54 protein-coding genes (1 of these 54 only partly in view) are annotated in these 50,913 nt (G+C 70.8%); 27 read left to right on the top strand and 27 right to left on the bottom strand.

The window, feature by feature from the left end; genetic code table 11:
• Positions 1-297 precede the first annotated feature (297 nt).
• Positions 298-756 (top strand): Rv3654c family TadE-like protein, encoded by a 459-nt coding sequence (locus tag ACZ6YG_RS39830; protein ID WP_466020812.1) that lies wholly within the window; start codon positions 298-300, stop codon positions 754-756.
• 188 nt (positions 757-944) lie between these two features.
• On the opposite strand, the gene ACZ6YG_RS39825 is transcribed toward ACZ6YG_RS39830, so the two are convergent.
• Both ACZ6YG_RS39825 and ACZ6YG_RS39820 read right to left on the bottom strand, forming a co-directional pair.
• Positions 945-2,204 carry an arginine deiminase gene (locus ACZ6YG_RS39825; RefSeq protein WP_148036302.1) on the bottom strand — a complete coding sequence of 420 codons (1,260 nt, stop codon included), beginning with the start codon at positions 2,202-2,204 and terminating at the stop codon, positions 945-947.
• Positions 2,205-2,402: 198 nt separating this feature from the next.
• Positions 2,403-4,904 carry a Zn-binding domain-containing protein gene (locus tag ACZ6YG_RS39820; protein WP_466020811.1) on the bottom strand — a complete coding sequence of 834 codons (2,502 nt, stop codon included), beginning with the start codon at positions 4,902-4,904 and terminating at the stop codon, positions 2,403-2,405.
• Between the two features lie 408 nt (positions 4,905-5,312).
• On the opposite strand from ACZ6YG_RS39820, the gene ACZ6YG_RS39815 reads away from it, so the two are divergent.
• Both ACZ6YG_RS39815 and ACZ6YG_RS39810 read left to right on the top strand, forming a co-directional pair.
• Entirely contained in the window at positions 5,313-5,663 is a 351-nt protein-coding gene (locus ACZ6YG_RS39815) for an STAS domain-containing protein (protein WP_043629845.1), read from the top strand.
• On the top strand, positions 5,664-6,092 hold the full coding sequence (locus ACZ6YG_RS39810; protein WP_148036304.1) for an ATP-binding protein: 429 nt from the start codon (positions 5,664-5,666) through the stop codon (positions 6,090-6,092).
• A 99-nt stretch (positions 6,093-6,191) separates the two neighbouring features.
• Here ACZ6YG_RS39810 and ACZ6YG_RS39805 read toward each other — a convergent pair whose 3' ends face one another.
• The gene (locus ACZ6YG_RS39805) at positions 6,192-6,980 is read right to left on the bottom strand and encodes an SDR family NAD(P)-dependent oxidoreductase (RefSeq protein ID WP_271276117.1); all 789 of its coding nucleotides are present in this window, start codon (positions 6,978-6,980) and stop codon (positions 6,192-6,194) included.
• A 390-nt stretch (positions 6,981-7,370) separates the two neighbouring features.
• Between ACZ6YG_RS39805 and ACZ6YG_RS39800 the strand changes: the two genes are divergently transcribed.
• On the top strand, positions 7,371-9,653 hold the full coding sequence (locus ACZ6YG_RS39800) for a sodium-translocating pyrophosphatase (protein ID WP_148036306.1): 2,283 nt from the start codon (positions 7,371-7,373) through the stop codon (positions 9,651-9,653).
• 226 nt (positions 9,654-9,879) lie between these two features.
• The gene (locus ACZ6YG_RS39795; protein ID WP_466020810.1) at positions 9,880-10,347 is read left to right on the top strand and encodes a SixA phosphatase family protein; all 468 of its coding nucleotides are present in this window, start codon (positions 9,880-9,882) and stop codon (positions 10,345-10,347) included.
• On the opposite strand, the gene serB is transcribed toward ACZ6YG_RS39795, so the two are convergent.
• Genes serB through ACZ6YG_RS39780 form a run of 3 tightly spaced genes read right to left on the bottom strand, consistent with a single transcriptional unit; the run spans position 10,319 to position 13,353 of the window.
• Positions 10,319-11,557 (bottom strand): phosphoserine phosphatase SerB, encoded by a 1,239-nt coding sequence (gene serB, locus ACZ6YG_RS39790; RefSeq protein WP_219544816.1) that lies wholly within the window; start codon positions 11,555-11,557, stop codon positions 10,319-10,321. The two genes, ACZ6YG_RS39795 and serB, sit on opposite strands and share 29 nt — an antisense overlap.
• Before the next feature lie 51 nt (positions 11,558-11,608).
• Positions 11,609-12,643: an S-adenosylmethionine:tRNA ribosyltransferase-isomerase gene (locus ACZ6YG_RS39785; protein ID WP_466020809.1), complete on the bottom strand. Its 1,035-nt coding sequence runs from the start codon at positions 12,641-12,643 to the stop codon at positions 11,609-11,611.
• 53 nt (positions 12,644-12,696) lie between these two features.
• Positions 12,697-13,353, bottom strand: a complete 657-nt coding sequence (locus ACZ6YG_RS39780; RefSeq protein WP_466020808.1) for an SDR family oxidoreductase — start codon at positions 13,351-13,353, stop codon at positions 12,697-12,699.
• 148 nt (positions 13,354-13,501) lie between these two features.
• Between ACZ6YG_RS39780 and ACZ6YG_RS39775 the strand changes: the two genes are divergently transcribed.
• Positions 13,502-14,614, top strand: a complete 1,113-nt coding sequence (locus ACZ6YG_RS39775) for a GAF domain-containing sensor histidine kinase (RefSeq protein ID WP_466020807.1) — start codon at positions 13,502-13,504, stop codon at positions 14,612-14,614.
• Positions 14,611-15,237, top strand: coding sequence for a response regulator (locus tag ACZ6YG_RS39770; protein WP_466020806.1), 627 nt, complete (start codon positions 14,611-14,613; stop codon positions 15,235-15,237). Before ACZ6YG_RS39775 ends, ACZ6YG_RS39770 begins: the two co-directional genes overlap by 4 nt.
• A 44-nt stretch (positions 15,238-15,281) precedes the next feature.
• Here the strand turns inward: ACZ6YG_RS39770 and ACZ6YG_RS39765 are convergent, their stop codons facing one another.
• Positions 15,282-15,998, bottom strand: a complete 717-nt coding sequence (locus ACZ6YG_RS39765; RefSeq protein ID WP_261809032.1) for a hypothetical protein — start codon at positions 15,996-15,998, stop codon at positions 15,282-15,284.
• 69 nt (positions 15,999-16,067) lie between these two features.
• Between ACZ6YG_RS39765 and ACZ6YG_RS39760 the strand changes: the two genes are divergently transcribed.
• From ACZ6YG_RS39760 to ACZ6YG_RS39745, 4 genes are all read left to right on the top strand, one after another.
• Complete coding sequence (locus ACZ6YG_RS39760) at positions 16,068-16,856, top strand: ABC transporter ATP-binding protein (RefSeq protein WP_148036311.1); 789 nt, start codon at positions 16,068-16,070, stop codon at positions 16,854-16,856.
• 68 nt (positions 16,857-16,924) lie between these two features.
• Positions 16,925-17,869 (top strand): SPFH domain-containing protein, encoded by a 945-nt coding sequence (locus ACZ6YG_RS39755; RefSeq protein WP_148036312.1) that lies wholly within the window; start codon positions 16,925-16,927, stop codon positions 17,867-17,869.
• A 58-nt stretch (positions 17,870-17,927) separates the two neighbouring features.
• Positions 17,928-18,683, top strand: a complete 756-nt coding sequence (locus ACZ6YG_RS39750; protein ID WP_148036313.1) for a sulfite exporter TauE/SafE family protein — start codon at positions 17,928-17,930, stop codon at positions 18,681-18,683.
• 30 nt (positions 18,684-18,713) lie between these two features.
• Positions 18,714-18,935: a hypothetical protein gene (locus tag ACZ6YG_RS39745; protein WP_148036314.1), complete on the top strand. Its 222-nt coding sequence runs from the start codon at positions 18,714-18,716 to the stop codon at positions 18,933-18,935.
• Here the strand turns inward: ACZ6YG_RS39745 and ACZ6YG_RS39740 are convergent.
• The 6 genes from ACZ6YG_RS39740 to ACZ6YG_RS39715 form a co-directional block, all read right to left on the bottom strand.
• Positions 18,932-19,765, bottom strand: a complete 834-nt coding sequence (locus ACZ6YG_RS39740) for an SDR family oxidoreductase (protein WP_466020805.1) — start codon at positions 19,763-19,765, stop codon at positions 18,932-18,934. The genes ACZ6YG_RS39745 and ACZ6YG_RS39740 overlap by 4 nt on opposite strands.
• Before the next feature lie 28 nt (positions 19,766-19,793).
• On the bottom strand, positions 19,794-20,615 hold the full coding sequence (locus ACZ6YG_RS39735; RefSeq protein ID WP_187281588.1) for a Rieske (2Fe-2S) protein: 822 nt from the start codon (positions 20,613-20,615) through the stop codon (positions 19,794-19,796).
• A gap of 120 nt (positions 20,616-20,735) precedes the next feature.
• Entirely contained in the window at positions 20,736-21,347 is a 612-nt protein-coding gene (locus tag ACZ6YG_RS39730; RefSeq protein ID WP_271274766.1) for an HD domain-containing protein, read from the bottom strand.
• Position 21,348: 1 nt separating this feature from the next.
• Positions 21,349-23,538, bottom strand: coding sequence for a molybdopterin-dependent oxidoreductase (locus ACZ6YG_RS39725; protein ID WP_466020804.1), 2,190 nt, complete (start codon positions 23,536-23,538; stop codon positions 21,349-21,351).
• Between the two features lie 117 nt (positions 23,539-23,655).
• Positions 23,656-24,303, bottom strand: a complete 648-nt coding sequence (locus ACZ6YG_RS39720) for a hypothetical protein (protein ID WP_219544821.1) — start codon at positions 24,301-24,303, stop codon at positions 23,656-23,658.
• 1 nt (position 24,304) lies between these two features.
• Complete coding sequence (locus ACZ6YG_RS39715; RefSeq protein WP_148036320.1) at positions 24,305-24,532, bottom strand: hypothetical protein; 228 nt, start codon at positions 24,530-24,532, stop codon at positions 24,305-24,307.
• A 693-nt stretch (positions 24,533-25,225) separates the two neighbouring features.
• Between ACZ6YG_RS39715 and ACZ6YG_RS39710 the strand changes: the two genes are divergently transcribed.
• From ACZ6YG_RS39710 to ACZ6YG_RS39690, 5 genes are all read left to right on the top strand, one after another.
• Positions 25,226-26,089 (top strand): helix-turn-helix domain-containing protein, encoded by an 864-nt coding sequence (locus tag ACZ6YG_RS39710; protein WP_148036321.1) that lies wholly within the window; start codon positions 25,226-25,228, stop codon positions 26,087-26,089.
• 30 nt (positions 26,090-26,119) lie between these two features.
• Positions 26,120-26,374 (top strand): DUF397 domain-containing protein, encoded by a 255-nt coding sequence (locus tag ACZ6YG_RS39705; RefSeq protein ID WP_364231617.1) that lies wholly within the window; start codon positions 26,120-26,122, stop codon positions 26,372-26,374.
• Positions 26,375-26,729: 355 nt separating this feature from the next.
• The gene (locus ACZ6YG_RS39700; protein WP_148036323.1) at positions 26,730-27,131 is read left to right on the top strand and encodes a hypothetical protein; all 402 of its coding nucleotides are present in this window, start codon (positions 26,730-26,732) and stop codon (positions 27,129-27,131) included.
• A gap of 237 nt (positions 27,132-27,368) precedes the next feature.
• Positions 27,369-28,445 carry a CapA family protein gene (locus tag ACZ6YG_RS39695; RefSeq protein ID WP_466020803.1) on the top strand — a complete coding sequence of 359 codons (1,077 nt, stop codon included), beginning with the start codon at positions 27,369-27,371 and terminating at the stop codon, positions 28,443-28,445.
• 118 nt (positions 28,446-28,563) lie between these two features.
• Positions 28,564-29,220 (top strand): TetR/AcrR family transcriptional regulator, encoded by a 657-nt coding sequence (locus ACZ6YG_RS39690; protein ID WP_148036325.1) that lies wholly within the window; start codon positions 28,564-28,566, stop codon positions 29,218-29,220.
• A 4-nt stretch (positions 29,221-29,224) separates the two neighbouring features.
• Here the strand turns inward: ACZ6YG_RS39690 and ACZ6YG_RS39685 are convergent, their stop codons facing one another.
• On the bottom strand, positions 29,225-29,476 hold the full coding sequence (locus ACZ6YG_RS39685; protein ID WP_148036326.1) for a hypothetical protein: 252 nt from the start codon (positions 29,474-29,476) through the stop codon (positions 29,225-29,227).
• 165 nt (positions 29,477-29,641) lie between these two features.
• On the opposite strand from ACZ6YG_RS39685, the gene ACZ6YG_RS39680 reads away from it, so the two are divergent.
• Positions 29,642-30,172 (top strand): tetratricopeptide repeat protein, encoded by a 531-nt coding sequence (locus tag ACZ6YG_RS39680; protein ID WP_261809033.1) that lies wholly within the window; start codon positions 29,642-29,644, stop codon positions 30,170-30,172.
• A 4-nt stretch (positions 30,173-30,176) separates the two neighbouring features.
• Here the strand turns inward: ACZ6YG_RS39680 and ACZ6YG_RS39675 are convergent, their stop codons facing one another.
• The 7 genes from ACZ6YG_RS39675 to ACZ6YG_RS39645 all read right to left on the bottom strand — a co-directional run bounded on the left by ACZ6YG_RS39675 (position 30,177) and on the right by ACZ6YG_RS39645 (position 38,177).
• A complete protein-coding gene (locus ACZ6YG_RS39675; protein WP_466020802.1) occupies positions 30,177-30,788 on the bottom strand; it encodes a hypothetical protein in 612 nt (203 codons plus the stop codon).
• Positions 30,789-30,966: 178 nt separating this feature from the next.
• Complete coding sequence (clpB, locus tag ACZ6YG_RS39670) at positions 30,967-33,537, bottom strand: ATP-dependent chaperone ClpB (RefSeq protein WP_271274770.1); 2,571 nt, start codon at positions 33,535-33,537, stop codon at positions 30,967-30,969.
• Positions 33,538-33,888 (bottom strand): heat shock protein transcriptional repressor HspR, encoded by a 351-nt coding sequence (locus ACZ6YG_RS39665; protein WP_148036329.1) that lies wholly within the window; start codon positions 33,886-33,888, stop codon positions 33,538-33,540. It lies immediately after the preceding gene.
• A gap of 4 nt (positions 33,889-33,892) precedes the next feature.
• Positions 33,893-35,074 carry a molecular chaperone DnaJ gene (gene dnaJ, locus ACZ6YG_RS39660; RefSeq protein ID WP_148036330.1) on the bottom strand — a complete coding sequence of 394 codons (1,182 nt, stop codon included), beginning with the start codon at positions 35,072-35,074 and terminating at the stop codon, positions 33,893-33,895.
• A gap of 19 nt (positions 35,075-35,093) precedes the next feature.
• Positions 35,094-35,699 carry a nucleotide exchange factor GrpE gene (gene grpE, locus ACZ6YG_RS39655; RefSeq protein ID WP_219544827.1) on the bottom strand — a complete coding sequence of 202 codons (606 nt, stop codon included), beginning with the start codon at positions 35,697-35,699 and terminating at the stop codon, positions 35,094-35,096.
• Positions 35,696-37,567: a molecular chaperone DnaK gene (gene dnaK, locus ACZ6YG_RS39650; RefSeq protein WP_148036331.1), complete on the bottom strand. Its 1,872-nt coding sequence runs from the start codon at positions 37,565-37,567 to the stop codon at positions 35,696-35,698. Before dnaK ends, grpE begins: the two co-directional genes overlap by 4 nt.
• 151 nt (positions 37,568-37,718) lie before the next feature.
• On the bottom strand, positions 37,719-38,177 hold the full coding sequence (locus tag ACZ6YG_RS39645) for a hypothetical protein (RefSeq protein ID WP_148036332.1): 459 nt from the start codon (positions 38,175-38,177) through the stop codon (positions 37,719-37,721).
• Positions 38,178-38,309: 132 nt separating this feature from the next.
• Here ACZ6YG_RS39645 and ACZ6YG_RS39640 point away from each other — a divergent pair, with 132 nt between their 5' ends.
• Positions 38,310-39,191 (top strand): proline dehydrogenase family protein, encoded by an 882-nt coding sequence (locus tag ACZ6YG_RS39640; protein WP_148036333.1) that lies wholly within the window; start codon positions 38,310-38,312, stop codon positions 39,189-39,191.
• Positions 39,192-39,242: 51 nt separating this feature from the next.
• The gene (gene proC / locus ACZ6YG_RS39635; protein WP_148036334.1) at positions 39,243-40,037 is read left to right on the top strand and encodes a pyrroline-5-carboxylate reductase; all 795 of its coding nucleotides are present in this window, start codon (positions 39,243-39,245) and stop codon (positions 40,035-40,037) included.
• Between the two features lie 7 nt (positions 40,038-40,044).
• Here proC and ACZ6YG_RS39630 read toward each other — a convergent pair whose 3' ends face one another.
• The 4 genes from ACZ6YG_RS39630 to ACZ6YG_RS39615 all read right to left on the bottom strand — a co-directional run bounded on the left by ACZ6YG_RS39630 (position 40,045) and on the right by ACZ6YG_RS39615 (position 43,556).
• On the bottom strand, positions 40,045-40,785 hold the full coding sequence (locus tag ACZ6YG_RS39630) for a hypothetical protein (protein WP_466020801.1): 741 nt from the start codon (positions 40,783-40,785) through the stop codon (positions 40,045-40,047).
• Positions 40,782-41,672, bottom strand: coding sequence for an ABC transporter ATP-binding protein (locus ACZ6YG_RS39625; RefSeq protein WP_148036336.1), 891 nt, complete (start codon positions 41,670-41,672; stop codon positions 40,782-40,784). The genes ACZ6YG_RS39630 and ACZ6YG_RS39625 overlap by 4 nt, the downstream gene beginning before the upstream one ends.
• Positions 41,673-41,751: 79 nt before the next feature.
• On the bottom strand, positions 41,752-42,417 hold the full coding sequence (locus ACZ6YG_RS39620) for a response regulator (protein WP_271274773.1): 666 nt from the start codon (positions 42,415-42,417) through the stop codon (positions 41,752-41,754).
• Entirely contained in the window at positions 42,414-43,556 is a 1,143-nt protein-coding gene (locus ACZ6YG_RS39615; RefSeq protein WP_466020800.1) for a sensor histidine kinase, read from the bottom strand. Before ACZ6YG_RS39615 ends, ACZ6YG_RS39620 begins: the two co-directional genes overlap by 4 nt.
• A gap of 107 nt (positions 43,557-43,663) precedes the next feature.
• On the opposite strand from ACZ6YG_RS39615, the gene ACZ6YG_RS39610 reads away from it, so the two are divergent.
• The 8 genes from ACZ6YG_RS39610 (at position 43,664) to ACZ6YG_RS39575 (ending at position 50,012) form a co-directional block, all read left to right on the top strand.
• Positions 43,664-44,827 (top strand): acetoin utilization protein AcuC, encoded by a 1,164-nt coding sequence (locus ACZ6YG_RS39610; RefSeq protein ID WP_466020799.1) that lies wholly within the window; start codon positions 43,664-43,666, stop codon positions 44,825-44,827.
• Between the two features lie 9 nt (positions 44,828-44,836).
• Entirely contained in the window at positions 44,837-45,619 is a 783-nt protein-coding gene (locus ACZ6YG_RS39605) for a phosphatase (RefSeq protein ID WP_466020798.1), read from the top strand.
• Between the two features lie 312 nt (positions 45,620-45,931).
• The gene (locus tag ACZ6YG_RS39600; RefSeq protein ID WP_026214222.1) at positions 45,932-46,135 is read left to right on the top strand and encodes a helix-turn-helix domain-containing protein; all 204 of its coding nucleotides are present in this window, start codon (positions 45,932-45,934) and stop codon (positions 46,133-46,135) included.
• Between the two features lie 177 nt (positions 46,136-46,312).
• On the top strand, positions 46,313-46,411 hold the full coding sequence (locus ACZ6YG_RS39595; RefSeq protein WP_018654693.1) for a 30S ribosomal protein bS22: 99 nt from the start codon (positions 46,313-46,315) through the stop codon (positions 46,409-46,411).
• A gap of 22 nt (positions 46,412-46,433) precedes the next feature.
• Positions 46,434-47,429 carry an NAD-dependent epimerase/dehydratase family protein gene (locus tag ACZ6YG_RS39590; protein WP_466020797.1) on the top strand — a complete coding sequence of 332 codons (996 nt, stop codon included), beginning with the start codon at positions 46,434-46,436 and terminating at the stop codon, positions 47,427-47,429.
• A complete protein-coding gene (locus ACZ6YG_RS39585) occupies positions 47,426-48,340 on the top strand; it encodes a lysophospholipid acyltransferase family protein (RefSeq protein ID WP_466020796.1) in 915 nt (304 codons plus the stop codon). The genes ACZ6YG_RS39590 and ACZ6YG_RS39585 overlap by 4 nt, the downstream gene beginning before the upstream one ends.
• Positions 48,341-48,417: 77 nt before the next feature.
• Positions 48,418-49,002 carry an RNA polymerase sigma factor gene (locus ACZ6YG_RS39580; protein ID WP_148036343.1) on the top strand — a complete coding sequence of 195 codons (585 nt, stop codon included), beginning with the start codon at positions 48,418-48,420 and terminating at the stop codon, positions 49,000-49,002.
• Between the two features lie 2 nt (positions 49,003-49,004).
• Positions 49,005-50,012, top strand: coding sequence for an LCP family protein (locus ACZ6YG_RS39575; RefSeq protein ID WP_466020795.1), 1,008 nt, complete (start codon positions 49,005-49,007; stop codon positions 50,010-50,012).
• On the opposite strand, the gene ACZ6YG_RS39570 is transcribed toward ACZ6YG_RS39575, so the two are convergent.
• Together ACZ6YG_RS39570 and ACZ6YG_RS39565 are read right to left on the bottom strand one after the other, a co-directional pair.
• On the bottom strand, positions 50,009-50,881 hold the full coding sequence (locus ACZ6YG_RS39570; protein WP_148036345.1) for an HAD family hydrolase: 873 nt from the start codon (positions 50,879-50,881) through the stop codon (positions 50,009-50,011). The genes ACZ6YG_RS39575 and ACZ6YG_RS39570 overlap by 4 nt on opposite strands.
• 10 nt (positions 50,882-50,891) lie before the next feature.
• Positions 50,892-50,913 carry the 3' portion of a DUF5667 domain-containing protein gene (locus tag ACZ6YG_RS39565; RefSeq protein WP_271274778.1) on the bottom strand. The gene runs 668 nt beyond the window's last position, so the window shows 22 of its 690 coding nt (coding positions 669-690); the start codon falls outside the window, past its right edge; the stop codon is at positions 50,892-50,894.

The following is a 50,913-nucleotide window of genomic DNA, read 5'->3' as shown; positions in this document are numbered from 1 at the left end:
GAATCCTGACCTCACGGTGCGGACCCCCGTGCGGCAGCCAGACCCCCTGGCCTGACGTGCGGACCGCTCATGCGGCAGCGAGAACCGAATCCTGACCTCACGGTGCGGACCCCCGTGCGGCAGCCAGACCCCCTGGCCTGACGTGCGGACCGCTCATGCGGCAGCGAGAACCGAATCCTGACGTCGCGTGCGGACCGCTCATGCGGCAGCGAGAACCGAATCCTGACGTCGCGTGCGGACCGCTCGTGCGGCAGCCAGAACGGCGCCGGGCACGGCCGTGCGCTGAGGAGATCTGTGATGCCACGTAACGACCGAGGCTCGGCCACGCTCTGGGGCGTCGCGCTCATGGGTTTGCTGATGGCCGTGGCCATGGCCTTCGCCCTGGCCAGCGAGGCGCGCGTCGCACGCCACCGCGTGTACGACGCCGCCGACCTCAGCGCGCTGGCCGCCGCCGAACTGGCCCTCGTAGACCCGGAAAGCGCCTGCGCGAGAGCGACGACCCTGGCGAAGGCGAACGGGGTCGAACTGACGAACTGCGAGATCAGCGGCGCGGTGGCGGACGTCAGGACATCGCTGACGATCTCGATCCCCGGCCTCGGCGTCCGCACCCTGACCGGCCGCTCCCGCGCCGGCCCAGCCAGTCCGTCCCCTCTGAAGCTACGGCGGGCTGAGCGGGCCGAAGGCACGCATCACGGCGCTCAGCCCGAGGGGGTTCCCAGAATTCCCTTACTCGCTGAAATGAGACGAATGGGATGAATGAGACGAGCGTGGACTGCATCTCCCAAAAAAGAGAGGCCCCGTAGTGAGTACATGGCTGCAGAGCGGTTCCGTAGTGAGCGCCCGACTGCGCCCCTCTCTGGGATCTCGCCGCAAGTGGGACGGGTTGAGGCCCGCAAGATAATTACGACATATGGGATTAACGAGGATGATTACCACATGCGGTGCTAGATGGGAGCCCGCTGGATGGGGCAGGTCATGCAGCGGGCGCCGCCCCGGCCCTTGCCGAGTTCGAAGCCCTCGATCTCGATCACTTCCACGCCCCTGTTCCGTAGCTGCCGGTTGGTGAACTGGTTCTTGTGGTAGCCGATCACCACGCCGGGGGAGAGGGCGAAGAAGTTGTTGCCCGAGTCCCATTGCTCGCGCGCCTGCTGATAGTCGTCGCCGCCGGTGGGGATCAGCTCCAGCTCGCCGATCTCCAGGGCCTCCGCCACCGCGTGCGCGAAGCCGGCGGCCATGTGGACGTCGAGGGTGCCCGGCTTGTCGCCGGGGCGGAGCGCGTACGTGGTGGCCGTTTCCAGGAACGGCGGGTAGACGGCCGCCTTGTTCACGTCCAGGAGGGTGAAAACGGTGTCCAGATGCATGTACGTACGTCGCTTGGGGATCTCGACGGCGATCACCCGGTCGACCGAGCCTCCGCCGAACAGCGACAGGGCGAGGTGCTCCACGGTGCGCGGGTTGGTCCGTTCGCTCAGGCCGATCACCACCGTGCGGTTGCCGATGGGCATCATGTCGCCGCCCTCCATGGCGGCGGCGCCGAAGTCCTCCTCGTCGAACCGCGATTCCTCGCCGCGCTCCGGATACCAGAACGCGAACTCCTCTCCGGCGAACATGGGGTGGAAGTGGTAGATCGTGCTCTGGTTCAACGTCTCCAGCCGGCGGGCGTGATGATACATCGGGTTGAGCGACACCCCGCCGTAGAGCCAGGCGACCGGATCGCGCTGGTAGAGGGAGTTCGGCAGCGGCGGCAGCATGAAGTCGTCCATCCGGGCCGAGGCCGCGACCAGGGAGTTCGCCTCCAGGCCGGGGATCCCGTACTCCTGTTTGGTCAGCCCGCCGATGAGGTGGGTGGCCAGCTTCTCGCCACTCCAGCCGGACAGCGTCTCCCGGACGCCGTCCACGAGCGCCGGGCCGACGGTCAGGTGGGTGACGGCCTGCTCCACCGCGTGCCGCTTGGCCTCGAAACTCCCGTCCAGCGCCTCCGCGAGCAGTTCCTGGTGGTAGAAGACCTCGACGCCGTGCTCGCGCAGCACGGCGACGAACGCGTCGTGCTCCCGCTGCGCGTGCTCCACCCAGATGATGTCGTCGAAGAGCAGCCGGTCACGGTTGGCCGGGGTGAGCCGCCTGAGGCTCAGCTCCGGGCGGTGCACGATGACCTTGCGCAGCGTGCCCACCTCCGAGTGGACGCCGAACGACTGATCGGTCATGGCGATTGCCCCCTTGGCGAGTCAGCTGGTGCTCCGGCCGGTCATACCGAACCACTGGAGCCCTGCCCGGAATCGCCCGGCTCGCATCCTCGACCCGGAGACTGCCCTCGGCCCGGAGGCTGCCCTCGGCCCGGAGATTGCCCTCGGCCCGGAGGCTGCCCTCGGCCCCGACACTGCCCTCGGCGGGACGGAAGGAGGTCAGGGGCGCAGCAGGGTCGCGAGGAGGCGGAGTGCGCCCTGCTTGTCCAGGGGCTCGTTGCCGTTGCCGCACTTGGGCGACTGGATGCAGGAAGGGCAGCCGCGCTCGCACTCGCAGGAGTCGATGGCCTGGCGCGTGGCCGTCAGCCATTCCCTGGCGCGCGCGTACCCGCGTTCCGCGATGCCGGCGCCGCCCTCGTGGCCGTCGTAGACGAACACCGTGAGCAGGCCGGTGTCCGCATGCAGCTCCGTCGACACGCCGCCGATGTCCCAGCGGTCGCAGGTCGCGAAGAGGGGGAGCAGACCGATGGCGGCGTGCTCGGCGGCGTGGGCCGATCCGCCCAGGTCGAAGCCCTCCTCGGCCAGGGTGGCGACCTCGGCGGCCGGGAGCGTCCACCAGACGGCGCGGGTGCGGAGGGTGCGCGGCGGCAGGTCCAGCGGCTCGTCGCCGAGGCTCTCGCCCGACTGCGCCCGGCGCTTCAGGTACGAGACGACCTGCCTGGTCACCTCGACCTCGCCGAAGTGGAGGGTGCCGGGCCCGAGAGGATGGGAGCGCAGGGTGGAAAGGACAGAGATGTCGGTGATGTCCCGGGCGAACGTGGAGTAGTCCGGAGCGGCACTCGTGACCAGCGCCACCCCGGCCTCCAGGTCCAGTTCCTCCACGAGGAACGTCTCGCCCTGGTGGAGGTAGACCGCTCCGGTGTGCACGGTCGTGTGCGACGAGGGCTCGTCCACGCTCCCGAGCAGGCGGCCGGTCGAGGACTCGACGACGTGGATCGGCGCGCCGCCGCCGCCGCGGATGTCGGCCAGGTCGGTGGCGCGCTCCCGCCTGGTCCAGTACCAGCCGGCCGGCCGGCGGCGCAGCAGGCCCTCGGTGACGAGGTCGTCGAGCACGCCGCGCGCGGCGTCGCCGAAGACCGTCAGGTCCTGCTCGGTCAGCGGGATCTCCGCCGCGGCGGCGCACAGGTGCGGGCCCAGCACGTACGGGTTGTCCGGGTCGAGGACGATCGCCTCGACGGGCCGGCCGAACAGGGCCTCCGGGTGGTGCACGATGTAGGTGTCGAGCGGGTCGTCACGGGCGATGAGCACGGCCAGCGCGTCCTGGCCCTCGCGCCCCGCGCGGCCGGCCTGCTGCCAGAGCGAGGCGCGGGTGCCCGGCCAGCCGGCGATCAGCACGGCGTCCAGGCCGGACACGTCGACCCCGAGCTCCAGGGCGTTGGTGGTGGCCAGGCCCATCAGCGCGCCGGAGCGCAGAGCCTTCTCCAGCACCCTGCGGTCCTCCGCCAGGTAACCCGCCCGGTAGGCGGCAACCTTCTCGGGCAGATCCGCCAACCCTTCGTCCTCGGGCAACGCCCACGCCAGCGGCCCACGGGCACCCCATGCCGCGGACCCGGCCGCGGAATCCCGGGGCTCCTCACGGCCGGTCCGGTTGCCGGTGCCCTCACGAAAGGACGGCATCGGGCTGGCCCCCAGAAGCGGAGAGTCCGCCCTCGTCGGAGAGTGCTCCGCTGTAGAGGGTTCCGCTGAACAGAGTTCCGCTGGGGACGGCTCTGTCGATGAGAGGGCTGATGGTGAGGGTCCGGCTGGTGTGGGTTTCGCCGTGGAGGGTTCTGCCGGACGGGGTTCCGCTGGGGACGGCTCTGTCGATGAGGGTTCCGCCGGAGAGGGCCCGGCTGGAGAGGGTTCCGACGATGGGGATGTCGATGGAGGGGGTGTTGGGTGGGTGGGTTCGAGGGGGGAGGGGTGGGGGCCGTGGGCGGAGAGGGAGAAGGCGACGTCGGAGAGTTTGGCGCGGGCCTGGAGCGCCACCGTCTCGGCGCCGCGACGGCTGCGGACGAACGCGAGCGTGCGGACGTCGGCCAGCACCAGGTCCGCCAGCAGGTCGGCGGCCTCGGCCGTGGCCGTCCGGCGCACCGGGGCCCCCTTCTCGCCCCTGAGCTCCGTCAGCGGCGGCTCCCACAGCGCGATGGTGGTCGAGCCCTTGGGAGAGGCGTCCGCCGTCACCTCGTCCACGTCGAGCCCGGTCAGCCGCTTGGCGAACTCGCCCGGCTCGCTCGCCGTGGCCGAGGCCAGCAGGAAGGCCGGCGACGACCCGTACCTGGCGCAGACGCGGCGCAGGCGGCGCAGGATCTGCGCCACGTGCGACCCGAACACGCCCCGGTAGCCGTGACACTCGTCCACGACCACCAGCCGCAGCCGGCGGAAGAACAGCGACCACTGGGCGTGCCTGGGCAGGATGCTCCGGTGCAGCATGTCGGGGTTGGTGAGCACGTAGTTGGCGTGCTTGCGCACCCAGGTGCGCTCCTCGAACGGGGTGTCGCCGTCGAAGCAGGCGGCCCGCACCTGGGTGATGCGCAGGTCATGGATGCCGCGAAGCTGGTCGGCGGCGAGGGCCTTGGTGGGTGTGAGGTACAACACGGTGCCGCCGTCGAGACAGGCGGTGACCGCCGGGGTGAGGTAGGCCAGCGACTTGCCGGAGGCCGTCCCCGTAGAAATGATCACGTTTCGGCCACAATAGGCCAGGTCAGCGGCCTCGTACTGGTGTTGCCACAGCCCCGCCACGCCCTGGTTCGCCAAGCGCGTAACCAGGAGTTCGGGCGCCCATTTGGGCCATCCCACTTGACCCGCCTGACGTGCTGGAACATGCTCCACATGGGTGACACGCTCGTGACGTGCGGGTATGCCGAGCAGGTGCTGGAGGAGTGGACCTGGTCGGTGTGGGGAGGAAGCGGAGGAAGTCACTGTTTCCAGTCTGCATCCGTGGGCAAAGTCGCCGGGAATCGTGATTTCGTATAGACACAAGCCAGACGCGTGGTTGAATGCCGCGCGTCAGGGTCCGACAGTCGGGAGCATCGCTCCAGACTGCCAGGCCCGCAAGAGTACTTTCGCAGGCGAGGCGCTGGAGGATCTGTGGATCTGAAGTTGGATCACCGCACCGAAGACCGACTCACCATCGTGGAGGTCGAAGGTGAGATCGATGTTTACACGGCGCCGAGATTGCGTGAGCTCCTCATCGACCTGGTGAACAAGGGAAACTTCCACCTCCTGGTCAACATGGAGAAGGTCGACTTCCTCGACTCGACGGGGCTTGGCGTCCTGGTGGGCGGACTCAAGCGGGTCCGCGCCCATGACGGCTCGCTCGAACTGGTCTGCACCCAGGAGCGCATCCTCAAGATCTTCCGGATCACCGGTCTGACCAAGGTCTTCGGGATCTACGCTTCGGTCGACGAGGCCAAGGAAGCTCACGGCAAAGACAAGTAGATGGCCACCGTCGAGCTGACGTTCAGCGCTCTTCCCGCGCACGTGCGCACCGCGCGGCTGGTGGCCACTGCGATCGCCAGGCGCACCGGCGTGGAGGAGTCCTTGCTGGACGAGGTCCGGCTCGCCGTGGGTGAGGCGTGTTCCCGGGCGGTCGAGGCGCATCGCGCCCACTGTCCGGGTGAGCCCATCCGCATCGAGCTCAAGGACGACTCGGGGCGCTTCGAGGTCACGGTCAGCGACCAGGCGCCCAGTGATGAGATCAAGCAGGAGCAGCCCCTCGACCTGGGAATGCTTTCCGACTCGTTCATGTCCGGCTTCGGTATCGCGGTGATCGCGGGGCTGGCGGACGACGTGGAGGTGTTCCCGAGTCCCAAGGGCATGCGGATCCGCATGAGCTGGCCGGCCGCCACCAACGGCCATCTCCGCTGACGTGCCTTTCCGGCCGTCGGGCTTGAGCTTGGCGAAGGACGTCTCCTGACCGCTGTGGTCAAGGAGACGTCCTTCGCGTTACGGCGCCGGGCTGACCGGTCACCGTTGCGACAGGGGATCCCCGTCGAACGCCTCGGCGAGCGTGATGACCCTGCCGCCGCGTTCGGCGATCTCGGCGGCCCGCAGGACGAGGATCTCGAGGTCGTCGCGCGCGTGGATGAACCGGCCCGCGAGTGCGTCGAGACGTCCCCGCGCGATGGCGAGCACGCCGTCCACCGCCTGTTCCATCGACGTCCACGAGTCGTCCCTGGCCCCGGGGAGGTCGCCGAGGTCGCTGGTCAGATCCGTGCGGACCCGGCCGGGGCTGTAGTCGAACGCCAGCACCCCCGTGCCCGCGAGTCCCGCCGACAGCGCCGCGGTGAGCTTGGCCAGCGCGGCCTTGGACACGCTGTAGGCCGTCTGCGTGGGCAGCGTCCACACCCCGAGCAGGCTGTTGACGTTGACGATCCGGCCGCTGCCGCGGGCCAGCATGCCGGGCACCACCGCGTGGACGTACAGCATCGGGCCGAGCACGTTCGTCGTGACGGTGCCCCACCACTCCTCGGGGTCCGACTCCCAGACCGGCGCCTCGTGCGGCTCGGCCGCGCCCGCGTTGTTGACCAGCAGGTCGATCGGGCCGAGGACGCGCTCGGCGGTCTCGACGACGGCGGTCACGGCCCGCGGGTCGGTGACGTCGCCGGGCAGGGCCAGCACGTCACCCTCGCCGCCCAGCTCGGCCGCGAGCGCGTCCAGGGCCTCCGCCGACCGGGCCGTGACCGCGACCCGCATCCCCGCCTGGTGGAGTCGCACGGCCAGCGCCCTGCCGATGCCGCGGCTCGCCCCCGTCACCAGGGCAACCGATCCTCTTGGTCCGCTCATCATCGCCACCCCCCACGGTCCCGCTACCCGCTGACCTGGCCCGGATGCTCGGCCTCAGGAGAGGCGTATTTCGGTCGTACCTTTTCAGGCCGTAGTCATGACCGTAAACCAACGGATATTTCGCCAGTCAAGTCGCAATACACCCCGCTGTCAGCGGCTTACTGACCAGGCGCGCAAATGCCCGGCTCCAGAGCCTTCATATCTGCGTATCCCCTGCGTAGACTCCCGGCACCGGCCAAGGTGATCCGGCACTAACAGCGGATTCAACCGGAAGCGGCACCCACAACCCGGATGGTGCCGCACCGCCCGCCTACATTGCAGCGCCACCGGGCAGGACGACCGGTCTTGCCGAGGAGAACGATGTCTAGGCACATGCTGGCACTGGAGCCAGCGTCCAATCTGACCCTTAGCGGAAACAATCTCACCATCGTGATCGTGGTCGCCGCGGTCGCGCTGATCGCGCTAGCCGTCGCCGGCGGTCTGGTGCGTGAGGTGCTCGCCGCCGACCAGGGCACGGAGCGCATGCAGAACATCGCCCGTGCCGTCCAGGAAGGGGCCGCGGCGTATCTGACGCGGCAGTTCCGCACTCTGGCGATCTTCGTCGTGATCATACCCTTCCTGCTGCTCCTCCTACCGGGCGAAACCGACGTACGGATCGGACGCTCGATCTTCTTCGTGGTCGGCGCGGTGTTCTCCGCGCTGACCGGCTTCATGGGCATGTGGCTGGCGGTGCGCGGCAACGTGCGCGTGGCCGCCGCGGCCCGCGACTCGGGCGAGCAGCGCGCCATGCGCATCGCCTTCCGTACGGGCGGCGTCGCCGGCATGTTCACCGTGGGCCTCGGCCTGCTGGGCGCGGCCGTGGTCGTCTTCCTCTACCAGGGCGACGCGCCCGGCGTGCTGGAGGGCTTCGGCTTCGGCGCGGCGCTGCTCGCCATGTTCATGCGGGTCGGCGGCGGCATCTTCACCAAGGCCGCGGACGTCGGCGCCGACCTGGTCGGCAAGGTCGAGCAGGGCATTCCCGAGGACGACCCGCGCAACGCCGCCACCATCGCCGACAACGTGGGCGACAACGTCGGCGACTGCGCCGGCATGGCGGCCGACCTGTTCGAGTCGTACGCGGTCATGCTGGTCGCGAGCCTCATCCTGGGCCGGGTGGCCTTCGGCGAGCAGGGTCTGATCTTCCCGCTCATCGTCCCGATGATCGGCGTGCTGACCGCGATCATCGGCATCTTCGTCACCCGCCTGCGCGCCAAGGACCGCAACGGCATGGCGGCCATCAACCGCAGCTTCTTCATCTCGGCCGGCATCTCCGCGGTCCTGGTCGCGGCCGCCGCCTTCTGGTACCTTCCCGCCACCTTCGACGGCCTGGCCGGCGCGCAGGTGCAGTCCGACGCCGACCCGCGGGTCATCGCCATCGGCGCGGTGCTCATCGGCCTGGTCCTGGCCAGCGCCATCCAGCTGCTCACCGGCTACTTCACCGAGACGAACCGGCGCCCGGTCCGCGAGATCGGCGAGAGCTCCCGTACCGGCCCGGCGACCGTCATCCTGGCCGGCATCAGCGTCGGCCTGGAGTCGGCGGTCTACTCGGCGCTGATCATCGGCGCGGCGGTGTACGGCGCGTTCCTGCTCGGCTTCGGCAACGTGACGGTGGCGCTGTTCGCCGTCGCCCTGGCCGGCACCGGCCTGCTGACCACGGTCGGCGTCATCGTCTCGATGGACACCTTCGGCCCCGTCTCCGACAACGCCCAGGGCATCGCCGAGATGTCCGGCGACGTCGAGGGCGAGGGCGCCCGCGTCCTCACCAGCCTGGACGCGGTCGGCAACACCACCAAGGCCATCACCAAGGGCATCGCGATCGCGACGGCCGTGCTGGCCGCCACGGCGCTGTTCGGCGCGTTCCGCACCGCGGTCGAAGGCGAGCTGCCGGCGGGCAGCGTGTTCAGCCTCGGCATCGACGCGCCCAACGTGCTGGTCGGCCTGATCATCGGCGCGGCCGTGGTGTTCCTGTTCTCCGGGCTGGCCATCATGGCGGTCGGCCGGGCGGCGATGCGGGTGGTCTTCGAGGTACGCGAGCAGTTCCGCAGCAAGCCGGGCATCATGCAGGGCACCGAGCTGCCCGACTACGGGCGCGTGGTCGACATCTGCACCCGCGACTCGCTCCGCGAGCTGGCCACGCCCGGCCTGCTCGCGGTCATGACGCCGATAGCCGTCGGCTTCGCGCTCGGGTACGCGCCGCTGGGCGCGTTCCTGGCGGGCGCGATCGCCGCCGGCACCCTGATGGCCGTCTTCCTGTCAAACTCGGGCGGCGCCTGGGACAACGCCAAGAAGCTGGTCGAGGACGGACACCACGGCGGCAAGGGCTCCGAGGCGCACGCCGCCACGGTCATCGGCGACACGGTCGGCGACCCGTTCAAGGACACCGCGGGCCCGGCCATCAACCCGCTGATCAAGGTGATGAACCTCGTCGCGCTGCTGGTGGCCCCGGCCGTGGTGCTGTGGGCCGACAACGTCGGGCTCCGCGTCGGCATCGCGGTGGTCGCGGTGGCCGTGGTCGTCGGCGCCATCATCGTCTCCAAGCGCCGCTCGGTGACGGCCGAGCCGGCCAACGACAACGACCGCGACAAGGAACCCGTCGCGTCCTGACACCGTTCCACCACGACGCCCGCTCCTCGACACCGAGGGGCGGGCGTCGCCGTCCGGCCACGCCGGAGGGTGATACGCGGAGTGGCCTTGTTCGGTGGGAAACTGGGCAGATGGACAACAAGCCGCCGTCCGGCGGGAAGACCCTGGCCGTCATCCTGCTCGCGATGCTTGCCATCATGGCGGTGATCGCGATGCTGGCCGTCTGGGCGTCGAGAGGATGACCGAGGTGCGAACGCTGATCCTGCTCCGCCACGCCAAGGCGGCCCAGGCGCCTGGGGTGCCCGACCAGGACCGGGCGCTGACCGACCGGGGCGAGCGCGACGCCAAACGGGCCGGTGAGGAGCTGCGGATGCTCGGGCTGGAGCCTGAGGTGGTGCTCTGCTCGCCGGCCCGGCGCACCCGCCGCACGGCGGAGCTGGCCTTCCCCGGCGTCGAGGTGCGGTACGAGCCGGCGATCTACCAGGCCTACCCGGAGGAGTTGCTGGAGCGGCTGCGCCTGCTCGACCCCGATCACGGCACGGTGGCGCTGTGCGGGCACAACCCGGCCGTGCACGAGCTGGCGCTGATGCTCGCGGAGGGCGACTACCTGTTCCGGCCGGGCACGTTCGCGGTGATCAAGACAGCGGTGCCGTGGCCCGAGCTGGCGGCCGGTGAGGGAGAGCTGGTCACGAGCTGGGGTCCGCAGCACGACTGACGAGCAGCGCGTCCTCGGCGTCGGCGGCCTCGACCTCGTCGCGGGAGATGCCGAGCAGGTAGAGGATCGAGTCGAGGTAGGGCGTGTTGACCGCGGTGTCGGCCGCCTGGCGCACCACGGGCTTGGCGTTGAACGCGATGCCCAGCCCGGCCGCGGCGATCATGTCGAGGTCGTTGGCCCCGTCGCCGATGGCCACGGTCTGGCTGATCGGCACCCCCGCCTCGCTGGCGAACCGCTCCAGCGCGCGGGCCTTGCCGGGCCGGTCGACGATCTCGCCCACGAGCCGGCCGGTCAGCTTGCCGTCGATGACCTCCAGCACGTTCGCCGCCGAGTAGTCGATGCCGAGCTCCTCCACGAGCGTGTCGGTGATCTGGGTGAAGCCGCCGCTGACGATGGCGAAGCGGTAGTCGAGCCGCTTGAGCGTGCGGACCAGGGTGCGGGCGCCGGGGGTGAGCACGACCTCACCGCGCACCCGCTCGAACACCTCGGCGGGCAGCCCTTCGAGCTGGGCGACCCGGCGGCGCAGCGACTCGGCGAAGTCGAGCTCGCCGCGCATGGCCGCCTCGGTGACCTTGGCGACCTCGTCGAGGCAGCCGGCGTGCTTGGCCAGCAGCTCGATGACCTCACCCTGGATGAGGGTGGAGTCGACGTCCATGACGATGAGCCGCTTGGCCCGCCTGGACAGCCCGGTGCGCTGCACGGCCACGTCGACCTGCTGGGCGGCGGCCTCGGCGGCGAGCTGGACGCGCAGCTCGTCGGGATTGGCGCCGGAGACGGACAGCTCGATGCAGGTCACCGGCCACTGGGCCAGCCGCTCGATGCGGTCGATGTTGGCGCCGGCGGCGGCGATCCGGCGGGCGATGCCGGCGATGGCCGCGGGCTGGAGCGTGGCGCCGAGCACGCTGACCGACAGGCGGCCGCGGCGGCGGTGCTCCTTGGCCAGGGAGCCGGTGGACAGCTCCACCTCCATGCCCAGGTCCTCGGCGATCCGCTCGACGGCGGTCCACATGGCGCCGAGGGTGCTGCCGGTGCCGGTGGACGGCCCTCCGGCGTAGGCGACCAGGACGCCGAGCGTGAGCCGGCCGCGGATGACGACCTGCTCGATGTCGGCCACGGTCACGGGGAAGCCCGACAGGACGGAGAACAGGCGCGAGGTCACGCCTGGCCGGTCGGGGCCGGTGAAGGTGATCAAGAGGGTGCGCTGGTCCACATTCAGCCACGGTACTGCGCCCGCCCCGATGCCCGCGCCGCAGGTCCTGCTTTACGTCCGCAAGATCAGGTGGGCGTCGCCGAACTCGTGCCACAGGTAACGTTCCTGCAGCGCCGCCTCGTACGCCGCGCGGAGCGGGCGCTCGCCGGCGATCGCGGTCAGCATCATCAGGTGGCTGGAGCGCGGTTCGTGCAGGCCGGTGATGAGCCCCGTGACCGCCCGCACCCCCGTCGCGGGCGTCACGACGTGGCTGGTCCAGCCTTCGGAGGCGGTCACCAGGCCGCCGGCGGCGGCGGTCTCCAGCGCCCGCACCACCGTGGTGCCGGCGGCGACCACCCGCCTTCCGCTCCCCAGGGCCAGGTCGACCAGGCGGGCCGTGGCCTCCGGCACCACGTAGCGCTCGGCGTACGGTGGCTCGTCCTTCTCCGGCGAGGCCACCCCCGTGTGCAGGGTGATCGGCGCGATGCCGACGCCGCGCGCCACCAGCGCCGTGACCAGCTCCGGCGTGAACGGCCGCGCGGCGCTGGGCATCTCCGCGCTGCCCGGCACGGTCGCGAACACCGTCTGGTACGCCTCGATCGGCCAGTCCCTGGTGACGTACGCGTACCGGATCGGGGCCCCGTACCCGCGCAGGTACGTCTCCACGTCGCGGTCGAGCACGGCCCGCCAGAGCCGGGGCGTCTCGCGAGCGACGAGCCGCAGCGTGGCGCCTCCGGGCAGCGGCAGCCACTCGCCGGGCGCGCCGCCGCGGTACTGCTCGGTCGCGGTGGCGGTACGGCGGCGCAGCTCGACCAGCCAGGTGCCGTCCGGCCGCGCGGTGGAGAAGTGCACCGCGAGCCGGTCCAGCCGCACGGCGGCGGGCAGCGTCGCCGAGTTGTTGACCACGATCAGGTCGCCCGGGTCGAGCAGGCCGGGCAGGTCGGTGAAGCGGTGGTGCGCCGGCTCGCCGTCACCCGCCGAGACCAGCAGACGGACCCCGTCCCTGCCCACCCCGCGCGCCTCCGGCGGCTCCTGCGCTGACAGCGCGGGCGGCAGAACGAAGTCGAACGCGGCGTTCGCCGCCTCGGCCGTCACCTCGGTTGTCACAGCGGTCGTTGCGGGGGATGCGGCGGTCGTCTCGGGGGGCGTCGTCGGGCGGGTCATTGGAGGGTCACTCGGCCGCTGGCGGGACGGGTGCGTACGAGGTCGTGCAGGGCGGCGGCGACCTCGGCCGGGTCGGTGGCGGACGCGGCCTCGTCCGCGCCGACGGCGTCGGCCAGCATCCGGGTGTTCATCTCGCCCGGGTCGGTCCACCAGACCGCCAGCTCGGGCTCCTCGGCGGCGAGCACGTTCGAGAGCTGATCCAGCGCCGCCTTGGTGGCCCCGTACCCGCCCCATCCCTCGTACGCGCCGGTGGCGGCGTCGGAGGTGACGTTGACGACGGCGCCCCGCCGGGCGCGCAGCGCGGGCAGCGTGGCCTGGATGAGGGCGAGCGGCGCGGTGACGTTGGTCTCCAGCAGGACGCGGAAGGCCTCCAGCGGGTAGCCCGCCAGCGGCGGCAGCGGCGTGGCCCCGAGGCCGCTGGCGTTGTTGACCAGGAGGTCCAGCTCGGGGACGGCGTCCGCCAGGCGGCGGACGTGCGCGGGCTCGGTGACGTCGCCCGGGATGGCGGTGGCGCCCAGCTCGGCCGCGGCCCGTTCCAGCTCGTTCACGCCGCGCGCGGTGAGCACGAGACGCCAGCCCGCCTCCGCCAGTGACCGCGCGAGCGCGAGGCCGAGTCCGCGGGAGGCGCCGGTGATGAGTGCGGTGTTCGTCATGTTCGTGACGTTAGGAACGCGCCGCCGTCCACACATCGGGCCGTGGTCCCGTGGCCGCCTGGGCACTTCGTCCTAGGACCTTCCCGGTTCACCGGCGCCGCTGTCACCGCCCCCCGGGCCCCGGTCGGCCCGTCAGTAGAGTGATGGCGTGACGGCCGAACGCGACGAGATCCTGCAGGCGGTGAGCTCCGCGGTGCTGGCGGTCACCCGCCATCTGTCGGTGCGCGAGGTGCTGCAGGTCATCGTACGCTCGGCGCGGCGGCTGCTGGACGCCCGCTACGCCGCGCTGGGGGTGCCCGACGAGGACGGCTCGTTCGCGGAGTTCGTCGCCGAGGGCATCACCGACAAGCAGTGGGAGGCGATCGGGCCCCTCCCGCGCCAGCACGGCATGCTGGGCGCGATGCTCCGCGAGGGCGCCCCGGTGCGCCTGGCCGACCTGCGCGCCGACCCCAGGTTCGAATACTGGCCGCAGGCGCATCCGGTGATGAAGGACTTCCTGGGCGTCCCCATCACCGACGGCGGCGAGGTGCTCGGCATCATCTTCCTGGCCAACAAGCGCGCGGGCGGCTTCACCGAGGCCGACCAGGACCTGCTCCAGGTGTTCGCGGCGCACGCCGCCATGGCGCTGGCCAACGCCCGGCTCTACGAACGGAGCCGGGAGCTGGCGATGCTGGAGGAACGCAACCGGGTGGCCCGCGAGCTGCACGACGCCGTCACCCAGAAGCTGTTCTCGCTGCGGCTGAGCGCCCAGGCGGCGGGGGCCATGCTGAAGACGGAGCCCGACAGGGCCGCGGCCGAGCTGGAGCGGGTGCAGCGGCTGGCGGGGGAGGCGCTGGGCGAGCTGCGGGCGGTGATCGTCGAGCTGCGGCCCGCCGAGCTGGACCGCCACGGGCTGGCCGAGACGCTGCGCAAGCACGTGCGGATGCTCGACCGCCTGCATCCCGCGCGGTTCGCGTTCGAGGCGGACGAGCTGCCGCCGCTGGACTCCGCCGCGGAGGTGGCCGTGCTCAGGGTGGCCCAGGAGGCGCTGCACAACGCGCTGCGCCACGCCGAGGCCGCGCGGGTGACCGTGCGGCTGTCGTACGAGGGCGGCGGGCTGGTCCTGACCGTCGAGGACGACGGCACGGGCTTCGAGCAGGGCGCCTCGCGCGGGCTGGGCCTGATCTCGATGAAGGACCGGGCCGAGTCGGTGGGCGGCCGGATGACCGTCAGCTCGGCCCCCGGGAAGGGGACGACCGTGCGTATGGAGGTGTGCGGGTGATCCGGGTGCTGGTCGCCGACGACCATCCGGTGGTGCGTCAGGGGCTGCGCACGTTCCTCGACCTGCAGGACGACATCACGGTCGTGGGCGAGGCGGGCGACGGCGCGCACGCCGTCGAGCTGGTCCGCGAGCTCGCGCCCGACGTGCTGCTGCTCGACCTCAAGATGCCGGTGCTGGACGGGCTGGCCACGCTGGGCGAGTTGACCGGCGCCGCGACCCGGGTGCTGGTGCTGACCTCGGTGAGCGACAGGGCCGACGTGGGCCCCGCGATGCGGGCGGGCGCGTCCGGCTTCCTCTACAAGGACGTCGACCCGACGGCGCTGGTGCGGGCCGTGCGGGCCGTGCACAGCGGGCAGGTGCTGCTCGCGCCGGAGGCGGCCGAGGCGATGCTGGCGGGCGGCGAGGGCGCGCGGCCGGCGGGGGGCCCGCCCGTGCCGCTGACCGACCGCGAGCGCGAGGTGCTGAAACTGATCGCGGCCGGCCGGTCCAACCGTGAGATCGCCCGCAGCCTCGCGGTCGCCGAGAAGACGGTCAAGACCCACGTCTCCAACGTGCTGATGAAGCTCGGCGTCCAGGACCGCACCCAGGCCGCCCTCTACGCCGTGCGCCACGGCCTGTCCTGATCCCTCAGGGCGTCCCTGACGGGCTCGAAGGCGGCGTGCCGGGGTCAGAGGTTCCTGACGGGCTCGAAGATGGCGTGGTGGGCCGCGACGATCGCGCGACGCACGGCGCGGTCCAGCTCGCGCACCGCGGCGCCGCGAGAGGCGATCTCGCCGGAGGTGAGCCCGCGCTCCTCGGCCAGGCGCAGCACCGCCCCGAGCCGGGTGGCCAGCGCCGACACCCGGTGGGCGCGCGCCGGATAGCCGGGGGCCAGCTCGCCGCCGTCCGGCACGTGCGACGGCCGCTCCCGCGCGGGGCCGCCCGCCGCGGCCAGCGCCTGGGTCGCGTCCCGCATCGCCTCCGACAGCTCGCGCTCGGCCTCGGCGACGGACGGCAGGTCCTGCCGTACCGGCCCGGCCTCGTGCACGTCCAGCTTGACTCCCACGTACGAGGAACCGCGCAGATCGAGCGAGGGCACCAGCCCGAGCCGGGTGTCGTCGAGCACGGCGATGGCGGCCTGCCCGGCGTCGACCGCCGCCGAGTTGAACCCGGGCGGCCCGGAGAGCCCGAGCGGGTCACCGGGCGCCGGCAGGGCGAGCCGGAACCCGCTCAGGCCACCGGAGCGAAGGTTGGCCAGGTATTTACGCAGCGGAACCTCGCCCACGACAGCGGGGCCGCCGACCTCTTCGACGTGGTCGGCCGCCTCGTCCAGACCGATGTGGCCGGAGAGCCAGGCGTTACCCCAGGCGACGAGCACGGGACAGATAGGCGATTCAGGGCGCACCGATCCACGATAAGCGCTCGCCCTGCAATAGGTTTGTCCCCAGGGTTACTCCTCAAGGAGGGATCGGGGATGGGTGGTCAGGTGCTGCGGTTCCAGGACGTCGCCTACAAGCGCGACGGGGCGACCCTGCTGCGCGGCATCGACTGGACGGTCGAGGAGGACGAGCGGTGGGTCGTGCTCGGCCCCAACGGCGCGGGCAAGACCACGTTGCTGCAGCTCGCGGCCACCTTGCTGTTCCCCAGTGAGGGGTCGCTGGAGGTGCTCGGCGAGCGCGTCGGGGTGGCCGACGTGTTCGACCTGCGGCCGCGCATCGGGCTGTGCAGCTCCGCGCTGGCCGAGCGGATCCCGCCCGACGAGAAGGTCATCGACCTGGTGCTGACCGCCTCGTACGCGCTGCTGGGGCGCTGGACGGAGGAGTACGACTCCAACGACGTCACCCGTGCGGTCGAGCTGATCGACATGATGGGCGCGGCCCATCTGATCAGGCGGCGGTTCGCCTCGCTGTCGGAGGGGGAGCGCAAGCGGGTGCAGATCGCCCGCGCGCTCATGCCCGACCCGGAGATGCTGCTGCTCGACGAGCCCGCCGCCGGGCTCGACGTGGGCGCCCGCGAGGACCTGGTGCGGCGGCTGTCGGTGCTGGCGGGCGACTTCCGGTCGCCGGCGCTGGTCCTGGTGACCCACCACGTGGAGGAGATCCCGGCCGGGTTCACCCACGCCCTGATGCTGCGCCACGGCTCGGTCGTGGCCCAGGGGCCGCTCGACCACGTCATGACGGCCGACAACCTGTCGCAGACGTTCGGGGTGCCGCTGTCGCTCGACCGCAGCGCCGAGGGCCGCTGGTACGTCCGTCCCTTCTAGATCGCCCGCAGGCACGCCGGACGAAATATCATGCAGCGGGTCAGGCCCGTCGATTTCGGAGCGTTGCCATGTCCGTGGAGCAGCTCATCGTCGCCTTCGTCCTGGTCGCGGCGGTGGGCTTCGGGGTGGCGCGGACCATCAGGATCATCCCGCAGGCGACGGCGGCGATCGTGGAGCGGCTGGGCCGCTACCACCGCACGCTCGCCCCGGGGCTCAACATGGTGGTGCCGTTCATCGACCGCATCAAGGACATGATCGACCTGCGTGAGCAGGTGGTGTCGTTCCCGCCGCAGCCGGTGATCACCTCCGACAACCTGGTCGTCTCCATCGACACCGTCATCTACTTCCAGGTGACCAACCCGAAGGCGGCCACGTACGAGATCGCGAACTTCCTCATCGGCGTCGAGCAGCTCACCGTCACCACGCTGCGCAACGTCGTCGGCGGCATGGACCTGGAGCGCACGCTGACCTCCCGCGAGGAGATCAACACCGAGCTGCGCGGGTCGCTGGACGAGGCGACCGGCAAGTGGGGCATCAGGGTCAACCGGGTGGAGCTCAAGTCCATCGACCCGCCGGCCTCGATCCAGGACTCGATGGAGAAGCAGATGCGCGCCGACCGCGACAAGCGGGCCGCCGTGCTCACCGCCGAGGGCCAGCGGCAGGCGGCCATCCTGGCGGCCGAGGGCGAGCAGCAGGCGGCGGTCTTACGGGCCAGGGGCGACGCGGAGGCGGCGGTGCTGCGCGCCCAGGCCGAGGCCGAGGCCCAGGCGATGCGCGCCAAGGGCCAGGCCGACGCGATCGGCATGGTGTTCAAGGCCATCCACGAGGGCAACCCGGACCAGCACCTGCTGGCCTACCAGTACCTGCAGACCCTGCCCGAGATCGCCAAGGGCGACGCCAACAAGATCTGGATAGTCCCCTCGGAGATGGGGAAGGCGCTGGAGAGCCTCGGCGGCCTGTTCACCCCGCCGAATCCCCCCGCGCGCAATCCCCCCGCCACCCCGGACGCGTAACCGCCCCGCCAGGCCCCCTAGGCTCGGCACTCGACGCTGATGCTGGGAAGGGGTCGGGGTGACGGTCTGGGAAGCGCTCGCCGTGTGGGTCGCCGGGATGGCGGCCGGGGCGATCAACGCGGTGGTCGGCTCGGGGAGCCTGATCACCTTCCCCACCCTCGTCGCCGTCGGCGTCGATCCGGTCGTGGCGAACGTGTCCAACAACGTCGGCCTCGTCCCCGGCTCCGTCACCGGCGCCTACGGCTACCGCGCGGAGCTGCGCGGGCAGCGCGACCGGCTGGTCAGGCTCGCCATGGGGTCCGCGCTCGGCTCGCTGGCCGGCGGGATCCTGCTGCTCTACCTCGATCCGGACGTCTTCCAGGTGGTCGTCCCCGTGCTGATCGGGCTGGCCTGCGTGCTGGTCATCATCCAGCCGAGGCTCAACCTCTGGCTGGCCGCCCGGCGCGAGCACGCGCACCCGCACGGCGGCCCCGCCCTCTGGCTCGGGGTGTTCGGGGCGGGCGTCTACGGGGGTTACTTCGGCGCCGCCCAGGGCGTGCTGCTCATCGGGCTGCTCGGCAGCTTCCTGGACGAGCACCTGCAGCGGGTGAACGCGGCCAAGAACGTGCTCTCGCTGGTGGTCAACTCCACCGCCGCCGTGCTGTTCGTCCTGATCGCGGACGTCGACTGGTGGGCGGTGCTGGCGGTGGCCCTGGGTGCGATGATCGGCGGCTTCCTGGGGGCGAAGGTCGGGCGCCGCATCCCCGCGCCACTGCTGCGCGTGGTCATCGTGGCGGTGGGGATCGTGGCGATAATCAAACTGGTGTACGGATAATTTCCCGACATTCTGGGCATAAATCAGTACATGAAGGGTGATCGGGTGGAGATCGTCATCGACGCGGGCGGCACCCCGCGCACGTACGAGGTCGTCGCCACCCGCGCGGGCCGCCGCGTCGAGGTGGCCACCCGGCGGGGGCTCGTCGAGGTGACCGAGGTGACCAGGAGCGGCACCGTCATCCGGACCGCCCGCTTCATGTCCAGCCGCATCCTCGCCCTGGTCGAGCACCCCGCCGACGAGAAGGACTAGCGGAAGTCGGCCTCGTGGTCGCGCACCCAGGACCGGAACGGCAGCGCCGGCCTGCCCAGCAGCTTCTCCACGACGTCCGTGACCTCCTCGGGGAAGTCCACCAGGCTCCGCCAGCCCGCCAGCGCGGCGTCCACGAAGTTCGCGTCGCCCCAGGCCGCCAGCAGCTGCTCGCGCGCCTGCTCCGGCGGCAGTTCCTCCCAGCGCACCTCACGGCCGATCACCTCGCCGATGATCCGCACCTGCTCGGCCTGGGTGAGGACCTCGGGCCCGCTGATCGGGTAGGCCGCGCCGCCGTGCCCGGCTGAGGTCAGCACGTGCACCGCCACCGCCGCGATGTCCTTCTCGTGGATGAGGGTGCGCCCCGCCTGCCCGTACGGCCAGCGCACGACGCCCGTCCTGACCTGGTCGGCCCAGCCCAGGGTGTTGACGGCGAAGCCGCTCGGCCGCAGGAACGTCCAGCTCATCCCGGAGGCGCGGATGAGCCGCTCCAGCTCCTGATGGAAGATCGTCGGCTCCCCGTCGCCCTGGGGCACGTTCGCCGACAGGTAGACCACCCGCCTGGCCCGCCCGGCGAGCGCCTCGACCACGGGTTCGGCGGTCCGGGCAGCGAAGCCCGGCCACACCAGGAACGCCGTCTCCACGTCCGCCAGGGCGGGTCCCAGCGTCTCGGGCCTGGTCAGGTCGCCCGCGACCGTCTCCACCCGCTCAGGCAGCCGCGCCCGCGTCGGGTCGCGCACCAGGGCGCGCACCGGCAGGCCCGCCCGTTCGAGTTCTCTCACCACATGTCCGCCGACGTTGCCGGTCGCGCCGGTCACCAGAATCGTGCTCATGCGGCGACCGTAAAACCTCAACTCGACTTCAGGTCAAGCTCGGCCGCACCTGGATCGTGCCGTCCTTGCGCAGCCGGGTCTCGAACGTGGGCGCGGGCGCGGTGGCCGGACCGTGCCGGACCGAGCCGTCGTCCAGCCGGAAGGTGCTGCCGTGCCACGGGCACACCACGCACGCCTCGCCGTCCTCCTCGACGAGCCTGCCCTGGTGGAGGGGGCCCGCCAGGTGCGGGCAGGTGTCGACCATCACCGTGACGTTCTCGGCGCGCCGCAGCACGAAGAGAGAGATGTAGCCGAGCCGCCGCGACACCGGGCGGCCGTCCGGCAGGTCCTTCAGCAGGCACAGGTCGTGCCAGCCCAGCGGCACCAGGTGGGAGACCTGGGGGGCGTGGTTGGCCCCCGCCGCCATGCGGTAGGCCAGGTGGCCGCCCAGATAACCGCCGAACCCGCCCGCGGCGAGCCCGGCGTACGACAGCGCGCGGCCGGCCCGCTCGCGACCGCGTACCCGGGCCAGCAGCGAGCCCGAGAACAGCCCGAGGGCGAGCACGTTCGCCGCCAGGTGCACGAACCCCACCCGCTGCTGCTCCTGGTGGAGAGACGACCAGTCGGTCAGTCCCGCGGCGGCGGTGGGCAGCGAGGTGGCGATGCCGGCGGCCAGCAGCAGCCGGACGGCGCGCTGATCGGCCTTGGCCGCGTCGAGCAGGGTGGCCGAGATCCAGCAGCCCAGGGCCGCCTGGGCCAGGGGCGGGTGCGCCGGCTTGCCCGTGGGCACCCCGTGCAGCAGGTCGCGGACCAGGCCTGGGCGGAGCCGCTGACGCATGGTCTTGGCCAGCGCGCGGATCGGCCGGTCCATGGACGTGGACTTCTCAAGCCGGTCAGTGAGATCGACCGGTCCCACGAAACGCCGCAAGTGCCGACGTCTCGCCCGTACTGTCTCTTTCACGACAAGTCCCCTACCCCAGGGGTGCGGACGTCACTCGGGAAGGTGACCCCTGGCGACCGACTCCTCGACGATCGCGCGCGCGTACGCCCCCAGTGACGGCGAGCCCTCCTCGATCAGCCGGACCTTCTCCCTCACCTGGGCCGCGGTCACCTTGAACAGCTGCCAGGTGCCGCCCTCGGTGTGGTGGTTGGCCAGGATCGGCGCGAACCGGTCGAGCGCCTTGGCGAACCTCGCCTCGGGCGTCTTGCGGTCCTCGAACTCCTCCCACAGCTCCCGCAGCGGCGTGCCCTGCCCGTCGGGCAGCAGCGCGAAGAGCCGGTCGGCGGCGGCGCGCTCGGCCTCCGCCTGCGCGGCCACCGCCACCGGGTCGTAGATGAACGTGTCGCCCGCGTCGATCTCGACCAGGTCGTGCACCAGCAGCATGGCCATGACGCGCTGGATGTCGGTGCCCGGCGGCGCGTGCTCGCCCAGCACCATCGCCAGCGTGGCCACGTACCAGGAGTGCTCCGCGTCGTTCTCCCGCCTGGAACCGTCCATCAGCAGGTTGCGGCGGACGATCCGCTTCAGCTTGTCGATCTCTACGGCGAAGGCGATCTGGGTGGTCAGGCGGTCCTCTTCTGGCACGATAGTCACGCGCGACACCTTAATGTGCGCTGATCATACTGGTAGGTGAAATTCTTACCGGAACTCCGTTGAACACTGCGTTACCAGACGGAACGTCCACAGCGGACTCGTCGGTCAGCGTGTTCGCGCTGACCCCCGGGTGCTTCGCCGCGACCGTCTGCGAGCTGCCCTGATGCCCCCACCCGTGCGGCAGGCTGACCACTCCCGGCATGATCGTGTCGGTCGGCTCCAGCGGCACCGTCAGCTCGCCGGTGGCCGAGCGGACCACGGCCTCGCCGCCGAGCCCGAGCCTGGCCACGTCGACCGGGTTGATCTGGAGCGTGCAGGCGTTGCTGCCTCCCACGAGCGGGCCCACGTTGTGCATCCAGCTGTTGTTGGAGCGCAGGTGCCGCCGCCCGATCAGCACCAGCTCGGGAGGCTCGGCGTCCAGCCCCGCGCGCAGCCGGTCCACGTCCTCCAGCAGCAGCGGCGGCGCCAGCTCGACCACGCCCGAGGCGGTCCTGAGCACCTCGGCCAGCCGCGGCTCCAGCGGGCCGAGATCGATGCCGTGCGGGTTGTCGAGCAGCTTGCGCAGCGACAGGTCGCCCCCGCCGGCCCACTCGCCGTAGGGTCCGAGCCGCAGCATGAGGTCCAGCCGCCGCTCGGCGCCGGTCTCGCCCTCCAGCAGGGCGCGCAGCTCCGCCGGGTCCCTGCCCTCGACGCCGGAACCGGGCGTCTCCACGGCCTTGGCCAGCTGCTGGCCGATCACGAACTCGTCCAGGTCGCCGTCGAGCCCGGAGGCGATCATGGCGAGCCTGGACAGGATCAGCGCCTCCGACGGCCGGTCCCCCAGCGGCAGCAGCGGCGGCGAGTAGCGGGCGTAGTTGCGCACCGCGAAGCCCAGCAGCGCGAAGTCGTAGTGCCCCGACTGCAGGATCCGCGGCGGCGGCAGGATGACGTGCGCGTGCCTGGTGGTCTCGTTGAGGTACGGGTCCACGCTCACCATGAAGTCGAGCCCGGCCAGCGCCCGGTCCAGGCGGTCGCCGTTCGGCGCCGACAGCACCGGATTGCCCGCCACCGTGACGAGGAACCTGACCTGCCCCTCGCCCGGCGTCTCGATCTCGTCGGCGAGCGTGGCCACCGGCAGCTCGCCGTTCGCCTCCGGCAGGCCGCGCACCCGGCTCCGCCACCGCCCCACCCGGTACGGGCCGCGCCGCCCGCCGAACTCGGTGGCGGCCTTGGGGAACATCACCCCGCCCGGCCGGTCCAGGTTGCCCGTCAGCGTGTTCAGCACGTCCACGAGCCACTGCGCGATCGTGCCGAACTCGGCCGTGCAGGTGCCGATCCTGGCGTACACCGCCGCCCTGTCGGCCGCCGCCAGCTCCCGCGCGAGCCGTACGATCACCTCGGCCGGCACGCCGGTGCGGCGGGCCACCAGGTCGGGCGGGAAGTGCTTGGCCGCCTCGCGCACCTCGTCGAGCCCGTTGACCCGGTGGGTGAGCGTGACGAGGTCCTCCGCGAACAGCGTGTGGACGATCCCGAACAGCAGGTAGGCGTCGGTGCCCGGGCGCACGAACACGTGCTCGTCGGCGGACGCGGCGGTCCGGGTGCGGCGCGGGTCGACCACGACGAGCCGCCCGCCGCGCCGGCGCAGCGCCTTGAGCCTGCCGGGGAAGTCGGGAGCCGTGCACAGCGAGCCGTTGGACTCCAGCGGGTTGGCGCCCAGCATCAGCAGGTAGCCCGTGCGGTCCAGATCGGGCACCGGGATGGCGAGCGGATGGCCGAACATCAGCCCGCTGGCCACGTGCTTGGGCATCTGGTCGGCGGTGCTGGCGGAGAAGACGTTGCGGGTGCCGAGCGACTTAATCAGCGGGGTGCCGTAGAGCGCGCCGGCCATCGTGTGCGCGCTCGGGTTGCCCAGGTAGACGGCGGTCGACTGGCGGCCGTGCGCGGCGGTCACCTCGGCGAGCCCCCGCTCGACGGCCGCGAACGCCTCGTCCCAGCTCACCTCGCGCCACCGGTCGCCCTCCCGGATCAGCGGCGCGCGCAGCCGGTCGGGGTCCTCGTCCAGCCTCCCGAGGCTGGCGCCCTTCGGGCAGATGAAGCCCTTGCTGAACGGGTCCGCCTTGTCACCGCGCACGCTGGTCACGTGGCCGCCGTCGTCGAGGGTCAGCGTCAGGCCGCAGACAGCTTCGCACAAGGGACAGGTCCGGTGGACGGTCGACGTCATCACGACTCCTGAGTTCGTAAGCTGAACTCATCTTGACTCGTACGCGGGACATGGGGAAGCCCCGGAGCCCCCGCGGTCTCCGGGGCTTTTCCTAGGGAGGCGCGGGTCCCTAGGTCTTCAGCCCGCCCGCTGCAGAACCAGCGGCCGGTGCAGATCAGGCGGCTCGTCGAGGTCGGGCCGGAGCGGGATCCAGGTCCGCCGGCCGTAGAGCCGGTCGAGACCGGGGGAGACGGCCCCGGGGAGCACGTCACGCCTGACGACCTCGACGATCACCAGGTTCGCGCGGGTGCGGTGCTTGTAGACCGCGGCGGTCCTGGCCCAGCAGGCCGCCGCGATCTCCTCGGCGTAGGCCTCGAACTCCTCGGCGCTGATGCCGGCCCTGGTAAGGATCAGGGCCTTCTCGCCCGTGGCCGTGGGGGTGATCCACAGCACCAGCGGGATGCGGCCGGCGCGGGTGTGCAGGGTGGTCTCCAGGCAGACCCGCTGCAGCCGGTGGCGGGACACCACGCACCAGAAGTGCGCGACGGCCCAGTTGCGGCCGAACCGCGTCGCGGCCGGCACCGAGACGGCGCTGCTCAGCAGGACGAACGGGAGCCATCTGCCCTCCTGGGTGGCGCCCAGGACGGCCGGCACGAGCAGCGCGAGCCCGGCGAGGAGCAGTAATTCGGTACGGAACCGCCAGAGCCTGGTGAGGGGTCCCGAGCCGCGCGGGGCGGGCAGGTCCTCGTAGCCCGGGTAGATCTGGTTGCGCGGGTTCCTCGCCATGTCAGGACACCTCCTCCGGGACCCGTGGCGGGATCTTGAGCAGGTCGAAGCGTGGGTCGCGGTAGCGCCGGGAGCCGAAGCCGGTCCTGGTGACCGTCCAGCCCCGGCGGTAGGCGAACTCGTCGGGTTCCATGCAGATTTCGCGGTCCGCCCAGGCGAGCAGTTCCTGGAGGCGGGTGAGCACCCGGGACTTGCGTCGGCTGAGTCCCTTGGTACCTTGTGAGTACATGAGAAGACCCCTTTCGCGGCATCACAGAGGTGGCTTCTTACGCCGGACTGCAGGCCGACGACCGTCGCGCCGCTGGGTGGCAGCCCATTTGCGGCGGATGAGTGCGCGGCCTCGGTCCGGCTTTGTTGTTCCTGCTTCGTGTGCTCTGAAGCGAGCGACAATCGCGGCGATGACTCTTTAACTCAGTGCGGGATCCTTCCGGCTGACGGCCTCCCTGTGATGGTGTCCATTTCCGGGACGGCGCCGTTGCCGGTTTTGCGGCCTGACCAGCCGCGCGTAAGTCGTGGTGGGGGTCCTCTGCGGGCGGGGCCGTGCGGTCATGTCGGCCTCCTCACCTCTGGAGAGATCCCTCGTGTCTCGATCGTCTCCCGGAGATTGCCTTGCTGCAAGGCCTCCCGCAAGAAATATTCCCGTTTCTTCCGCAAGGTGCCTTCTTGTTGCTGTGCAACTTGCACGGAGTGGCCTTGAACGTAGTCAGGCCAGCACAAGAGGTCGTCACCTTGCCCCCTTCCCCGTTTTCCCCCGGGCAGAAGCTCTGCTTGCTTGACACCGTCTCTCCGTGGAAGGCTCTTGGCAAGAGCAAATGGGAGTACTCGTGCAAGTTGCAGTGTAAGATTGGTGGAACGGCCCAAGACCGCGGGCTCGAAACGGTTCACTCCGGCTACACCTTCATCCCGGCAAGGAGAGTCGACGGTGCCACCGACGCAGGGCAGTCCGACTGTCCGCAAGCTCAGGCTCGGCCAGGAGCTCAGGCTTCTCCGCGAGCGACGCAAGCTCACCGGCGCCAGGGCCGCCAAGGAGCTCGGCTGGTCCCCCAGCAAGGTCTCGCGGATCGAGGCCGCCAAGACCATGCCCAGCGCTGACGACGTCAAGGCGATGGGGAAGCTCTACCGTCTCGACGAAGCCAAACTTGACGAACTCTTCGGCCTGTTGCGGGATGCGGATCAGCGGGGCTGGTGGGAAGATTACGAAGACGCCCTGCCTGAGGAGTACACAAGATTCCTCGGGCTGGAGGCGGAGGCCATCATCCAGCGCAACTGGGAACCCCAGATTGTGCCCGGCCTCTTCCAAACCGAGGATTACGCCAGAGAGGTCGTCCTGGCCGTCCGTGGCATCTCGCGCATCACCCACAGCGGAGTCAGGAGCAGGGTCGAGGCCCGCCTCGACAGGCAGCAGCGCGTGCTGCACCGCCCCGATCCATGTGAGATGCGCTTCGTGCTGGACGAGCCCGCCTTGATGCGCCGCTTCGGCGAGCCCTCGGTGATGCGGGCACAGATGGAGCATCTCCTGGAGTTGTCTCTTCTGTCCCACGTCAGCGTTCAGGTATTGCCCATGGACGCGTTGCACCCCGTAAGCACGGGTGCGTTCATCCACCTCAAGTTCGCGGAATTCGACGATGTTGTGTATCTGGAGCAGCTTTATACTGCTGACTTCGTCGACGACCTCGAGCGGGTAGCGGGCTACGAGGCAGCCTTCGAAAACATCAGGTCACAGGCACTGGACGAGGACGACACACGCGTGCTCATCCAGCGCAAGGCGATGATGTGGCGAGGCTGAGGTCAGCGATCGATCAGAACAAAAGGGGCAATGGTGCCCCTTTGCCCATTTGGGGAGAAAATGTCTATCCATCACAAGACGGCGGCATGGCAGAAGAGCACTTTCTGCAACGGCGCTAGCAGCTGCGTTGAGGTCGCCCCCCTCGCCGACGGGAATGTCGCGCTGAGGGACAGCAAGGTTCAGGACGGACCCGTCCTGGTCTTCACCCCGTCCGAGTGGGCCGCCTTCACGGCCGGGGTCAGGGATGGAGAGTTCGACCTGGAGGCTCTGCAGGCCAGCGCGTGAAAAACGGCCCTGGCAGGTTGATGGCACAACCGGACAGGGCCGTTCCAGAAGAGGCTCGTCAACGACCCTCGGGTCCCCGTTCGCTTGGCGAACGCAAGATTTCTCGCACATCATGGCGCAAGCCGCGCCCAATGATCAACTCGTCGCGCCCTCGTCATGGGGGCTGCGCCCTCCACGCGTCCGCGACGTCTGCCGTATGTCTCGCATGAATACTCCCATGCCGGCCTCCCGCGGGCCACCCATTTCACGTAATGCTCATGAGCACTTGCCAGGAGTCATCATGTACGCCCCCCGCGACATGGACAGGATCTGGTCCGTGAGTGACCGGTCAACCGTTGCTCGCTGCCTTCGGAGAGTGGAGGCGTTTTCGAACCGCTTGTCCCTGGCCTGCCGGGTGCAGGGAGAGACCAGATCGGGCACGCTGCGCACCTGTCCCGATGTCGACCAAGCACTTGCTAGCAAGCTGAGGCAGATCACCCTTAACGTCGGGAAGCCCTCATGCGGCTACTGGATCAGGGTGGTCGGCGACTCCCGCGCCAGGGAGGTTCGGCTCTTCGTCAACGGCGAGCCGCCGGATTCCATCGTCGAAGACATCGTGGCGGAGATTCAGCGCCACTGCTCACCGCCTGCGAGCCGATGGTGGCGCTGGCCCTGGAGGCTGTGGCAATGGTTCGCGGGTCACGTCTGGGCGGGCGTGGTAGCCGGGCTGATCGTGACGCTCCTCCTGGTGCCTCTCGTGTACGCGCTGATGTCGTGACTACTCCGTTGATGGAGTCGTGTATTCACCCGTGACCTCCGGCCTGGAGCAAGGGCCGATGATCTCGCCCACGAGGTGGGCACCACAGGACTTCTCCGGCAGCGCTCGGCTGCCCCGATGACTTGACTCGACAACTCCATAACTGCCCGTAGGTCAAGGTGGGGGCACTACGCGGCAATCGGCAGCACATGGCATGCTCAATCCCAGATGTCCCGATTGAGCTGGATGGCGCCCCCGATGAACTTCCCCCGCGCACTCTCGGTGCTGGCCGTCATGGCCTCACTCGCCGCCTGCACGGCCGCCGGATCGGAGGCGCCCGAGCGGCAGCGGCAGGCCGCGGCCACCTCCTCGGCCGAGCCGACGGCCCCCGCCACCCCGGAGCGCGAGCCGTACACCATCGCCTTCGGCGGGGACGTGCACTTCGAGGGCTTCCTGCGGTCCCGGCTGGACAACCCGCGCACCGCGCTCGGTCCCATCTCCTCGGTGCTGCGCAAGGCCGACCTCGCCATGATCAACCTGGAGACCGCGATCACCACGGGCGGCACCCCGGCGCCCGGCAAGCAGTACACGTTCCGGGCCCCGGCCAGCGCGTTGACCGCGCTCAAGGCCGCCGGCGTGGACGTGGCCTCCATGGCCAACAACCACGGCATGGACTACATGGAGACCGGCCTGGCCGACTCGCTCGCCGCGATCAAGAAGTCCAGGTTCCCGATCGTGGGCATCGGCAAGGACGACGACCAGGCGTTCAAGCCGTTCAGGAAGACGGTGAACGGCAACCGGGTGGCGATCATCGGCGCGACCCAGGTGCTGGACTCCGAGTTCATCAACGCCTGGACCGCCGCCCCCGGCAAGGGCGGGCTCGCGTCGGCCAAGGACGAGCCGCGCCTGATCAAGGCGGTACGGCAGGCGCGCAAGAACTCCGACACCGTCATCGTCCACCTGCACTGGGGCACTGAGATGCAGAAGTGCCCGAACCCGGCGCAGCTCTCCCTGGCCCCCAAGCTCGTCAAGGCCGGCGCCGACGTGGTGGTCGGCGGGCACGCGCACATCCTGCTGGGGGCCGGATACCTGGGCAAGGCGTACGTCAGCTACGGCCTCGGCAACTTCGTCTTCTACAACTCCAACCCCGCCACCACGGGCCGCACCGGCGTGCTGACCCTCACCATCAACGGCCGCAAGATCCTCAAGGACCAGTGGACCCCCGCCACCATCCAGAACGGCGTGCCGGTCCCGATGACCGGCGCCGCGAGGAAGCAGGCCGTGGCCGACTGGAAGGCGCTGCGTTCCTGCACCGAGCTGGACGCCCGGCCCTGACGGCGTGGAAGATGTCCGGGATCTCCACATCCGGGCGGCCGGGCTCAGCGGATTCCCAGGAAATCCGGTCAATCGCGGGTAACGATCGGGCCTGGAGGGGGAAGATGAGGTCGTGTCCATGCCGCGACTGGAAGATGACTGTGCGTCGCCGAAGCCGCTCCGGCGACAGCCCACGCAGCGCCGCAGCGCCCGACGGGTCGAGCGGATGCTCGACGCCTGCGCCGAGCTCCTCGACGAGATCGGCTACGAATCGCTCTCCACGACCCGCATCGCCGACCGGGCGGGGGTCGCGATCGGTTCGGTCTACCAGTTCTTCCCCGACAAGCGCGCCATCACGCAGGAGCTGACCCGGCGCAACGTGGAGCTGTTCGTCACCCGGGTCGGGCGGCGCTTCATGGAGGAGGACTACCGCGGCTGGTGGGAGGCCATCGACGCGATCATCGACGAGTACGTCGACATGCATCGCTCGGTGCCCGGGTTCAAGAGTCTCCAGTTCGGTGACGTGGTCGACCTCAACCTGCTCGACTCCGACTCCGACAACAACACCGTGATCGCGGGCCGGCTGCGCGGGCTGCTGCTCAACGAGTTCGGCCTGGCCGACAGCCACGAGCTCGACATCGCCGCGCTGGTGGCCGTCGAAGCCTGCGACGCGGTGCTCAAGCTGGCCTTCCGCTACGACCAGAACGGCTCGGAGGAGATCATCGACGCCGCCAGGCAGCTCGTGCGGGGTTTCCTGTCCCGCCAGCTCAGGTCGTACACGCCGCAGCCCGACTAGCGCGTCAGCCCCCGGCCTCCAGCAGTTCCGGCAGCCAGTGGGGCTCGCCGGGCCGCGCGCACGCCTCGGAATGCGACATCGGCCGGATCAACCGTTGCCGGCTCGCCTCCAGCTGGGCCTCCAGGACCCGCAGTCTCCGCTCGGCCGCCTCCACCCCTTCGAGCCGGGCCGAAAGGTAGCCCGCGACCCCGGGCCCCACCGCCGACAACACCACGGCGAGCGCCAGCGCGAACGTCATCTGCTTGGACCTGCCCATCCCAGCCCCTTCCGCTCGCGGGCGCGAAGTGACCGGTATATGCCCAACGACCTGCGCATATATGCATGGCGTAAGGACTCGATGACGTTTCGTGGTGGTCTCATCAGGGCATCGGCGATGCGTATTGAGCGGGCGAAACCGCACCGCGGTCGGTAGTCTCGCGTTGTGGCGCATGTGACCCGTGAGCACCTTGATCGCCTGCTTGAGCAGGCGCTGCTGGCCGACGACCACGGCTCCCTGGCCAGCCGGCTGTACGACGTAGCGCTCGACTACTCCAGCGGCGACGTATCCAGGGCGTCCATCCTGGTCCAGGCGGCGGAGGAGTGGCGCGCGGCAGGCCAGCCCGCTCGCGCGCTGGAGTGTTTCCAGCGCGCGCTGGAAGACGGCGGCGAGACGGGCATCGACCCGCGCGCAGGCATCGCCGACACCCTCTTCGAGCTCGACCGGCACGACGAGGCGAGGGAGGTCATCGAGGCGATCCGCGCCGAGGGCGGTGTCTCGGCGGCCACCGCCCACAGCATCGTCGAGACGCTGGTCGCCTACGGTGACCTGGAGGCGGGCCACGAATGGGTCACCCAGGCCCTGCTGACCTGCGACTCCGACGATCCGGAGCGGGTGTCGATGCTGCGCACCCGCTACCGCATCCGACTCGACCTGGGCCTGCCCGAGGACGAGATCGACGCCCTCGTCTCCTGATCCCTCAGCGCAGGTCGAGGCTCCGCAGCAGGCCCGTCACGCCGTCGAGGGAGTCGGCCGGGAGCTTGGTCTCGTTCAGCGGCCCCGGCCCCTGAGGCAGCGTGCGGCGCACGAGCCGGTCCTTGGTCTTGCCGACCGGGCGCGTCAGGTCGAGCGGGACGCCGGACGACGAGCGCGGCGCCGTCTTCGAGGGATAGCGTCCGGTCCTGGTGTTCACCGGCAGCGCGGGCAGGGCGGGCAGCTTGGCCTGGCTCGTCACGCCCGCCACCGTCGGCGCGGCGGGCAGCGCCGACGGCATGGCCGAGGTGGCCATGACGCCGCCCAGGTCCGACAGCCCCATCGCCGAATGCGAGGTGGCCAGCCCGGTCAGGCCCAGGTGCTCGGCCAGCCTGACGGCGCCCAGGGCCAGGTGGGTGCTCTCCGACCCGAGCAGCGGGCCGGTGCTGTCGCTCAGCCGCACCTTGGTGAGCTCGTCGCAGAGCGCCGCGGCGGGCGAGCCCATGCTGGTCCGGGTTTCCCGGCAGTCGCCGGCGGCCGCGGAGCTCGCCCCCAGCCAGGTGACCCCCGCGGTCAGAGTGGCGATGGCAAGAATTCCCCGGATGCTTCGAGTCGGCACGTCCCGTCCCCCTGATCGTTCTCGGTGATCCGACGAACGCGAAGCTAGCCAGACGCGCGAGGGACTGGAGGCGGCTTGCCGGAAGGCTGGACCGAACCTTACGAACCGGGCGCGCGGATGACCCGGGCGGGAACGTCGAACGCCCGGAGGATGGCCTCCGGGCGTTCGCGTGGGTGTGTCAGGCCCGCTGAACGGACAGCTCGTCGTCGCCGAGGTCGACCAGGACCTTGTCGCCGTCGACGATCTCGCCGGACAGCACCGCCTTGGCCAGCTTGTCGCCGATCGCCGACTGGACCAGGCGGCGCAGCGGGCGCGCCCCGTACATCGGGTCGTAGCCCGTCAGGGCCAGCCACTCGCGGGCCGCCGGCGTGACCTCCAGGGTCAGCCTGCGGTCGGCCAGCCGCTGGGCCAGCCGGTCGACCTGCAGGTCGACGATCCGCGTCAGCTCCTCGGAGCCGAGCGCGTCGAACAGGATCACGTCGTCCAGCCGGTTGAGGAACTCCGGCTTGAACGCGCTGCGCACCGCGCCCATCACGGCCTCGCGCTTCGCGCCGTTCTCCATCGTCGGGTCGACGAGGAAGTGGGAGCCGAGGTTGGACGTCAGGATCAGGATCGTGTTGCGGAAGTCGACCGTGCGGCCCTGACCGTCGGTCAGCCGCCCGTCGTCGAGCACTTGGAGCAGGATGTCGAAGACCTCCGGATGGGCCTTCTCCACCTCGTCCAGCAGCACCACGGTGTACGGGCGGCGCCGGACGGCCTCTGTCAGCTGGCCGCCCTCCTCGTAGCCGACGTAGCCGGGAGGCGCGCCGACGAGCCGGGCGACGCTGTGCTTCTCGGAGTATTCGCTCATGTCGATGCGGGTCATCGCCCGCTCGTCGTCGAACAGGAACTCCGCCAGCGCCTTGGCCAGCTCGGTCTTGCCGACACCGGTCGGGCCGAGGAACAGGAACGAGCCCGTCGGCCTGTCGGGGTCGGCGATGCCGGCCCGGCTGCGCCGCACCGCGTCGGACGCCGCGCGCACGGCCTCGTGCTGGCCGATGAGCCGCTTGCCCAGCTCCTCCTCCATGCGCAGCAGCTTGGCCGTCTCGGCCTCCAGCAGGCGGCCCGCCGGGATGCCGGTCCAGGACGAGATCACCTCGGCGATGTCGTCGGGGCCGACCTCCTCCTTGACCATGGCGTTCTCGTCGGGGGCGGCCTCCGAGGCGGCCTTCAGCGCCTGCTCCAGGCGTGGCACGTCGGCGTACATGACCCGGGACGCGGTCTCGAAGTCGCCGTCGCGCTGCGCCCGCTCGGCGGTGCCGCGCGCCTCGTCGAGCTGCTTCTTCAGCTCGCCGACCTTGTTGAGGCCCGCCTTCTCGTGCTCCCACCGGCCGACCAGGGCGTTCAGCTCCTCCTGGCGGTCGGCCAGCTCCTGGTGGAGCCGCTCCAGGCGTTGTACGGACGCCTCGTCGGTCTCCTTGGAGAGCGCCAGCTCCTCCATCTTCATCCGGTCGACGGTCCGCTGGAGCTGGTCGATCTCCACCGGACGGGAGTCGATCTCCATGCGCAGCCGGGAGGCGGCCTCGTCGACCAGGTCGATGGCCTTGTCGGGCAGGAACCTGCTGGTGATGTAGCGGTCGGAGAGCGCTGCGGCGGCGACGAGCGCGCTGTCGGCGATCTGCACCTGGTGATGGGCCTCGTAGCGGCCCTTCAGCCCGCGCAGGATCGCGATGGTGTCCTCCACCGTCGGCTCGCCCACGTACACCTGCTGGAAGCGGCGCTCCAGCGCAGGGTCCTTCTCGATGCGCTCGCGGTACTCGTCGAGCGTGGTCGCGCCGATCATCCGCAGCTCGCCGCGGGCCAGCATCGGCTTGAGCATGTTGCCCGCGTCCATCGCGCCCTCGGCGGCTCCCGCGCCGACGACGGTGTGGAGCTCGTCGATGAACGTGACGACCTGGCCGTCGCTCTCCTTGATCTCGGCGAGCACGGCCTTGAGCCGCTCCTCGAACTCGCCGCGGTACTTCGCGCCCGCCACCATCGCGCCCAGGTCGAGCCCGATCAGCCGCTTGTTGCGCAGCGACTCCGGCACGTCGCCGGCCACGATCCGCTGGGCCAGGCCCTCGACCACGGCCGTCTTGCCGACGCCGGGCTCGCCGATCAGCACCGGGTTGTTCTTGGTGCGCCGGCTGAGCACCTGCACCACCCGGCGGATCTCCGAGTCGCGGCCGATGACCGGGTCGAGCTTGCCCGAGCGGGCCTGCCCGGTCAGGTCGATGCCGTACTTCTCGAGCGCCTGGTAGGTGTCCTCGGGCGTCTCACTGGTGACCCGGGCGTGGCCGCGTACCTTCTCGAACGCGTCGAGCAGCGCCTGCGGGGTGGCGCCCGCGGACTTCAGCAGGTCGGCGGCCTGGCCGCCGTCGGCGGCGAGGCCCACCAGCAGGTGCTCGGTCGACACGTACTGGTCTTCCAGCCGCTTGGCGTGCTGGGCGGCGGTGTTCATCACCGTGAGCAGGTGGCGGGAGCTCGTCGGCGCCCCCACGGTCGCGCCCTGAGCCTTGGGCAGCGCCGCGAGCTGCTCCTCGGCCTTGGCCCGCAGCGTCCGCCAGTCGGCGCTGACCGCCTCCAGCAGCGGGACGGCGGTGCCGCCCGTCTGCGAGAGCAGCGTGGTCAGCAGGTGCAGCGGGGAGATCTCGGGGTTGCCCTCGGCGGCGGCCCGCCGCATGGCGCCCGAGAGCGCCTCCTGACTCTTCTGAGTGAGCTTGTATTCCATCTACGCCCCCGGTGGCAGCTCGTAACGGATCAGCGCCTTGATCATCTGTAGCTCGGCGCGGAGGCGGTGAACCTCCTCACGCAGCCGCAACGACTCGTTCTCCAGCTCCAGGATCCGCTTGATGCCGGCGAGGTTGATGCCCTCCTCCTGGGAGAGGCGCTGGACCTCGCGCAGCTGGATGATGTCTCTTGTGGAGTAGAGGCGGCCGCGCCCCGCCGTACGGCCCGGACAGACCAGACCGAGCCGGTCGTACTGCCGAAGGGTCTGCGGATGCAGACCCGACAGCTGCGCGGCCACCGAGATCACGTAAACAGGAGTGTCGTCCGACAGGTCGAAGTAGTTGGCGTCCATGGGCTCACTCGCTTCTGGCTCTCAAGATGAGATCGGCCCGCGGGTCCTCGGCCGCTGTGGCGGTGTTGAACTCCGTGAGCAGCTCACGAGACTTGTCGTCGAGCGTCTTCGGCACCATGACCTCGACGCTGGCGAGCAGATCGCCCTTGGTGCCGTCCTTGCGCGTGACACCCCGGCCGCGGATGCGGAACGTGCGCCCGTTCGGCGTGCCCGAGGGGATGCGCAGTGTCACCGGCAGTCCCTTGAGCGTCGGCACCTTGATCTCGGCGCCTAGCGCCGCCTCCGAGAACGTCACGGGGACCGTGACGGTCAGGTTGTCACCCGACCTGCCGAAGACGGTGTGCGGCTTGACGTGCGTCACGATGTAGAGATCGCCGGATGGGCCGCCGTTCTCGCCCGGTGCGCCCTTGGCCTTGAGCCTGACCCGCTGCCCGTCGGCCACCCCCGCGGGGATGCGCGCCTGGATCGTGCGGGTGCTCTTGGCCCGGCCGTTGCCCTCGCAGACGGGGCAGGGGTCGTCCACGAGCAGCCCGCGGCCCTTGCAGTCGCGGCACGGCTCGGAGAAGGCGAAGTTGCCCAGGTTGCGGCTGGCCGCGCCGGTGCCCTCGCAGGTCGGGCAGACCCGCGGGGTGGTGCCGGCCTTGGCGCCGGTCCCGCTGCACGCGGTGCAGGCCGCCGAGCTGGTCAGCCTGAGCGACACCGTGGTGCCCTCGGCGGCCTCCGTGAACGACAGCGTCACCTCCGACTCGATGTCCTGCCCGCGGCGCGGCCTGGTGGCGGTGCCGGGGCGGGTCGTGCCGCCCCGGTTGAACAGCCCGCCGAACAGGTCGCTGAAGCGGTCGCCCGCCCCCTGGCCGGAGGTCTGCTGACCGGTGCCGCCGAACAGGTCGCCGAAGTCGAACGGGAAACCGCCGCCGCCACCACCCGGACGCTGGCCGCCCACCCCGGAGCCGAACAGCGTGCGCGCCTCGTCGTACTCCTTGCGGCGCTTGCTGTCGGACAGGACGTCGTAGGCCTCGGAGACTTCCTTGAACTTCTTCTCCTTGGCCGTGTCGCCCTGGTTGGTGTCGGGGTGGTACTGCCTGGCCAGCTTCCGGTACGCCTTCTTGATCTCGTCGGCGGTGGCTGACTTGGGCACACCAAGGACGGCGTAGTAGTCCTTCTCCAGGTAGTCCTTGGTGCTCATCTACGGCCCTTCGTCCTCGTCAGTTGTCGTCGTCATCGGACGCGGGTGAGTCGCCCGGCTCGGCCACGGCCACGCGCGCCGGGCGCAGCACCCGGTCGCCCATCTGGTAGCCGAGCTGCAGCACCTCGACCGCGGTCGGCTCGGTCACCTCGGGCGAGTAGCTGTGCATCAGCGCCTCGTGGATCACCGGGTCGAACGGGTCGCCCTTCTGACCGAACGGGCTGAGCCCCAGCTTGGTGAGCACCGCCTCCAGCGACTCGGCCACCGCCGCGAAGCCGCCGGTGAGCTCACCGTGGTCGCGGGCCCTGCCGATGTCGTCGAGCACGGGCAGCAGCTCCGAGAGGACGTTGGCGGTGGCCTGCTCTCGCACGGCCACCCGGTCGCGCTCCACGCGACGGCGGTAGTTCTGGTACTCGGCCTGAACACGTTGCAGGTCGGCCGTCCGCTCGTCCAGCTGGGCCTGGAGCTCGGCGTCGGCCGGAGCGGACTCCGCCGGCGCCTGCTGCTGGTCCTGCTTGGCCGAATCGTTCTCGGCTCGCACCCTTACCTCCCCCGTCTCCGGGTCGATCTTGCGGTTGTCGCGGATCACCGGCTCTTCGTGCCCGTTCTCACGCAACGGCCTCACTTGTCCTTCTTCGGCTCGTCATCCACGATCTCGGCCTCGACGACGTCGTCGTCGGCCTTCTGCTCCTGGGTGGCGGACGCGTCCTGGGGAGCGCCCTCGGGGCCGCCCGCGGTCTGGCCCTGGCTCTGCGCGTAGATCGCCGAACCCATCTTCTGGCTGACCGTGGCGAGCTTCTCCGCCGAGTTGCGGATCGTGTCGGTGTCGGTGCCCTCCAGAGCCTTCTTCAGCTCGGCGAGCGCGTCGTTGACCTCGGTCTTGATGTCGCCGGGGACCTTGTCGTCGTTCTCGCGCAGGAACTTCTCGGTCTGGTAGGCGAGCCCGTCGGCGTTGTTGCGGACCTCGGCCTCCTCGCGGCGCTTGCGGTCCTCCTCCGCGTACGACTCGGCCTCGCGCATCATGCGGTCGATGTCGTCCTTCGGCAGCGCGGAGCCGCCGGTGATCGTCATCGTCTGCTCCTTGCCCGTGCCCAGGTCCTTGGCGGAGACGTTGACGATGCCGTTGGCGTCGATGTCGAAGGTGACCTCGATCTGCGGGATGCCGCGGGGCGCCGGCGCGATGCCGGTGAGCTCGAACGTGGCCAGCTTCTTGTTGTAGGCCGCGATCTCGCGCTCGCCCTGGAACACCTGGATCTGCACCGACGGCTGGTTGTCCTCGGCCGTGGTGAAGACCTCGGAGCGCTTGGTCGGGATCGTCGTGTTGCGCTCGATGATCTTGGTGAAGATGCCGCCCTTGGTCTCGATGCCCAGCGACAGCGGGGTCACGTCGAGCAGCAGGACGTCCTTGACCTCGCCCTTGAGCACACCGGCCTGCAGGGCGGCGCCGATGGCGACGACCTCGTCCGGGTTGACGCCCTTGTTGGGCTCCTTGCCGCCGGTCAGCTCCTTGACCAGGTCGGTGACGGCGGGCATCCGGGTCGAGCCGCCGACCAGCACCACGTGGGCGATGTCGGAGACCTTGATGCCGGCGTCCTTGATGACCTGGTGGAACGGGCCCTTGCAGCGCTCGAGCAGGTCGGCGGTGAGCCGCTGGAACTCGGCGCGGGTCAGCTTCTCGTCGAGGTGCAGCGGGCCCTCGGAGGAGGCGGTGATGTAGGGCAGGTTGATCGAGGTCTCGGACTGGGCCGACAGCTCGATCTTGGCCTTCTCCGCGGCCTCGCGCAGGCGCTGGAGGGCCATCTTGTCCTTGGACAGGTCGACGCCGTGAGCGTTCTGGAAGCGCTTGACGAGCTCGTCGACGACGCGCTGGTCCCAGTCGTCACCACCGAGGTGGTTGTCGCCGCTGGTGGCCTTGACCTCGACGAACCCGTGGCCGTCTTCCTGGCCGACGTCGAGCAGGGACACGTCGAAGGTGCCGCCGCCCAGGTCGAAGACCAGGATCGTCTGGTCTTCCTCCTTGTCGAGGCCGTACGCGAGCGCGGCCGCGGTCGGCTCGTTGATGATGCGCAGCACGTTGAGGCCCGCGACCGTGCCGGCCTCCTTGGTGGCCTGGCGCTGGGCGTCGTTGAAGTAGGCCGGGACGGTGACCACCGCGTCGGTGATCTTCTCGCCCAGGTAGGCCTCGGCGTCCTGCTTGAGCTTCTGCAGGACGAAGGCGCTGATCTGCTGCGGGGAGAACTTCTTGCCGTCGATCTCCTGGGACCAGTTGGTGCCCATCTCCCGCTTGACGGACCGGATCGTCCGGTCCACGTTGGTGACGGCCTGTCGCTTGGCGACCTCGCCGACCAGGACCTCGCCGTTCTTCGCGAACGCGACCACGGACGGCGTGGTCCGCGAGCCCTGCGCGTTGGCGATGACGGTGGGCTCACCGCCCTCGAGAATCGAGACGACGGAGTTGGTCGTCCCCAGGTCGATACCTACCGCACGTGCCATGAGTACGTCCTTGTAGTCAAAGTTGAGTCGGTTACGCTCAACCTACGAATGGAGGCGTGCTTTGTCAAACGCCTTGAGCGTACTCGACTCAACCCCTGACAAGGGCGTTCTGTTCCCCTGAGATCTCCCCTAGGGGTTCCCGCTTACCCCGTCATACGCCGCTCACGATCTTCCGCTTGCCCAGCGGGGACTTGAGCTTGACGGTCGTGCTCTTCTCGATGGCGATCATGATGCAGGAGACGTTCTTCGCCTTCGGCGACGTGCCCTCGTACAGGGTGACCGTCACCCGCTTCTTCGTCTCCTTGACCTTCACCCGGTGGAGCACCGTGCACGGCTCCACCCCTGACCACCACGTGAGCCGCACCTGGCGCCCCTTCGACACCGGCGTCGCCTCGGTGAAGCGCACCTTGCGCGGGTTGAGCGCGTCGCCCGTCGGCTTGACCGGCTTGGGCGTGGCCGGCGGGGTGGTCGTGACCACGTCGGCCACGGGTGTGCTGGACACCGGCGTGTCAGGCCCGGGGGACGCGGCCTGCTCGGCGGGCCGCTCGGCGCCGCACCCGGCGGCGAGGACCAGACATCCGGCGATGAGAGTCGCTGTCGCTGTGCGCATAACCCCTACGACGGATGTGACAGGCCTCCGGTTCAGCCGGTTGACCTCGTTGTGAAGGTCTCTTGGGAAATCAGGCCGTACGGCGACACCGGAGTGGGCGGCAGGCGCAGGCGCGGTGAGTAGTGTTGAGCCGTGCTGCGTCAGGCTCTACTCGCCGTCTCCCGGAGCGCGCGCGCCGAGCGCGTCATCTCCACCTCGCCGCTGACCCGCGACGTGGTCAGGCGCTACGTCGCCGACGACATCGCCCGCACGGTCGCCGAGCTGACCCGCAGGGGCCTGCTCGTCACCGTCGACCATCTGGGCGAGGACGTCCACGACAGGGCGCAGGCGGAGGGCGCCGTCCGGGCCTATCTGGAGCTGCTGCGGGTGCTGCCCGAAGGCGCCGACGTGTCGGTCAAGCTCACCGCGCTCGGGCTGCGGCTGTCGGAGCAGCTCGCGCTCGACAACGCCGCCACCATCTGCGAGTCCGCCGCGCTGCGGGGCATCACGCTGACCCTCGACGCCGAGGAGCACGACACCATCCCCGGCCTCCACTCCATCCACACCACCCTGCGCAAGGAGCACCCCGGCGTGGGCGTGGTGGTGCAGGCCTACCTGCGCGACTCGGCCGAGCGCTGCGTCAAGCTGGACGGGGCCAGGGTGCGGCTGTGCAAGGGGGCCTACACCGCGCCGGGCGCCTACACCTCGGCGGCCGACATCGACCGCTCGTACGCGCGCTGCCTCAGGGTGCTGATGGGCGGCACCGGCTATCCGATGGTCGCCACCCACGATCCGCGGCTGATCGGCATCGCCGCCACCCTGGCCGTGCTGGAGGGGCGCGACCACCACGGGTTCGAGTATCAGATGCTGTACGGGGTGCGCCCGGACGAGCAGGAGAGGCTGGCCGCGCAGGGCGCCCGGATGCGGGTCTACGTCCCGTACGGCGCCGACTGGTATGCCTACCTCATGCGCAGGCTCGCCGAACGCCCCGCCAACCTGGCGTTCTTCGCCCGGTCGCTGCTGTCGCGGGGCTGACCGGAGACGCCGGTAGGCTGCGACCGGCGTCTAATGCGTGAGGGGCATCTGATGATCGCGATTCTCGGCACCGGCAAGATGGGCGAGGCCCTGCTGTCCGGGATGCTGCGGGCCGGGTTCAAGCCGGGCGACGTGCTGGCCACGGTGCGCCGGCCGGAGCGGGCGCGGGCGCTGGCCGAGACCTACGGGGTGCGCGCCGTCTCCAACGCCGAGGCCGCCAAGTCGGCCGGCACGCTCATCCTGGCGGTCAAGCCGCAGGACATGGGCTCGCTGCTCGACGAGATCGCCCCCCACCTGCCCGCCGACCGCCTGGTGATCAGCGCCGCGGCCGGCATCACCACGGCCTTCGTGGAGCAGCGGCTGGGGCACGAGACGCCGGTGGTCAGGGTCATGTCCAACACGCCCATCAAGTTCGACGAGGCGATGAGCGTGATCTCCGCGGGCGCGTACGCGGGGGAGGACCATCTGCGGCGCACCGAAGACCTGCTGCGGCCGGTCGGCAAGGTGCTGCGCATCCCCGAGTCGCAGCAGGACGCCGCCACGGCGCTGTCGGGCAGCGGGCCGGCCTACTTCTTCTACCTGGTGGAGGCCATGGTCGACGCCGGGATCCTGCTGGGCATGCCCCGGGCGGCGGCGCTCGACATGGTCACCCAGTCGATCGTGGGCGCGGCCGTCATGCTCCGCGACTCGGGCGAGCACCCGGTGATCCTGCGCGAGGCGGTCACCTCCCCGGGCGGCACCACGATCGCGGCCATCGCCGAGCTGGAGCGCCACAGCGTGCGCGCGGCCTTCCTGGCGGCCATCGAAGCGGCCCGCGACCGGGGCCGCGAGCTCGCGTCGGGCTGACCCGAGGTCAGGCGTCGCGCCGCCGCATCAGCACGGCGCCCGCCAGCATGGCCGCGGCGACCCAGACGAGGTAGACCGCGAACCCGCTCCACGGGCCCAGGGAGCCGGTGCTCTGGCCGGACACGATCAGCGCGCCGGCGTTCGTGGTGAAGTGTTCGGACACGGTCCTGCCCCACTCGCCGGGGAGCTGGGTGGTCAGCGGGGGCAGCACCAGTATCAGCGCGATGGCCGACACGATCGCGCCCGGCGTGTGCCGGATCAGCGTGCCCAGCCCCAGCCCGAACAGCCCGCACGCGGTCAGGTAGAGGGAGGACCCGAGCGCCGACCGCGCCACCTCGCCCGCTTCGACGGAGGCCGGCTGGAAGATCGCCAAGCCGACGCCGATCGCGCCGGCCGACGCGAGCAGGCAGACGACCAGCGAGACCGCCGTGAACACCACGATCTTGCCGGTCAGCAGGCTCATCCGCCGGGGCACGGCCATCAGCGAGGTGCGGATGGCCCCGGTGCGGTATTCGCCGGAGATCACCAGAACGCCCAGGGTGGCCATGGCCAGCGCGGCGAGCGACGCGCCCTGCAAACTGACGATCAGCGCCTGCTCGCCCGGGACCGGCCCGTCGGCCGTGCTCCTGACCGAGGCGCTGAGAAGGGCGGAGACGCCCAGCATCAGCACGACGGTGGTGGCGAGGGTCCACAGCGTGGACCGCACCGATCGGATCTTGGTCCACTCGGACCGGAGGACATCGGTCATGACGTGTACTCCAAGCTGTCTTTGGTGAGCTCCATGTAGGCGGCTTCGAGCGAGGGCTTGACGAACGTCAGCTCCTCCAGCGGCAGCCCCGCCCTGGCGGTCATCGTGCCGATCTCCAGCGGCGACACCCCGGTCACCCGCAGGTGGTCGGTGTGGAGCTCGCCCACCTTGACCAGCTCGGCCACCTCGGCCAGCCGGGGCGAGCGCACCAGCACGTAGCCCTGCGAGCTGCGCCCGATGAACTCCGGCACGCTCGTGTCGGCGATCAGCCGGCCCTTGCCGATGACGATCAGATGGTCGGCGGTCTGCGACATCTCGCTCATCAGATGGCTGGAGACGAAGACCGTGCGGCCCTCGGCGGCGAGCCCGCGCATCAACGTGCGGATCCACAGGATGCCGTCGGGGTCGAGCCCGTTGACCGGCTCGTCGAAGAGCAGGATCTCCGGGTCGCCGAGCAGGGCCGCGGCGATGCCGAGCCGCTGCGACATGCCCAGCGAGAAGCCGCCGACGCGGCGTCCGGCGACGTTGCCCAGCCCGACGAGCTCCAGCACCTCCTCGACCCGGGCGGCCGGGATGCCGTTGCTCTGCGCGATGGCCAGCAGGTGGTTGCGGGCGCTGCGCCCGCCGTGGACGGCCTTGGCGTCGAGCAGCGCGCCCACCTTGCGCAGCGGGTGGCGCAGCTCCTGGTAGGGCTTGCCGTCGACCAGCACGGACCCGCCCGACGGGTGGTCGAGGCCGAGGACCATGCGCATCGTCGTCGACTTGCCCGCGCCGTTGGGCCCCAGGAACCCGGTCACCCGGCCGGGCTCCACGTCGAACGACAGGTCGGTCACCGCCATGGTCTTGCCGTAGCGCTTGCTCAGGTTGGTTGCCCGAATCGCGGTCATGGACCCAGCATGATCGCCCTGAAGATCGTTATCGTCGGCCCGAGGTACGGTTCCGGCCCGGCCCCATAGGACCGTGGTCCTACTCTCCCGGGCTGACCAGCGCGGCCTCGTACGCCACGATCACCGCCTGGGCGCGGTCGCGCACCTCGATCTTGGCGAACAGGCTCGTCACGTGGTTCTTGATCGTGGACGGGGAGACGCCCAGCCCGGCGGCGATCTCCGCGTTGGACAGGCCGCGCGCGATCAGCGTCAGGATCTCCCGCTCGCGGTCGGTGAGCGCGTCCAGCCTGCCGGCCCCGCGCGACGCGGAGCGCCGGGGCTCGGGAGCCCGCACGAACGTGCCGATCAGCCGGGTGAGCAGCCGGGGCGCGAGTGCCGCCTCCCCGCTGTGCACCACCCGCACGCCCTCGACCAGCTCCTCCGGCGAGACGTCCTTGGGCAGGAACCCGCAGGCGCCCGCGCGCAGCGCCGCGACCACGTTCTCGTCCAGGTCGAAGGTGCTCAGCGCGAGCACCCGCACGCCGGGCTGCCCGCCGATGATCAGCTCCGTGGCGCGCACCCCGTCCAGGCCGGGCATGTGCAGGTCCATCACCACCACGTCGGGCCGCAGCTCGGCGCTGAGCCGCACGGCCTCCGCGCCGTCGCCCGCCTCGCCCACCACGGTCAGGTCCGGCTGCGCGTCCAGCATCAGCCGGAAGCCCTTGCGGACCAGCGCGTGGTCGTCCACCAGCAACACAGAGATCACGTCTTCTCCAGGGGGATGCGCGCGTGCACGCGGAAACCGCCTTCCTCACGGGGGCCGGTCGACAACCGCCCGCCGCACAGCGCCACGCGCTCGGCCATGCCGCCGAGCCCGAACCCGGCCGGGGCGGCCGGCTGCTTGGACGCGCCGTCGTCGAGCACCTCGACCTCGATCGCCGCGCTCTCGTACGACAGGCGCACGGTCGCTCGGGCGCCCACCGAGTGCTTGCGCGTGTTGGTGAGCGCCTCCTGCACGATCCGGTAGACCGCGTGGTCGACCGCGGTGGGCAGCGCCACCGGCTCGCCCCGCACGGTCAGGCGGGCGGGCAGCCCCGCGGTCCCCGCCTCCTCGACCAGCGCGGGCAGCCGGTCGGTGCCCACCCCGGTCGCCGCGTCGGCGCCGCCGCCGCCGTCGGCCCGCAGCACGTCGAGGAGCTGGCGCATCTCGGCCAGCGCCTGGCGGGCCGTCTGCTCGGCGCCCTGGAGGGCGTCACGGGCGACCTCCTGCTCCGGCGGGAGCGTGGCCCTGGCGCCGCCCACCAGCGCGTTGATCACGCTCAGGTGGTGGGCCACCACGTCGTGCAGCTCACGGGCGATGCGCCGCCGCTCGGCCCGCACCGCCGAGTCGGCCGCCTCCCGCTGCGCCCGCTCGCGCAGCTCCGCGCGGATCCGGACGAACTGGCCCAGCCCTACCGGAATCCCGACAGTGAACAGGCCCGCCAGCAGGATCCCCAGAGGGTCGGCCGCCGGGGACGGCCTGGCCACGAGGATCAGCGCGGCCGCGTACAGGAGGGCGCCGGCGCCGCCGGCGATCGCGGCCCTGCGCCCGTCCAGGTAACGGCCCAGGCTGTAGAGGCCGATCAGCAGGATCGGGCTGCCGGAGGCGACCCCGAGGAAGGTGGCGGTGATGTCCAGCCCGAGCAGCAGGGCGGCGGTCAGGACCGGCCGATCGCGCCGCATCAGCAGGACCGGGACGGTGATCAGGTAGAGCGTGGCGAAGATCAGGCCCTCGCCCCGGGTCAGCCAGATGGCGAGGGCGGCGACGACCCCCGGCACGGCGAGCACGACCACGAGCGTGACGTCGAAGACCCGTGGGCATCGTAAGAACAACCACGCGTCCCGGGCCCGCTGCCGAACGCCCATGATCCGATGTTACGGAATTTTCTCCGCCATTGCCGGGGGAGGTGTCTGGACGCCTGCCGTTGACGCTGCGGTAACGTCACCTCAAGGCGAGGGAAACGGGAGCATGCATGAGCCAGCCGGCGCGGGTCATCTGGGACGACGCCCTCATCTCCTACGACTTCGGCCCCGACCATCCGCTGGCGCCCGTCCGGGTCGAGCTGACGATGGCGCTGGCCAGGGAGCTCGGCGTGCTCGACAAGGTCGAGGTCGCGCCGTGCGCGCCCGCCACCGACGACGAGCTGGCGATGGTGCACGACCCCGGCTACATCGAGGCCGTCAAGCGCGTCTCGGCCACCGGCCGGCCCGACCTGTCGGCGGGGCTCGGCACCTCCGACAACCCCGCCTTCGCGGGCGTCCACGAGGCGTCCGCGCTGATCGCCGGCGCCTCGCTCGCCGCCGCCCGCGCGGTCTGGGAGGGTACGGCCGGGCACGCGGTCAACGTGGCAGGCGGGCTGCACCACGCGATGGCCGCCACGGCCAGCGGGTTCTGCGTCTACAACGACCCCGCCCTGGCCATCGCCTGGCTGCTGCGGCAGGGCGCGGGCCGTGTCGCCTACGTGGACGTCGACGTCCACCACGGCGACGGCGTGCAGGCGCTGTTCTACGACGACCCGCGGGTGCTGACGATCAGCCTGCACGAGAGCCCGCGCACGCTCTTCCCCGGCACCGGGTTCCCCGGCGAGACCGGCGCCGACGGCACCGCCGTCAACGTGGCGCTCCCGGCGGGCTGCGGCGACACCGGCTGGCTGCGCGCCTTCGACTCGGTGGTGCCGCCGCTGCTGCGCGAGTTCCGGCCCGACATCCTGGTCACCCAGCACGGCTGCGACAGCCACGCGCTCGACCCGCTCGCCCATCTGATGCTGAGCGTCGACGGCCAGCGCACCGCCTACGCCTACCTCCACCGGCTGGCGCACGAGACGGCGGGCGGCCGCTGGATCGCGACCGGCGGCGGGGGCTACGAGCTGGTGCAGGTGGTGCCCCGGGTGTGGACCCATCTGATCGCCGAGGTCGCCGGCCACCCGATCGACCCGGCCACGCCGACCAGCGAGGCCTGGCGGCGTCTCGTACGCGAGCGCACGGGCGAGCTGCCGCCGCTGACCATGACCGACGGACGGACCCCGGAATTCCAGGATCTATCCGGTGGTTATGATCCAGCGGACCCCATCGACCGTGCGATCATGGCGACCAGAAACGCGGTGTTCCCGCTGCACGGCCTCGATCCGATGCCCTAAGGAAGACCAGTGCTGAGCCGCGATCGACTCCGCGAGCATCTCGTCCAGACCCGCATCGCCGGGGAGGTCGCGACCTCCCGCGAGAACAACCTGGACCACTACAGCTCGCTCGCCAACCGCGACCCCTACTACATGCTGGGGCTGACGTTCGAGCAGCCGTGGCGCTTCCGCGACGTGCTCGCGCTCATGGCCAAGGCCGCGGGCGTGGTCGCCGACCCGGGCCACCGCTGGGGCCAGGACACGATCGACCCCGACCTCACCGTCGACGCGCTCGACGCCATGGCCGACCGGATCGCCGCCGCGCTGTCGCGGCCCGGCTCGCGGCTGCTGTTCGCCACCGGCCACCCCACCGGGCTGCTGGCCATCCACCTGCCGCTGGCGCGGCTGGCGCTGGAGCGCGGGGCGACGCTGCTGTGCCCGGCCGAGGGCTGGACCTACGCGGGGTCCGGGTTCGGCCGCCCGCGCCGCCTCCGCTATCTCGGCGACGTGGCCATGCTCGACGACAAGGGCGCGTTCGTGCACACCCACGACGCGGCCCCGATGGAGCACATGCTGGCCGAGCTGGGAGACGAGCGGCCCGATCTGGTTATCGCCGACCACGGGTGGGCAGGGGCAGCGGGAGAGGCGGGAGTGCCCACTGTGGCATTCGCCGACAGCAACGACCCCGGCCTCTTCGTGGGAGAGGCCGAGGGCAAGATCGAAGTGGTGGTGCCTTTGGACGACAACGTGCTACCCCGCTACTACGCACCGCTCACGGAGCGCCTCGTCACACGAGTCACAGCTGCCCTATGAGTTGAAATCGGTCATCCTCATACCGTCGTTTCGCCCCTGCATTCCCAGGGACTCACTGTCACTTTGCCAACTTTTGATGAGGCGTGGGCGACTCTTATAGGTGACCGTTTGGACAGGTCCAACGGGTGTGCGGGCGGCTGAAGAGGGCGGCTGGCCAGCATTTTCGCGGATTCGCCTGACAGGCGGATCCATCGGCTGAGAAACTAGGGGGTTTGCGCACTCGGAGTCCCGACTTACGCTGACAGCAGTACACGTGCGTGAGCAATGGCACCAGTGGGGATAACCCGGAAACACGTGCGGAAGAGGCGTCCGATGGGTGCAGGCGAAAGACCTCTCAGTGAGGTGAAGTTCCTGACAGTGGCTGAAGTGGCCACAGTCATGCGAGTGTCGAAGATGACTGTCTACCGACTGGTGCACTCGGGAGAGTTGCCGGCCATCCGTGTCGGCCGCTCGTTCCGGGTGCCGGAGCAGGCGGTGCACGACTATCTTCGCGAGGCCTACATCGAGGCCGGATGAGTCACGAGTAGCGGTGTGCCGCGGCACGCCGTGAATGCAGTCGCGGGAGAGACCCGGCCGCGGCGCGCGGCCGGGCTTTCACCCCCAAGGGGCGATCTACCATGGATCGCCGGTAGTCTGTGAGCCTGCGTGCGCTCGCACGCTGTTTTCGACGTGCTACCAAGACCTGGGGGTCCCGTGGGCTCTGTGATCAAGAAGCGCCGCAAGCGGATGGCCAAGAAGAAGCACCGCAAGCTGCTCAAGAAGACGCGCATCCAGCGGCGTAACAAGAAGTAGACGACGCAGCTGCGAGGCGCAGATGACCCACACCGTGCTCGTCACCGGGGTCTCGCGCCACATCGGCGCCCGGGTGGCGAGCGTTCTGGCCGCCGATCCTGACATCAGCCGTGTCATCGGAGTGGACACCGTGCCGCCCCCCTCGCTCACCCGAGACGGCGGCATCCCCCTCGGCCGGACCGAGTTCGTCCGGGTGGATCTGCGCAGCCCCGACATCGCCGGGGTGTTCGCGGCCGCCGACGTCGACACCGTCGTGCACATGAGCCTGGTGAGCGCTCCGTCCAGGAGCACCGGCCGGGCAGCCATGAAAGAGCACAACGTCATCGGCACCATGCAGCTGCTCGGCGCCTGCCAGCGGTCGGCGACCGTGCGGCGCGTGGTGGTCCGCTCCACCACGGCCGTCTACGGCTCCTCGCCCCGTGACCCCGCGGTGTTCACCGAGGACCTGGAGCCGCCCGACAGCCCGAGCCACGGCTACGCCAAGGACGCCGTGGAGGTCGAGGGCTACGTGCGGGGTTTCGCGCGCCGGCGTCCCGACGTCAGCGTTTCGCTGCTGCGTTTCGTCAACTTCATGGGGCCGGGCGTCGACTCGCCGCTGACCCGATATTTCACCCAGCCGGTGCTGCCGACGGTGCTCGGCTTCGACCCGCGGCTGCAGTTCGTCCACGAGGATGACGCGGTCGAGGTGCTGCGCCGGACGGCGACCGAAGACCACCCCGGCACGTTCAACGTGGCCGGGGCCGGCGTGCTGCTGCTGTCGCAGTGCGTGCGCCGGGCCGGGCGGCCGGCCCTGGCGATGCCGTCGCCCGCGTTCCAGCTGCTGGGCAACGTCGCGCGCAGTGCCGGGCTGGTCGAGTACTCGCCCGAGCAGCTCCGCCTCATGCGCCACGGCCGCGCGGTCGACACCGGCGCGCTGGAGTCGGAGCTGGGCTGGCGGCCCAAGTTCACCACCGCGGCGGCGTTCGACGACTTCCTGAGCTCGCGGGGGCTGCACGCCGTCGGAGGTGCCCGCTGGTGAGCGTTCCCCACGAGGCGGAGGACGCCACGGTCGTCCCGATCAGCGCCGCCCCGTCCTATCCCCGCGACGCCGGCGACGACGGCCCGCTCGCCGGGCTGCTGGAGTTCCTGCGGCGGCGGCTGACCGGCGACTACGAGGTGGACGAGTTCGGCTACGACGCCGAGCTGACCGACAAGGTGCTGCTGGAGCTGCTGCGGCCGATCTACCACCACTGGTTCAGGGTCGAGGCGCTGGAGGTGGCGAACGTCCCCGTGGAGGGCGGCGCGCTGGTCGTGGCCAACCACGCCGGCACCCTCCCGGTCGACGCGCTGATGATGCAGGTGGCCCTGCACGACGAGGCGGGCAGGGCGCTGCGGCTGCTCGGCGCCGACCTGGTCTACCAGCTGCCGCTGCTCAGCCACCTGTCGCGCAAGACGGGCCACACGCTCGCCTGCCCCGAGGACGCCGACCGGCTGCTGCGCAAGGGCGAGCTGGTCGGGGTGTTCCCCGAGGGCTTCAAGGGCGTCGGCAAGCCGTTCTCCGAGCGCTACAAGCTGCAGCGGTTCGGCCGCGGCGGCTTCGTCGCCTCCGCCATCAGGGCCGGGGTGCCGATCGTGCCGACGGCGATCGTGGGCTCGGAGGAGATCTACCCGAAGATCGGCGAGGTGCCGTTCCTGCCGCGGCTGCTCGGGCTGCCCTACGTGCCGATCACCCCGTTCTTCCCGCTGCTGGGCCCGCTCGGGCTGGTGCCGCTGCCGTCGAAGTGGCTGATCGAGTTCGGCGAGCCGATCCGTACGGACGAGTACGATCCCGGCGCGGCCGACGACCCGATGCTGGTGTTCAACCTCACCGACCGCGTCCGCGAGGTCATCCAGCAGATGCTCGACCAGCTCAGGCTGCGCCGCGGCCACGCCTTCCCGCCCTTCCTCTAGCGACGGCCGCCCGGCGTGAACCCGGACGGCGGGTTGTGGCAAGACATCTCCGACCGATCCCCCACAGAAGGGCGGAGATGATCACTCAACCCGCCACCCGGGATGCGGACGCCGAGCTCATCAGCGCCTCGCTGACCGAACCCGAGGCCTTCGCCGAGCTGTTCGACCGCTACTCCGGCATGCTCTACAGGTACGTCTCGCGCCGCCTGGGCCCCGGCGGTCCCGCCGAGGACCTCGTCGGCGAGACGTTCCTGGTGGCCTTCTCCCGCCGAGGAAGCTACGACCTCGCCCACGCGGACGCCAGGCCGTGGCTGTTCGGCATCCTCACCAAGCTCGTCTCCCGGCACCACCGCACCGAGGCCGCCCGCTACCGGGCCCTGCGGCGCGCCCCCGTCGAACCGGACGTGGAGTCGCCGGCCGACCGGGTGGCCGCCGGGGTGACCGCGCAGGCCGCCGGTCCCGGGCTCGCCAGCGCCCTGGCCGCGCTGCCCGCCAAGGACCGCGACGTGCTGCTGCTCATCGCCTGGGGCGATCTCACGTACGAGGAAGCCGCGCGGGCGCTCGGCGTCCCGATCGGCACCGTGCGCTCCCGCCTCAACAGGGGCAGGCGGAAGGTCCGCGCGGCGCTCGGCGACACCAATCCGATGCTGGGAGAGGAGTGACGATGGACGACCTCAAGCTGCTCAGGGACTTCGGCAGGCGGCTGGAGCACGAACCCCCGGCGACGCTGGTGCGCCAGCGGGAGCGGCTGCTGGGCGCGGTGGAGGGCCGGCCGCGCCGCCGGTGGTTCGGCTGGCTGGCCGCCGGGCTGGTCGCCGTCGCCACCGTGGCCACGGTCGCCGCCGTGGCGGTGCCGGCGCTGCTGCTCGGGGACTTGCGGCGGACGGCGCAGCATCCGGTGGGAGCGCGACCCGCCAAGGTGACGGAGGCGCTGAACGTGCTGCTGGTGGGCACCGACAAGGGGTCGGCCCCGCGCATGGCCGACGACAAGGGGCGCACCGACTCGATCATCCTGCTGCACCTGCCCGCCGACAGGAAGCGGACCACGGCGGTCAGCATCCCGCGCGACTCGCTCGTCCAGCTCCCCGCCTGCGGATCGGCGCCCGCCCGCACCGACCTGATCAACTCCGCGTACAACAGGGGAGGGCTGACCTGCACCGTGAAGGCCGTGGAGAGCCTGACGGACGTGCGGATCGACCACATGGCGGAGGTGGACTTCGCCGGGTTCGGGCGGCTCGTCGACGCGCTCGGCGGCATCGAGGTGACGCTGAAGCGGGCCGTCGACGATCCGAAGGCCAAGCTGACGCTCCCGGCGGGCAAGAGCCTGCTGGACGGCGAGCGGGCCGTCGGCTACATGCGGCTGCGCTCCGTCGGCGACGGCTCCGACATCGCCCGGATCAAGCGCCAGCAGACCGTCATCCGGGCCATGGCGAAGAAGGCCGGGCAGGTCCTGGACGAGCCCGCCAAGCTCAAGACGCTGGCGTCCGTGGTGGCCGACTCGGTCACGACCGACACCGAGCTCGACGTCGAACGGATGATCGGGATCGCCATGAGCCTGCACGACAGCACCGTCAAGCTGGTCACGGTGCCGTGGATCCCCCACCCGGAGGACCGGAACAGGATCGCCTGGAAGCAGCCCGAGGCGGAGAAGTTGTTCGCCTCGCTGCGCTAGCGGTCGCGGTAGAGTCTGCGCAGCGCGATGCCGGCGGCGACCCCGCCGGCCACCGCGCCCAGCCCGGCCGCGATGGGCAGCGCGGTCAGCGTCGCCTTCCGGCCGGTGCGGAAGTCCTTGATCGGCCAGTCGTGCTTCTTGGCGTGCTCGCGCAGCTCGCTGTCGGGGTTGATGGCCACCGGGTTGCCGACCAGCGACAGCATCGGCAGGTCGTTGGAGGAGTCGCTGTAGGCGGTGCAGCGCGTCAGGTCGAGGCCCTCGCGGCGGGCCAGCGCGCGCACCGCCTCGGCCTTGGCCGGGCCGTGGAGCAGGTCGCCGACCAGCCGGCCGGTGTAGACGCCCTCGCTGGTCTCGGCGACGGTGCCGAGCGCGCCGGTCAGGCCCAGCCGCTGGGCGATCACGCGGGCCAGCTCGACGGGGGTGGCGGTCACCAGCCACACGCGCTGGCCGCGGTCGAGGTGGCTCTGCGCGAGCGAGCGGGTGCCGGCCCAGATGCGGTCGGCCATGACCTCGTCGTAGATCTCCTCGCCGAGCCGCACCACGTCGTCGACCTTCGCGCCCGCGACGAACGCCAGCGCGGTCTCGCGGGCGACCGCGATGTGCTCGGGGTTCTCGCTGCCGCGCAGCCGGAACGCCGCCTGGCCGATCGCGAACTTGAACAGGTCGCCGGTGTCGAACATGCCGCGGGTGGCCAGGCCCCTGGCGAAGTGGTAGATGGAGGCGCCGCGCATCATGGTGTTGTCGACGTCGAAGAAGGCCGCCGCCTCCAGATCGGGCTCGGCCGGCGGCACGACGACCGCTGCCGCCGCCGCGGCCTCGCCGGCGATCTCGGCCTGGGCACCGTGCCGTCGTCGTATTACCCGCCACATGCGCTTCAGCTTACCCAGATGGGGGCACGAGA

The organism is Nonomuraea sp. NPDC054003 (assembly GCF_055585125.1).
This window is presented reverse-complemented; position numbering and strand designations above follow the sequence as displayed.

Bases quoted from the DNA above. Each gene is read 5' to 3' on its own strand.
- ACZ6YG_RS39830 (WP_466020812.1), top strand. From the start codon at position 298: ATGCCACGTAACGACCGAGGCTCGGCCACGCTCTGGGGCGTCGCGCTC.
- ACZ6YG_RS39825 (WP_148036302.1), bottom strand. From the start codon at position 2,204: ATGACCGATCAGTCGTTCGGCGTCCACTCGGAGGTGGGCACGCTGCGC.
- ACZ6YG_RS39810 (WP_148036304.1), top strand. From the start codon at position 5,664: ATGGCCACCGTCGAGCTGACGTTCAGCGCTCTTCCCGCGCACGTGCGC.
- ACZ6YG_RS39800 (WP_148036306.1), top strand. From the start codon at position 7,371: ATGTCTAGGCACATGCTGGCACTGGAGCCAGCGTCCAATCTGACCCTT.
- ACZ6YG_RS39780 (WP_466020808.1), bottom strand. From the start codon at position 13,353: ATGACGAACACCGCACTCATCACCGGCGCCTCCCGCGGACTCGGCCTC.
- ACZ6YG_RS39760 (WP_148036311.1), top strand. From the start codon at position 16,068: ATGGGTGGTCAGGTGCTGCGGTTCCAGGACGTCGCCTACAAGCGCGAC.
- ACZ6YG_RS39755 (WP_148036312.1), top strand. From the start codon at position 16,925: ATGTCCGTGGAGCAGCTCATCGTCGCCTTCGTCCTGGTCGCGGCGGTG.
- ACZ6YG_RS39745 (WP_148036314.1), top strand. From the start codon at position 18,714: ATGAAGGGTGATCGGGTGGAGATCGTCATCGACGCGGGCGGCACCCCG.
- ACZ6YG_RS39740 (WP_466020805.1), bottom strand. From the start codon at position 19,765: ATGAGCACGATTCTGGTGACCGGCGCGACCGGCAACGTCGGCGGACAT.
- ACZ6YG_RS39735 (WP_187281588.1), bottom strand. From the start codon at position 20,615: ATGGACCGGCCGATCCGCGCGCTGGCCAAGACCATGCGTCAGCGGCTC.
- ACZ6YG_RS39725 (WP_466020804.1), bottom strand. From the start codon at position 23,538: ATGACGTCGACCGTCCACCGGACCTGTCCCTTGTGCGAAGCTGTCTGC.
- ACZ6YG_RS39720 (WP_219544821.1), bottom strand. From the start codon at position 24,303: ATGGCGAGGAACCCGCGCAACCAGATCTACCCGGGCTACGAGGACCTG.
- ACZ6YG_RS39715 (WP_148036320.1), bottom strand. From the start codon at position 24,532: ATGTACTCACAAGGTACCAAGGGACTCAGCCGACGCAAGTCCCGGGTG.
- ACZ6YG_RS39705 (WP_364231617.1), top strand. From the start codon at position 26,120: ATGGTGCCCCTTTGCCCATTTGGGGAGAAAATGTCTATCCATCACAAG.
- ACZ6YG_RS39695 (WP_466020803.1), top strand. From the start codon at position 27,369: ATGAACTTCCCCCGCGCACTCTCGGTGCTGGCCGTCATGGCCTCACTC.
- ACZ6YG_RS39690 (WP_148036325.1), top strand. From the start codon at position 28,564: ATGCCGCGACTGGAAGATGACTGTGCGTCGCCGAAGCCGCTCCGGCGA.
- ACZ6YG_RS39685 (WP_148036326.1), bottom strand. From the start codon at position 29,476: ATGGGCAGGTCCAAGCAGATGACGTTCGCGCTGGCGCTCGCCGTGGTG.
- clpB (WP_271274770.1), bottom strand. From the start codon at position 33,537: ATGGAATACAAGCTCACTCAGAAGAGTCAGGAGGCGCTCTCGGGCGCC.
- ACZ6YG_RS39665 (WP_148036329.1), bottom strand. From the start codon at position 33,888: ATGGACGCCAACTACTTCGACCTGTCGGACGACACTCCTGTTTACGTG.
- dnaJ (WP_148036330.1), bottom strand. From the start codon at position 35,074: ATGAGCACCAAGGACTACCTGGAGAAGGACTACTACGCCGTCCTTGGT.
- dnaK (WP_148036331.1), bottom strand. From the start codon at position 37,567: ATGGCACGTGCGGTAGGTATCGACCTGGGGACGACCAACTCCGTCGTC.
- ACZ6YG_RS39645 (WP_148036332.1), bottom strand. From the start codon at position 38,177: ATGCGCACAGCGACAGCGACTCTCATCGCCGGATGTCTGGTCCTCGCC.
- proC (WP_148036334.1), top strand. From the start codon at position 39,243: ATGATCGCGATTCTCGGCACCGGCAAGATGGGCGAGGCCCTGCTGTCC.
- ACZ6YG_RS39630 (WP_466020801.1), bottom strand. From the start codon at position 40,785: ATGACCGATGTCCTCCGGTCCGAGTGGACCAAGATCCGATCGGTGCGG.
- ACZ6YG_RS39625 (WP_148036336.1), bottom strand. From the start codon at position 41,672: ATGACCGCGATTCGGGCAACCAACCTGAGCAAGCGCTACGGCAAGACC.
- ACZ6YG_RS39615 (WP_466020800.1), bottom strand. From the start codon at position 43,556: ATGGGCGTTCGGCAGCGGGCCCGGGACGCGTGGTTGTTCTTACGATGC.
- ACZ6YG_RS39610 (WP_466020799.1), top strand. From the start codon at position 43,664: ATGAGCCAGCCGGCGCGGGTCATCTGGGACGACGCCCTCATCTCCTAC.
- ACZ6YG_RS39600 (WP_026214222.1), top strand. From the start codon at position 45,932: ATGGGTGCAGGCGAAAGACCTCTCAGTGAGGTGAAGTTCCTGACAGTG.
- ACZ6YG_RS39590 (WP_466020797.1), top strand. From the start codon at position 46,434: ATGACCCACACCGTGCTCGTCACCGGGGTCTCGCGCCACATCGGCGCC.
- ACZ6YG_RS39580 (WP_148036343.1), top strand. From the start codon at position 48,418: ATGATCACTCAACCCGCCACCCGGGATGCGGACGCCGAGCTCATCAGC.
- ACZ6YG_RS39575 (WP_466020795.1), top strand. From the start codon at position 49,005: ATGGACGACCTCAAGCTGCTCAGGGACTTCGGCAGGCGGCTGGAGCAC.
- ACZ6YG_RS39570 (WP_148036345.1), bottom strand. From the start codon at position 50,881: ATGTGGCGGGTAATACGACGACGGCACGGTGCCCAGGCCGAGATCGCC.